At 39.4% G+C, this 57523-nt stretch carries 62 protein-coding genes and 2 pseudogenes (1 of these 64 only partly in view); 51 read left to right on the top strand and 13 right to left on the bottom strand.

From position 1 onward, the window contains the following. Positions 1 to 156: pseudogene (locus ACFSMW_RS19330) on the bottom strand (IS110 family transposase); the annotation flags it as partial. Between the two features lie 308 nt (positions 157 to 464). Here ACFSMW_RS19330 and ACFSMW_RS19335 point away from each other — a divergent pair. The 5 genes from ACFSMW_RS19335 to ACFSMW_RS19355 all read left to right on the top strand — a co-directional run bounded on the left by ACFSMW_RS19335 (position 465) and on the right by ACFSMW_RS19355 (position 3561). Continuing rightward, positions 465 to 905, top strand: a complete 441-nt coding sequence (locus ACFSMW_RS19335) for a PH domain-containing protein (RefSeq protein ID WP_390357951.1) — start codon at positions 465 to 467, stop codon at positions 903 to 905. Between the two features lie 57 nt (positions 906 to 962). Beyond that, entirely contained in the window at positions 963 to 1289 is a 327-nt protein-coding gene (locus tag ACFSMW_RS19340) for an ASCH domain-containing protein (RefSeq protein WP_390358137.1), read from the top strand. A 465-nt stretch (positions 1290 to 1754) separates the two neighbouring features. Further along, complete coding sequence (locus tag ACFSMW_RS19345) at positions 1755 to 2585, top strand: GNAT family N-acetyltransferase (RefSeq protein WP_390357952.1); 831 nt, start codon at positions 1755 to 1757, stop codon at positions 2583 to 2585. Between the two features lie 162 nt (positions 2586 to 2747). Then, complete coding sequence (locus ACFSMW_RS19350) at positions 2748 to 3422, top strand: DUF2651 family protein (protein WP_390357953.1); 675 nt, start codon at positions 2748 to 2750, stop codon at positions 3420 to 3422. Further along, a complete protein-coding gene (locus tag ACFSMW_RS19355) occupies positions 3412 to 3561 on the top strand; it encodes a hypothetical protein (protein ID WP_390357954.1) in 150 nt (49 codons plus the stop codon). The genes ACFSMW_RS19350 and ACFSMW_RS19355 overlap by 11 nt, the downstream gene beginning before the upstream one ends. A 276-nt stretch (positions 3562 to 3837) precedes the next feature. On the opposite strand, the pseudogene ACFSMW_RS19360 reads toward ACFSMW_RS19355, so the two are convergent. Next, positions 3838 to 4134 (bottom strand): annotated as a pseudogene (locus ACFSMW_RS19360) (response regulator transcription factor); the annotation flags it as partial. A 490-nt stretch (positions 4135 to 4624) separates the two neighbouring features. Here ACFSMW_RS19360 and ACFSMW_RS19365 point away from each other — a divergent pair. From ACFSMW_RS19365 to ACFSMW_RS19380, 4 genes are all read left to right on the top strand, one after another. Beyond that, on the top strand, positions 4625 to 5605 hold the full coding sequence (locus tag ACFSMW_RS19365; protein WP_390357955.1) for a DUF418 domain-containing protein: 981 nt from the start codon (positions 4625 to 4627) through the stop codon (positions 5603 to 5605). 47 nt (positions 5606 to 5652) lie between these two features. Continuing rightward, complete coding sequence (locus ACFSMW_RS19370) at positions 5653 to 5994, top strand: YxeA family protein (RefSeq protein WP_390357956.1); 342 nt, start codon at positions 5653 to 5655, stop codon at positions 5992 to 5994. Between the two features lie 262 nt (positions 5995 to 6256). After that, positions 6257 to 7105, top strand: coding sequence for a sialate O-acetylesterase (locus ACFSMW_RS19375; protein ID WP_390357957.1), 849 nt, complete (start codon positions 6257 to 6259; stop codon positions 7103 to 7105). A 34-nt stretch (positions 7106 to 7139) separates the two neighbouring features. After that, positions 7140 to 7667: a PadR family transcriptional regulator gene (locus ACFSMW_RS19380; RefSeq protein ID WP_390357958.1), complete on the top strand. Its 528-nt coding sequence runs from the start codon at positions 7140 to 7142 to the stop codon at positions 7665 to 7667. Positions 7668 to 8489: 822 nt separating this feature from the next. Here the strand turns inward: ACFSMW_RS19380 and ACFSMW_RS19385 are convergent. Then, positions 8490 to 9383 carry a LysR family transcriptional regulator gene (locus tag ACFSMW_RS19385; protein WP_390357959.1) on the bottom strand — a complete coding sequence of 298 codons (894 nt, stop codon included), beginning with the start codon at positions 9381 to 9383 and terminating at the stop codon, positions 8490 to 8492. Positions 9384 to 9505: 122 nt separating this feature from the next. Between ACFSMW_RS19385 and ACFSMW_RS19390 the strand changes: the two genes are divergently transcribed. The 19 genes from ACFSMW_RS19390 (at position 9506) to ACFSMW_RS19480 (ending at position 26830) form a co-directional block, all read left to right on the top strand. Continuing rightward, entirely contained in the window at positions 9506 to 10522 is a 1017-nt protein-coding gene (locus ACFSMW_RS19390; RefSeq protein ID WP_390357960.1) for an alpha/beta fold hydrolase, read from the top strand. 459 nt (positions 10523 to 10981) lie between these two features. Then, the gene (locus tag ACFSMW_RS19395) at positions 10982 to 11422 is read left to right on the top strand and encodes a cell wall hydrolase (protein WP_390357961.1); all 441 of its coding nucleotides are present in this window, start codon (positions 10982 to 10984) and stop codon (positions 11420 to 11422) included. Between the two features lie 459 nt (positions 11423 to 11881). Continuing rightward, the gene (locus tag ACFSMW_RS19400; protein WP_390357962.1) at positions 11882 to 12871 is read left to right on the top strand and encodes a zinc-dependent alcohol dehydrogenase family protein; all 990 of its coding nucleotides are present in this window, start codon (positions 11882 to 11884) and stop codon (positions 12869 to 12871) included. 370 nt (positions 12872 to 13241) lie between these two features. Next, complete coding sequence (locus tag ACFSMW_RS19405) at positions 13242 to 14120, top strand: putative RNA methyltransferase (RefSeq protein WP_390358138.1); 879 nt, start codon at positions 13242 to 13244, stop codon at positions 14118 to 14120. Positions 14121 to 14261: 141 nt separating this feature from the next. Continuing rightward, on the top strand, positions 14262 to 14660 hold the full coding sequence (locus ACFSMW_RS19410; RefSeq protein WP_390357963.1) for a VOC family protein: 399 nt from the start codon (positions 14262 to 14264) through the stop codon (positions 14658 to 14660). 545 nt (positions 14661 to 15205) lie between these two features. Further along, on the top strand, positions 15206 to 16675 hold the full coding sequence (locus ACFSMW_RS19415; protein ID WP_390357964.1) for a sensor histidine kinase: 1470 nt from the start codon (positions 15206 to 15208) through the stop codon (positions 16673 to 16675). Next, positions 16650 to 17339, top strand: a complete 690-nt coding sequence (locus ACFSMW_RS19420) for a response regulator transcription factor (protein WP_390357965.1) — start codon at positions 16650 to 16652, stop codon at positions 17337 to 17339. Before ACFSMW_RS19415 ends, ACFSMW_RS19420 begins: the two co-directional genes overlap by 26 nt. 241 nt (positions 17340 to 17580) lie before the next feature. Then, positions 17581 to 17799: an SHOCT domain-containing protein gene (locus ACFSMW_RS19425; RefSeq protein WP_390357966.1), complete on the top strand. Its 219-nt coding sequence runs from the start codon at positions 17581 to 17583 to the stop codon at positions 17797 to 17799. A gap of 92 nt (positions 17800 to 17891) precedes the next feature. Beyond that, positions 17892 to 18527 (top strand): DUF2306 domain-containing protein, encoded by a 636-nt coding sequence (locus ACFSMW_RS19430; RefSeq protein ID WP_390357967.1) that lies wholly within the window; start codon positions 17892 to 17894, stop codon positions 18525 to 18527. A 363-nt stretch (positions 18528 to 18890) separates the two neighbouring features. Continuing rightward, positions 18891 to 19847, top strand: coding sequence for a tRNA dihydrouridine synthase (locus ACFSMW_RS19435; RefSeq protein WP_390358139.1), 957 nt, complete (start codon positions 18891 to 18893; stop codon positions 19845 to 19847). Positions 19848 to 20178: 331 nt separating this feature from the next. Further along, positions 20179 to 20871, top strand: coding sequence for a YqeB family protein (locus ACFSMW_RS19440; protein WP_390357968.1), 693 nt, complete (start codon positions 20179 to 20181; stop codon positions 20869 to 20871). A 61-nt stretch (positions 20872 to 20932) separates the two neighbouring features. Next, the gene (locus tag ACFSMW_RS19445; RefSeq protein ID WP_390357969.1) at positions 20933 to 21127 is read left to right on the top strand and encodes a YwbE family protein; all 195 of its coding nucleotides are present in this window, start codon (positions 20933 to 20935) and stop codon (positions 21125 to 21127) included. 248 nt (positions 21128 to 21375) lie between these two features. Further along, entirely contained in the window at positions 21376 to 21858 is a 483-nt protein-coding gene (locus ACFSMW_RS19450) for a DUF2975 domain-containing protein (RefSeq protein ID WP_390357970.1), read from the top strand. A 10-nt stretch (positions 21859 to 21868) separates the two neighbouring features. Then, complete coding sequence (locus ACFSMW_RS19455) at positions 21869 to 22096, top strand: helix-turn-helix domain-containing protein (protein WP_390357971.1); 228 nt, start codon at positions 21869 to 21871, stop codon at positions 22094 to 22096. A 69-nt stretch (positions 22097 to 22165) separates the two neighbouring features. Beyond that, positions 22166 to 22996, top strand: coding sequence for a DUF817 domain-containing protein (locus ACFSMW_RS19460; RefSeq protein WP_390357972.1), 831 nt, complete (start codon positions 22166 to 22168; stop codon positions 22994 to 22996). A gap of 247 nt (positions 22997 to 23243) precedes the next feature. Continuing rightward, on the top strand, positions 23244 to 23822 hold the full coding sequence (locus tag ACFSMW_RS19465; RefSeq protein WP_390357973.1) for a Uma2 family endonuclease: 579 nt from the start codon (positions 23244 to 23246) through the stop codon (positions 23820 to 23822). Positions 23823 to 24206: 384 nt separating this feature from the next. Further along, the gene (locus tag ACFSMW_RS19470; RefSeq protein ID WP_390357974.1) at positions 24207 to 24989 is read left to right on the top strand and encodes a class I SAM-dependent methyltransferase; all 783 of its coding nucleotides are present in this window, start codon (positions 24207 to 24209) and stop codon (positions 24987 to 24989) included. Positions 24990 to 25051: 62 nt separating this feature from the next. Next, positions 25052 to 25891: a DUF4037 domain-containing protein gene (locus ACFSMW_RS19475; protein WP_390357975.1), complete on the top strand. Its 840-nt coding sequence runs from the start codon at positions 25052 to 25054 to the stop codon at positions 25889 to 25891. A 417-nt stretch (positions 25892 to 26308) separates the two neighbouring features. After that, the gene (locus ACFSMW_RS19480; RefSeq protein ID WP_390357976.1) at positions 26309 to 26830 is read left to right on the top strand and encodes a GNAT family N-acetyltransferase; all 522 of its coding nucleotides are present in this window, start codon (positions 26309 to 26311) and stop codon (positions 26828 to 26830) included. A gap of 180 nt (positions 26831 to 27010) precedes the next feature. Here the strand turns inward: ACFSMW_RS19480 and ACFSMW_RS19485 are convergent, their stop codons facing one another. Continuing rightward, positions 27011 to 27286, bottom strand: a complete 276-nt coding sequence (locus ACFSMW_RS19485) for a CC/Se motif family (seleno)protein (protein WP_390357977.1) — start codon at positions 27284 to 27286, stop codon at positions 27011 to 27013. 323 nt (positions 27287 to 27609) lie between these two features. Between ACFSMW_RS19485 and ACFSMW_RS19490 the strand changes: the two genes are divergently transcribed. The 4 genes from ACFSMW_RS19490 to ACFSMW_RS19505 all read left to right on the top strand — a co-directional run bounded on the left by ACFSMW_RS19490 (position 27610) and on the right by ACFSMW_RS19505 (position 31277). Next, positions 27610 to 29427 (top strand): carbon starvation CstA family protein, encoded by a 1818-nt coding sequence (locus ACFSMW_RS19490; RefSeq protein WP_390357978.1) that lies wholly within the window; start codon positions 27610 to 27612, stop codon positions 29425 to 29427. Between the two features lie 370 nt (positions 29428 to 29797). Further along, complete coding sequence (locus tag ACFSMW_RS19495) at positions 29798 to 30514, top strand: class I SAM-dependent methyltransferase (protein WP_390357979.1); 717 nt, start codon at positions 29798 to 29800, stop codon at positions 30512 to 30514. 24 nt (positions 30515 to 30538) lie between these two features. Beyond that, the gene (locus tag ACFSMW_RS19500; RefSeq protein WP_390357980.1) at positions 30539 to 30745 is read left to right on the top strand and encodes a DUF6366 family protein; all 207 of its coding nucleotides are present in this window, start codon (positions 30539 to 30541) and stop codon (positions 30743 to 30745) included. Between the two features lie 82 nt (positions 30746 to 30827). Continuing rightward, positions 30828 to 31277: a DUF5412 family protein gene (locus tag ACFSMW_RS19505; protein WP_390357981.1), complete on the top strand. Its 450-nt coding sequence runs from the start codon at positions 30828 to 30830 to the stop codon at positions 31275 to 31277. A gap of 22 nt (positions 31278 to 31299) precedes the next feature. Here the strand turns inward: ACFSMW_RS19505 and ACFSMW_RS19510 are convergent, their stop codons facing one another. Continuing rightward, the gene (locus ACFSMW_RS19510; RefSeq protein ID WP_390357982.1) at positions 31300 to 31848 is read right to left on the bottom strand and encodes a short-chain dehydrogenase; all 549 of its coding nucleotides are present in this window, start codon (positions 31846 to 31848) and stop codon (positions 31300 to 31302) included. A 185-nt stretch (positions 31849 to 32033) separates the two neighbouring features. Between ACFSMW_RS19510 and ACFSMW_RS19515 the strand changes: the two genes are divergently transcribed. From ACFSMW_RS19515 to bla, 12 genes are all read left to right on the top strand, one after another. Beyond that, on the top strand, positions 32034 to 32903 hold the full coding sequence (locus ACFSMW_RS19515; protein WP_390357983.1) for a GNAT family N-acetyltransferase: 870 nt from the start codon (positions 32034 to 32036) through the stop codon (positions 32901 to 32903). A gap of 100 nt (positions 32904 to 33003) precedes the next feature. Continuing rightward, entirely contained in the window at positions 33004 to 33381 is a 378-nt protein-coding gene (locus ACFSMW_RS19520) for a hotdog family protein (RefSeq protein WP_390357984.1), read from the top strand. Positions 33382 to 33467: 86 nt separating this feature from the next. Further along, positions 33468 to 34025, top strand: coding sequence for a cysteine hydrolase family protein (locus ACFSMW_RS19525; RefSeq protein WP_390357985.1), 558 nt, complete (start codon positions 33468 to 33470; stop codon positions 34023 to 34025). 214 nt (positions 34026 to 34239) lie between these two features. Then, the gene (locus ACFSMW_RS19530) at positions 34240 to 34803 is read left to right on the top strand and encodes a nucleotidyltransferase family protein (RefSeq protein WP_390357986.1); all 564 of its coding nucleotides are present in this window, start codon (positions 34240 to 34242) and stop codon (positions 34801 to 34803) included. A gap of 39 nt (positions 34804 to 34842) precedes the next feature. Beyond that, positions 34843 to 35250: an NUDIX hydrolase gene (locus tag ACFSMW_RS19535; RefSeq protein ID WP_390357987.1), complete on the top strand. Its 408-nt coding sequence runs from the start codon at positions 34843 to 34845 to the stop codon at positions 35248 to 35250. Between the two features lie 96 nt (positions 35251 to 35346). After that, positions 35347 to 36570, top strand: a complete 1224-nt coding sequence (locus ACFSMW_RS19540) for an MFS transporter (RefSeq protein WP_390357988.1) — start codon at positions 35347 to 35349, stop codon at positions 36568 to 36570. A gap of 204 nt (positions 36571 to 36774) precedes the next feature. Continuing rightward, complete coding sequence (gvpT, locus tag ACFSMW_RS19545; RefSeq protein WP_390357989.1) at positions 36775 to 37353, top strand: GvpT/GvpP family gas vesicle accessory protein; 579 nt, start codon at positions 36775 to 36777, stop codon at positions 37351 to 37353. A gap of 58 nt (positions 37354 to 37411) precedes the next feature. Then, positions 37412 to 37753, top strand: coding sequence for a YflT domain-containing protein (locus tag ACFSMW_RS19550; protein WP_390357990.1), 342 nt, complete (start codon positions 37412 to 37414; stop codon positions 37751 to 37753). Between the two features lie 178 nt (positions 37754 to 37931). Then, positions 37932 to 38525 (top strand): TetR/AcrR family transcriptional regulator, encoded by a 594-nt coding sequence (locus tag ACFSMW_RS19555; RefSeq protein ID WP_390357991.1) that lies wholly within the window; start codon positions 37932 to 37934, stop codon positions 38523 to 38525. A gap of 6 nt (positions 38526 to 38531) precedes the next feature. Further along, the gene (locus tag ACFSMW_RS19560) at positions 38532 to 39269 is read left to right on the top strand and encodes a YqeB family protein (protein WP_390357992.1); all 738 of its coding nucleotides are present in this window, start codon (positions 38532 to 38534) and stop codon (positions 39267 to 39269) included. Between the two features lie 146 nt (positions 39270 to 39415). Next, positions 39416 to 40288: a YitT family protein gene (locus ACFSMW_RS19565; RefSeq protein WP_390357993.1), complete on the top strand. Its 873-nt coding sequence runs from the start codon at positions 39416 to 39418 to the stop codon at positions 40286 to 40288. Between the two features lie 296 nt (positions 40289 to 40584). Continuing rightward, positions 40585 to 41481, top strand: coding sequence for a class A beta-lactamase (gene bla / locus ACFSMW_RS19570; RefSeq protein ID WP_390357994.1), 897 nt, complete (start codon positions 40585 to 40587; stop codon positions 41479 to 41481). Positions 41482 to 41602: 121 nt separating this feature from the next. Here the strand turns inward: bla and ACFSMW_RS19575 are convergent, their stop codons facing one another. Beyond that, positions 41603 to 42616 carry a quinone oxidoreductase family protein gene (locus tag ACFSMW_RS19575; protein ID WP_390357995.1) on the bottom strand — a complete coding sequence of 338 codons (1014 nt, stop codon included), beginning with the start codon at positions 42614 to 42616 and terminating at the stop codon, positions 41603 to 41605. Positions 42617 to 42754: 138 nt separating this feature from the next. Between ACFSMW_RS19575 and ACFSMW_RS19580 the strand changes: the two genes are divergently transcribed. The 4 genes from ACFSMW_RS19580 to ACFSMW_RS19595 all read left to right on the top strand — a co-directional run bounded on the left by ACFSMW_RS19580 (position 42755) and on the right by ACFSMW_RS19595 (position 46318). Beyond that, positions 42755 to 43291, top strand: coding sequence for a MarR family transcriptional regulator (locus ACFSMW_RS19580; RefSeq protein ID WP_390357996.1), 537 nt, complete (start codon positions 42755 to 42757; stop codon positions 43289 to 43291). A 33-nt stretch (positions 43292 to 43324) separates the two neighbouring features. Further along, positions 43325 to 43708, top strand: coding sequence for an alpha/beta fold hydrolase (locus ACFSMW_RS19585; RefSeq protein ID WP_390357997.1), 384 nt, complete (start codon positions 43325 to 43327; stop codon positions 43706 to 43708). 143 nt (positions 43709 to 43851) lie between these two features. After that, positions 43852 to 44226: a hypothetical protein gene (locus tag ACFSMW_RS19590; RefSeq protein ID WP_390357998.1), complete on the top strand. Its 375-nt coding sequence runs from the start codon at positions 43852 to 43854 to the stop codon at positions 44224 to 44226. 163 nt (positions 44227 to 44389) lie between these two features. Beyond that, positions 44390 to 46318 carry an ATP-dependent DNA helicase gene (locus ACFSMW_RS19595; RefSeq protein ID WP_390357999.1) on the top strand — a complete coding sequence of 643 codons (1929 nt, stop codon included), beginning with the start codon at positions 44390 to 44392 and terminating at the stop codon, positions 46316 to 46318. Between the two features lie 69 nt (positions 46319 to 46387). Here ACFSMW_RS19595 and ACFSMW_RS19600 read toward each other — a convergent pair whose 3' ends face one another. Further along, positions 46388 to 47779: an FAD-binding oxidoreductase gene (locus ACFSMW_RS19600; protein WP_390358000.1), complete on the bottom strand. Its 1392-nt coding sequence runs from the start codon at positions 47777 to 47779 to the stop codon at positions 46388 to 46390. A gap of 586 nt (positions 47780 to 48365) precedes the next feature. On the opposite strand from ACFSMW_RS19600, the gene ACFSMW_RS19605 reads away from it, so the two are divergent. Then, positions 48366 to 48971 (top strand): hypothetical protein, encoded by a 606-nt coding sequence (locus ACFSMW_RS19605; RefSeq protein ID WP_390358001.1) that lies wholly within the window; start codon positions 48366 to 48368, stop codon positions 48969 to 48971. 95 nt (positions 48972 to 49066) lie between these two features. On the opposite strand, the gene aldA is transcribed toward ACFSMW_RS19605, so the two are convergent. The 5 genes from aldA to hpaB form a co-directional block, all read right to left on the bottom strand. Next, positions 49067 to 50518: an aldehyde dehydrogenase gene (aldA, locus tag ACFSMW_RS19610; protein WP_390358002.1), complete on the bottom strand. Its 1452-nt coding sequence runs from the start codon at positions 50516 to 50518 to the stop codon at positions 49067 to 49069. Positions 50519 to 50622: 104 nt separating this feature from the next. Next, the gene (locus tag ACFSMW_RS19615) at positions 50623 to 51930 is read right to left on the bottom strand and encodes a DUF2254 domain-containing protein (RefSeq protein ID WP_390358003.1); all 1308 of its coding nucleotides are present in this window, start codon (positions 51928 to 51930) and stop codon (positions 50623 to 50625) included. A gap of 204 nt (positions 51931 to 52134) precedes the next feature. Further along, positions 52135 to 53868, bottom strand: coding sequence for a GMC family oxidoreductase (locus ACFSMW_RS19620; RefSeq protein WP_390358004.1), 1734 nt, complete (start codon positions 53866 to 53868; stop codon positions 52135 to 52137). Positions 53869 to 53879: 11 nt separating this feature from the next. Further along, entirely contained in the window at positions 53880 to 54713 is an 834-nt protein-coding gene (locus ACFSMW_RS19625; RefSeq protein WP_390358005.1) for a gluconate 2-dehydrogenase subunit 3 family protein, read from the bottom strand. Between the two features lie 235 nt (positions 54714 to 54948). Further along, complete coding sequence (hpaB, locus tag ACFSMW_RS19630) at positions 54949 to 56388, bottom strand: 4-hydroxyphenylacetate 3-monooxygenase, oxygenase component (RefSeq protein WP_390358006.1); 1440 nt, start codon at positions 56386 to 56388, stop codon at positions 54949 to 54951. 211 nt (positions 56389 to 56599) lie between these two features. On the opposite strand from hpaB, the gene ACFSMW_RS19635 reads away from it, so the two are divergent. Beyond that, positions 56600 to 56758, top strand: a complete 159-nt coding sequence (locus ACFSMW_RS19635; protein ID WP_390358007.1) for a YfhE family protein — start codon at positions 56600 to 56602, stop codon at positions 56756 to 56758. Positions 56759 to 56890: 132 nt separating this feature from the next. Here ACFSMW_RS19635 and ACFSMW_RS19640 read toward each other — a convergent pair whose 3' ends face one another. Then, the gene (locus ACFSMW_RS19640) at positions 56891 to 57283 is read right to left on the bottom strand and encodes a ribonuclease HI family protein (RefSeq protein WP_390358008.1); all 393 of its coding nucleotides are present in this window, start codon (positions 57281 to 57283) and stop codon (positions 56891 to 56893) included. A 202-nt stretch (positions 57284 to 57485) separates the two neighbouring features. Here ACFSMW_RS19640 and ACFSMW_RS19645 point away from each other — a divergent pair, with 202 nt between their 5' ends. Further along, positions 57486 to 57523, top strand: the 5' end (the start) of a protein-coding gene (locus tag ACFSMW_RS19645) for a DODA-type extradiol aromatic ring-opening family dioxygenase (RefSeq protein ID WP_390358009.1). 769 nt of this gene lie beyond the right edge of the window; only the first 38 of its 807 coding nucleotides appear in the window; the start codon lies at positions 57486 to 57488; its stop codon lies off the right edge, out of view.

Here is a 57523-nt window from a genome sequence, read left to right on the forward strand (position 1 = left end):
AACCCGTTCTACCTCTTGATAAAACTGATAAAAAGCGTGAAGTCCTTGTAGATCATGAGTAAACTTAAAGCTTTGCTTATAAGTCTTTTTCCTTTGCAGGAATGCTTGGACCTGGTTTTCGCCTTTCGCGATATCCAGACCAATAACAGGATCCATATGACATACAACTCCTTTAATAGATTCGCCGGTACGCCCCTACATCTCTTGTAGTGTCATAGCTTCGCTTTTTATACGGGGTCTATGCCCCAACCAGCCTCAAACATGTTTCTACAAGGAGGGGATGGACAGTATTACGGACGGGATCAAGTCCCACGGGCGCGAACGTCCTACCCCGGCTTCCCTAAGCATAAAACCTATAAAAAATAGGTCAACCAGAAATAACTGGTTAACCATATAATACGAACGGGCGCAGTTGTTGAATAAGCATTGTTCCTGAATCGGTCCATTTTGTTGAACAAAAAATAATGAAAGTGGTGATTGAAATATTTTTCACATCAAAAAAGGACACTACCTATTCCCTGATTTGTTGGGGTACGGTTGTTTTTATTTTTTTTAGTATCCTTTTTAGTTTTTCGCTAACTGCATTTGGTGTTATCGTTGGAATTATTGGTTTAATGGCTATCGGTTTTTTGTTATGGATTTGGTTTGGCACTGGTTATCGAATAGAAAACAAGGTTATAAAGATTAAAAATGGACCATTTAGATGGGAAATCGCCATCCAGGATATAAATAGTATTGGCAAAACAAAAAGCCTAATGGCAACACCAGCTTTATCAGTCGATAGGTTGGCATTAAGGTATGGCAAATATGGTGAAATGCTGTTATCACCCAAAAACGAAAAGGTATTCATTGAGATGCTTCTAGCCAAAAATCCTCAAATAAAACTGGTTGGAAAAACATCATAAGTTCCACAAATTATAAATAATGTAGGGTTCGTGAGGAGTTGTTAAGTGGTGCATCAGATGGGATTGTATAGCGAATATTTTCAATCTATTAGAGAAGGAAAAAAGATAGTAGAAGTCCGATTGAACGATGAAAAGAGAAGGAAAATCAAAGTTGGGGATGCAATAGAATTTATTAAGGTTCCTCAACAAGACGAATTCCTAAAAGTACAGGTAATAGATCTTAAAAGTTACGATACTTTTGAAGCTATGTACAATGACATTCCCCCTGAAGATTTTGATTGTGAAGGATGGACAATAAAAGAAATGATAGATGGAACGTATGAAATATACACCCCCGAGCAAGAAAAGGAATGGGGAACATTAGCAATTATGATTGAATATTGAAGTGGTAGTTATAGGACGCGATTGGGGCATAGAAGTGCCCAGGAGTCGGGCCAGAATGGGAGATTACGGAGGTGATGTTAAGGGGTTCTTTGCCGATGAATGAAAAGGAATCACTCAGCTGGAAAAGGTCAGTTTTTCTTGGCTTTTATACTTACATGTTGATAACAGCGGCAAACTATTTTTATTATTTGGCAACGGAGAGTAGTTTATTTTTCCCGAGTTTTATTTTTTGGAGTGGGCTATTGGTTACCTTTGTGTCGTCCATATTTGTTTCTTCAAAATAAATTACATCAATTTTAGATATAGCCGTTCACTCGTTGGAGCTGGATTAAAATTTAGGCTTGGATTAAAGCCAGTTTAACTAACTGAAGGGATTGTTTAATAGCAGTATACAATCATCGGTCAGATTGTTGGGCAAGTAATAATTATTGGATAAGGAAATTGAGAGAGAAGGGTGGATGTCTTATGATATTAGAATTGGATAAAGCTGCATTTCATAAGTGTAGAAAGTTGATAAATGAACAAGGACAATTAGAAGCAATTGCAGTCGTTGACAGTATAAATCCCGGTCGTATTTTTGTAGATGATGTTAATGAACCGACATCTGGGGTGATTTGGTTAGGAAATAATGACGGATTCATATTTTTTGGAAGCGAGCAAAATGAAGTATTTAATAAGGAACTAAACGATTTTATTAACAATGTCATTAAACCGGAGGCAAAAAAAGTTCAACTAAAATGGTTTGAAGGCATTGGCAATCACGAAAAATGGAATACAGTTATTGAAAAAGCTTTTGAACATCGTAAGCTGGGAAGGTGGAATCAGAAGGTTTACAGCTTACAGCAAGATGATTATAAAGGTAGCTTAGAGCCTGAAATTGAACAGAAATATAAACTTGTAAAAATGTGTGGTTCTCTCTTTGAAAATGATCATAACCCAATAAAAAACATAGCGTTTTTACAATCAAAAATTTCAGAGTTTTGGACCTCATCTGAAGAATTTTTGACTAATGGCATGGGTTATTGTATCCTTTTTAAGGACGAAATTGTAAGCGTTTGTTTTTCGGGATTTGTTGCTGGAAATGTCCATTGCATTGATATCGAAACATTAGAAACTCATCGGAGGAAAAAGTTGGCACAAAAAATCGCTCATCACTTTGTCGAAGATTGCTTTAAAAATAATATGATACCGTATTGGGATTGTATGGAAATGAACAAACCCTCAGTTGCGGTTGCGGAAAATATAGGGCTACAAAATATATTTAACTATGTAGGCTATGATTTTTCAATTGAATAAGATTCAAGTATCAGCTAAAGAATCGTAATTAGATTATGCATCAATCGGATGCGATTACGGCATAGTGGTTTTCCAGAATCGAACCAGATTGTGATTAACTTTTTATGGTGGCTCAATGGTTTGTCAGAACGGGGAGAAACAATAGGAGGTGACTGAATATTTATGAAAGTGAGCTTGGAAGGCGTCAACAAAACGATATGGATTGTCGTATTAATTGGGGTTTTGGTTGGTACTTTTAGCCCTTTGGTATTTTTCAACTTAAATCATTCACTGGCAGTTTATGTAATGTATCCGATTGTCGCCTTGTTCATCGGTACTTTGGGTTACATTCTTGTTAGGAAACATTGGGCAGGACCGATTATTACACTGGTGGGGGGATTTATTAGTGCTTTGGTTTTTTCGAATTTATCCCCATGGACTTGGATCGTTGTCTATGCAATTTTCAGTTTGGTGGGTTCCTTTTTGGGAGCAGGTATCGAAAATTTAAAATACAAAAAGACCAAAATCACATTGAAAGTGCTGATCCGCATCGGTGGGATCTTACTAGCGATGATTAGTCTTATTTATTTTTCATTCTTTTTAGCCATGACGCCAGATAAATCAGAAGAAAAGAAAGTGATTACACAAGCTGAACAATATTTGGAGACGGAATATCCAAGCGGAAAGTACAAAATTTATGATGTTTTATATGATAACATGGGTAACTTCGACCAATTTGAATATGCTGCAAAAGTTCGAAACCTGGCAAACGGAGAGGAATTTCTAGTTTACTACAATGATCAATCCAAACAAATGGAAGACTCACTTAAATACGCGGATGAATTTTATGAAAGATAAGGTAGACCTGGAAGTTACTTCTTCAAGAATGGGGTTCGAATGCTTATTAAATGATGGTGTCCATGTACAAAGGGACCAGATGGTTGAAGAAACGATATTTATTGTTGTTGTAGTGTTTAAGGGGCGTAAGCTATGTTAATCGCAAAGTTTATCGGAACATTTCTATTTTATATTGTAATTTCTACCGCCACACTGGCTATTTATGAAACACTATTTTACCATAGTTTCAATTTTATAAATGACTTACATTCATCTCCTATCAAGCGTATGAAAAAAATTAAATAACCGTTAGCAGAAGGCGAGTAACAGTATCCAATTCCTAAAGCTTTTTGGTATCGCCTTTCCGCATACGATCATGCCGTCTTGGGCGTATTTTATTATCAACGATCATTTTTAATGATCGATGTTTGCCAATAGAAAGATAATCTTCCTTTCCTGCCAATCGGGGGTAGCGTTCCAACAGACTTTCCTTCATATCCGCCTCTTTTTTGATAAGGAATAGCTGCCTTTCCAAAAGTGACTTCCACTCGTTCCGGAGAAAGTTTGAGCCCATCTCTTTCCAAGACACGCTCTTCCACTTGGGTTGCATGTTCCCCGTTCGCACGACGAAGATGGCTGCGTATTTTGGCCATAACAATTTCAGAGTGAAATGGTTTGGTTATAAAATCGTCTCCGCCATTTTACAAGGCATTACTTGATCCAATTTTTGGGTCGTCTTCTACAATCATAATGTTTTGCATATTGCCCACTCTCCTCGTGTAACAAGTTTTAGAATTCTACTTCCCCCGTTTACCTTACATGATTGTTAGTTCATTGTAAGAAAAATCGATGGTTGCTTCTTCAAGTAATTCCTATAATAAAATTGCCAAATAAAAAAGCGATGATATATGAAAAGGGTTTGAGAGGTTATCATTTCCATAGAATTGGACCGAGCTGTTGAAGAAATTAACAAACGGATACATCAATCAAGAAGGATATGCATGGATAAGAATAGAATTATCATGTTTGCGAGTGATGAAAAATCGAGAAAAAGGAAACAGCATAAGGTCAGCTCTTGTCAGACGATTTGTTTCTAGTTTAAAGCTAGAAGGGGTACTTTAGCACTGGCAAATTATCATTAGGAAAGGTCATACTGTTTTCGCTCCTTTAGCTTCTGATCGAGCACATTTGATCAGCCTTATCACTAAGTAAAGGATGAGTTTATGATAAAAAAACGCATTGATACTTTAGATTTCTTGCGGGGATTTGCTCTATTAGGCATAATATTCGCGAATATCGCGCCAATAATAACACCTTCCTCACTTCAATCAAACTATTTTTGGAGCCAAATCTCTTTTTATGCGATATATGAACGATTTTTTATTATCTTTTCTTTTTTATTTGGGATTGGCTTTTATATTTTCATTACAAGAGCAGTCAATAGAGGCAATCATAGTACGATCCTTTTTATAAGACGATTGATCGTACTATTCATTTTTGGGTTAATCCATCAATTCTTTCAATTAGGAGAAGCTTTGCTTCCCTATGCGATATTCGGATTTATCCTTATTCCTTTTTATAAATTAAAACCGAAAATTAATTTTATTATCGCTGTCATACTCTTAATCCTTGCTGTATTTCTCGGAGGAAGTTATTTTATGATCTTGCCTATGTTTCTACTAGGTTTATGCATGGGGCAATGGGGGATTTTTGAAAATATTACAGCACATCAAAAAGCATTTCGTATCGTGCAAGTTTCATCTCTTTGTCTCTTGCCTGTAGTACTTTTTATTCAATATTTCTTAATGAAGGAAAATGAACAAATCGATCTAGCTGGTGCCATTGCTGCGCCCTTTGTAAGTGCGTTCTATGTGACTACTTTGACACTCTTGCTCCGGCATAATAGGATTCAAAAGGTATTAACACCTCTTAAGTATGTTGGAAAAATGGCGTTAACGAACTACCTCGTTCAAACCGTACTGATTTTAACAGCTAGTGGTCTATTCGATTTAAAAGGTTATGTGCATCAAACAACATTAATGAACATTGCCTTCATAATTTTAATAATCCAAATGATATACAGCACCATTTGGTTTCAATATTTTAAGATCGGTCCCATGGAATTTATATGGAGAATAGCAACATACGGAAAGCTGCCCGATCGTTATAAAACGAATGCTAATCATTCAAAGTTACCCCAATAATGCGAAAAGTAATGACTCAGAGGACACAATGTAAAGGATGATTTTTGATGAAAAAATTACTTATTATCAGTATGGGATTTGCCATATGTTTATTGTCTGCGTGTTCGCCACAGCCATTGCAAACAATTGGTTCGACTAAATATTATGTGGAAATTGATGATGCTGGTGAGGAATATGCAGAATCTGATTACTCCAGATATAAATATAATATGATGGGTTTTGATAAGGATGGAGAGGGGAAAGAACTTTCTTTCACAGCTGGACATCAATTAAAACAAGGTGCTTATTTAAAGGTGCATTACAAAAAAGGTGAAGTAATTACCTATGAAGAGGTGGATGCTGATGACGTCCCTAAAAAGGCACAGGAGTTATTGGAAGAGAAAGATTGAGATTGGTTTTTCTTTTTGAAAGGGACTGGTTTAGGATAACTAACAAGTAAAAGAAGATGATTTCTTTTATGATTAACGAATGTACTCAAACAATGATAGATGTAATCGAAATGGAGATGCGCATATAGAGGCGTGTCTTTTTGTTATTGACCATTTAGGTGAATAAAGATGAAATCAGTTTGACAAGAGAGTCTAATTAACTATACTTTTAATCACATTTAGTCTAATTAGACCATCGGAAACAAAGGAAGAAGGTTTTTCTATGAAATCTATATTGTTAATCGGACAATCCAATATGGCAGGCAGAGGATTTATTAAAGATGTACCACCAATTTATAATGAGCATATTAATATGTTGCGAAACGGCAGATGGCAAATGATGGCAGAACCACTTCATTTTGATCGCCATATATCTGGTGTTGGACCGGCAGCATCTTTTGCCCAGGCTTGGACAGAGGATCATCCGGGCGAGTCCATTGGGCTAATACCATGTGCCGAGGGAGGAAGCTCTATTGATGAGTGGACAATTGATGGACCATTAACAAGACATGCAATTTCGGAAGCGAAATTCGCTATGGAAACAAGTGAAATAGTGGGGATTCTGTGGCATCAAGGAGAAAGTGACAGTTACGGAGAACATTATAAGACGTATGAAGATAAGTTGCTTTCATTGTTCAAACATTTGAGAGATGAATTGCATGCACCAGATATCCCGATCATTATCGGTGAATTGGGACATTACCTTGGAGAGGTCGGATTTGGAAAAAGCGCTATAGAATATAAACAAATTAACCAGATATTATCTGATGTTACCCTTACTGAAAAAAATTGCTATTTTGTAACATCAAAAGGTTTAACAGCAAATCCGGATGGCATCCATATTGATGCTGTCTCTCAAAGAAAATTTGGATTAAGATACTATGAAGCTTTTTCAAAACAAAAACATGTTTTAGAGGTTTTGGACATAGAGCATGAATGGATTGAAAAGGAAGCAAAACGTGAACTAACTAAAAATGAACGCATATTTGTTCAAAGTACGAAGTTTGCTTTAGGACAATTGAGTTTTGAGGAGTTTTCTATTCATGTCTCCAACATCAATGAAAGTAAGTAAAGCAAAATAACCCCATATTATGAGGAGAGATCTATTGATTCCACTTTTAATCTTAGGTTTGTTAAAAGAAAAACCAGGTTCGTATGGATATGAACTTTTGACAATTATGAATGAGCGAAATTACAAGTTTGTAGTCAATTACACCAAAGGTTCATTCTATTACAATATCCAACAGTTAGAAGAAAAAGGGTTGATTCAACGTATTGCTGAAATAAGCAAAACAGAATCGAGGGAAAAAAATAAATACACGCTAACTGATTTGGGAATTACAGAGTTTTATCGTTTAATGACGAAGTACGGGACAAAAACGGATTATATAAATCTTTCTTTTTACAGTGCTATGCTTTTTGAAGAAGAATTCGACAAAGACAAGATGAGGGAACTAATTCTTGTTCAGATTAAACAAACAGAGAAAAAGATTTCTCTCATAGAGGGAGCTCTAGCAAATAGATCAACTCTCATGAAGAGTTTTGTTCGCATGTTGGAAAATTCCCTTTCACACCATAAAGTTAATGTAAATTGGTTTTATGAACTATTAAAGGAAATGGATGAGGAAGTATAGGGGGAGAACAAAAACAGGAACCTTTCCAACTTGAAGAAGGAAATGGTTAAACAATAGGGCGCAAATCCGGAACAAGAATGATGAAGCTCTTTCTTAGGCAAATTCGTAAAATGAGGTCTACAAGAAGTGAAAGGATGCCGTTTGTTTTCTCGGGATAATAAGAAAAAATGTTGTTTCGTGATTATGCAAGGTTACAACGTTAAAGCAGCAGAAGAATATCATTCATTTAAAAAAAGAACTTGCATCAAAACATTGGATCATAGAGCAACATATACAAAGAAAACAGGAGCTCCATCTTCATTAAAAGTATTATTGAAAAATCCAGGAAGGAAAAAGGTAATTCGCAGTGCTTTACAGACACACATCTCAAGGGGGTGGAGACAGAACTATCCAAAAACAGCTATAAAGTGCCATTTCACATCTAGTTGATTGGAGCGAAAGGCGGCTGACTCCTTGAAAAAGAAATTCGCTTTTTCTGCGTGCGATAGGAATGCTGCCGAAGCGTTCCTTGTCCTGCGGGAACAATGGTTTTCGATGGGGAGCGTAATCGCAGTCCCAGCACGAGTCTGAAGCCCCTCAGGAAGTGATTTTCTTAGAAAGTACATGAGAGAAGGCAAGCTGCATACGGCCTTTGCGGCCAACGCTTTCACACCCCTTGGCGAGGCGCCTGGCGTGCAAATCAATGAAATTGCTAAGCTGGATAAAAAATAGTTGGGCGGTTCCATGTCAAGATGGTACCGCTCAACTTTTTTCATTTCTTTGGGTTTTGTTTCACATAAAGTTTATTTAGCTTGCAGCAAATCTTGGCCCATTCCCTAACTATTACTTTATGGCAATAAGGTCCCTTGTTATTTCTAAGAAAGCTTTGATAGCAGGTGAAAGCCATTTATCTTTGTGATATAACATCTGGGTAAAAACCTGAAGATTTGGCATTTCCCAAGGAAGTGAGACCAATTCGCCCCGTTCCAGCTCAGCCTTTACAGCTATTTTGGGGAGAAAAGAAATACCTATCCGGGCTATAGCGCATTGTTTAATCGTTTCTGCACTGCTAAATTCTAAATTCGTCATACTGTCATGAATTCCCTGTTTCTTTATGGTTCGATCAAAAAGTGTACGATAGGTACATCCTTTCTCTGTAAGCAAAAACGGTTCCTCCTGGAAATCTTCTGAACGAAGGTTTGTCCGTTGTGCAAGTGGATGGTCCGGAGAGACGAGAAAGAGAAAGGGTTCTTCAATTAAAGGTTCACTCACAAGGTTCGTTGATACAACCGGCTCATCCAACATAAAAACAATGTCGGTTTTTCCTTCGTAAAGACTTTGTTTAAGTTGTTCATTAGCAAAAGGGCGAAAAATCAGACGTATGCCAGGGTAACGAGCACGAAAAGATCTTAAAACAGAAGGTAAACGGTAAGAACCAGGGACTTCATTGGCACTGATGGTGAGGGTTCCCGTCAATTCTTCCTTTTCTTTCATGGCTATATGTGCTTCATCTACACTATTTAACACCTTTTCTGCATGTGACAAAAATCGTTTTCCGGCGTCGGTGAGAACGATTTGTTTTCCCAATCGGTCAATGAGATGAGTATCCAGTTCTTCTTCTAAGGCTTTCATTTGCATCGTGACATTGGATGGAACATAGTTAAGTGCCTCTGCAGCACGAGTGAAATTCCGCGTGAGAGCAACTGTTCTAAAGGTAATAAGCTGACGTATTTCCATAATGGTCCGTCCTTATGTTCAATTTTTTTGAATGATGGGTTCAAAAATGTTCGCTTTTATTAACAATAGCATCCCTTTATACTAAAGACAAAGAAATGGATCAATGGAAGGAGTCAGTTATGATGGATTATGAAATATTTGAACTTGGGGATGTTACATTGCAATCTGGTGAGACGTTACCTAATGCATTTCTCGCATTTAAGACCTACGGGACATTGAATCAAGACAAAAGCAATGTGATTGTTTATCCTACTGCATTTGGAGATACACATGTAAACAACAAGTGGTTAATTGGTAAAGGAATGGCGCTAGATCCTGAAAAATACTTTATCATCGTTCCGAATCTGCTGGGCAACGGATTATCTTCGTCACCAAGCAACACGCCATCCCCATTTGACCGGAATCATTTTCCACAGGTAACCATCTACGATAATGTGAGGTTACAACATCGGCTGGTTACTGAAAAATTCAGCATCCAAAAGATTGCTCTTGTAGTTGGGTGGTCAATGGGAGGCATTCAATCATTTCAATGGGGTGCAAGTTATCCCGACATGGTGGAACGAATTGCTCCTTTCTGTGGCGGAGCGAGGACTTGGCCGCAAACGTATGTGGTCCTGGATGGAATGAAAGCAGCGCTCATGAATGCAGTTGGCTTCGATTCAAGTAAACTAAACCAGCTGACCTCTGCAGACATGCGCGCCGTTGGCCGGGTCTATGCGGGATGGGGTTTATCGCAGGCGTTTTACAGAGAGAAACTGTATCGTGTGCTAGGATATGAATCATTGGAAGATTTTGCGGTGGGCGTCTGGGAAAATAGTTTTATGAAGATGGATCCGCATAATGTCCTGGCCATGTTATGGACAGGCCAAAATGCAGATATTAGTGCAAACCCCTCCTATAATGGAGATTTCGATGAGGCGCTCAAAAGTATTAAAGCGCTTGCCTGCGTCATGCCAGGGAGCACGGATCTCTTCTGTACCGCGGACGATAACGAATACGAGGCTAAGCTCATACCTCATGCTGTTTTTAATCCTATCGACTCGATTTGGGGCCATTTTGCCGGCCGTGGAATCAATAGTGTCGATAATAATTTTATCGATGACAACCTAAGACGCTTATTGGCAAGTGGTACAAACTGATAGACTATCATTTGAATTGGGGCTCCTTGGAAGTAATGGCAGGAAAAGACAATGGCATCCATATCGTACAATCGGATAAGCTGGATGAATCACTCATTTACAGGGTATGGCGCAAGTTGAGTGGTTCATAGCCCGGATGAACCACTTATTTCAGGGTATGGCGCAAGTTGAGTGGTTCATAAAGAGTTGCGCCTGTTTTACATATATGGTCCCGGTGCACAAAGGCTGTGGTTTCTTTGCAAAAAACAGAAGTAATTTATGATTTCGATTGAAGTCAAACCAGCAGTTTCACTTCTGGCACTGTTTGAGTGAACGATATCACTTGCACGTGGACAAAAGAAGATGGGCAATAGTTAGCCGCTGTTATCGGGCAGATGAATTTAAAGCTGATTATTCTTATATTTACAAACAAGGACGAATGCCGGCCTTTTTTCATACTATAATTTTGGAGGTGAAAAAATGGCAAGAGTAGCTTTCCGAGATGCGGACGTTGACTTAATGGCAAGGATGATGAGAGCAGAGGCTGAAGGTGAAGGACAACAGGGAATGCTGTATGTTGGAAACGTGATTGTGAACCGTGCTGTAGCAGATTGTACTGACTTTAAAGATTTGCGGTCAATTGAGGACGTCATTTTTCAAGTACAAGGGGGGAATTATTCCTTTGAAGCTGTGCAAAAAGGCAATGTTTTTTATCAAAGAGCTAGAAATGTTGAAAGAAAATTAGCTAGAAGAAATTTGGAAGGTTGGAGAGAACATCCGGCGAAATATGCTCTTTGGTACTTTAATCCATATGCACCTTGTCCACCGACATGGTATGGTCAGCCTTTTACTGGTCAGTTTAAACAACATTGTTTTTATGAACCAGCAGCTGGAACGTGTGACAGTGTTTATTCAGGATAACGAGCTTATCAAAGCAAAATCTGACACGAATGACAAGTTTCGTTATAAATGCTTCAAGTTCAAAAAACAGAGAATTCATGCGTGAATGCAAACTTTACAATTAGGGGTGGGTGACGGAATCAAGTTTCCGGAAACCATCCCGTCAATATATACGGGATGGGTCATTAGCTTTATGCCCCCGAAAGTTAGAGCAGCAAATATGATAGAAGATGCTGCAGAAAGGCTAAAAACAGGTGTGTTTTTAAAAGAAAGTGTTAAAATTATTATACGTATCTGTAAGACTGTTTCCCGGAACAGATGACAATACCAATATGAGGATCCAAAAGGGAAGTGCGATTCTAGAGGATGATGGGCGCCCAGTTTTTAGGAATCTAGCCAGCTTGTTTAAGAATAAAGAACTGTTTGGGTAAGAAATGTTTTTAAATAAATGTAAGTTTTTATACTGAAGGAGAGGGTTTTTTGAAAGCTAAATGTCTTCAATTCAATGAATTTGGCAACCCGCAAGAAGTACTTAAAGTTGAGTACAAAGACATTCAGCCTCCAAAAGCAAACGAGGTTCTTGTACGCATGACAGCCAGACCAATTAACCCATCTGATTTAATCCCGATAAGAGGTGCGTACGCTCACAGAATTTCCCTGCCCAATATTCCGGGTTATGAGGGGGTTGGGGTGGTTGAAGATGTGGGCTTATCGGTATCTCAAAGCCTAATTGGCAAGCGTGTTTTGCCTCTAAGGGGAGAAGGAACTTGGCAAGAGTTCGTTAAAACATCAGCAGAATTTACAATTGCAATTCCAGATTTTATTGATGATTATACAGCTGCGCAAATGTATATAAATCCAATTACAGCATGGGTTATCTGTACGCAAGAGCTAAGATTAAGATCAGGTGACACTCTCTTAGTCAATGCTTGTGGTTCGTCCATTGGGCATATTTTTGCCCAACTATCTAAAGCCCTCGGCTTCCGACTAATTGCGATAACCAGGAACGATACATATTCAAAGGAATTACTAAGGCTCGGTGCTGCTTATGTGATAAATACTTCTATACAGTCATTATATGAAACAGTGATGGACTTAACTGATGGATTCGGAGCCGATGCAGCTATTGATTCAATTGGAGGGTCAGCCGGAAATGACTTAGCATTTTGTGTTCGCACTGAAGGCACTTTTTTAACCTTAGGTCTTTTATCAGGAATTCAGGTAGACTGGGCAAGGATTACCAATGAGACAAAAGTGAAGGCGAAATTATTTCATTTGCGGCATTGGAACAAAAGAGTCTCCGTCGATGTTTGGCAGGAGACATTTGACCATTTAATAACATTGCTCAAAGATAAAAAATTAGAGCTTATGAGACCTGGATCATATTACAGGTTATCGGAAATACAAGAAGCTGTTAGGACTGTTGAATCTTCGGAGGGAAATGAAGGAAAAGTGATTTTAACGAACTGATCGGATTGCTTATTCCACATTTATCGGGAATAGATGCCGCGTCCCAATGTCCAAGAAACAGACTAGATTGTTGTTGAGTGTCGTGTTGACCCAGTATCGCAATAAAACGATTGTAACAATCATCTAAAGAATTAAATATACACTTGCAATGGGAAATGAAACATGCTAATGTGTTTACGGGTTAGATCCCTATCAACCTATTCAAGGGAGTTATTTCCATGATTATTCAATTCATTCGTTTTAGATAGTAACAGGTATAGATTATTAGGAGATCCGATGCATATTTTTAAAAAATATGTTGAGGGTTTATTTGTCTATGCCTTTTTCATTTATCTAAAAACAAATGAATGAGGTGACTTCTTTGTTTAAAATGAATAAAAGAATTAAGAGTGCAAAGTATTTAAGTAACTTCGAATCTATTTTCAAGTGTCCTGTTTGTAATTCATCCATGAAGGTTTTTCAGTTGAAAAGTTTAATTTGCTTAAATAACCATACATTTGATTTTGCCAAGCAAGGATATATCAACTTAACTGTTCACCCAGTGAAAACGAAGTACGGCAAGGATCTTTTTGAAGCAAGAAGAAAACTTATTATAGAGTACGGCTTTTTTAAACCACTAAGCCAAGCAATTGCTGAAACCATAAGTAAGCATACTGTTAATAAAGAAACAATATCTTTAATTGATATGGGATGCGGAGAGGGCTCACACCTGTCCCAAATTAGTGATATTGTTAATTCTGAATATAGTAAAATAGTTACGGGAGTGGGAATTGATCTTTCCAAAGAAGGTGTTTCGGTAGCTGCAAAGAACTATTTCGATAAGATTTGGGCGGTTGCCGATCTTGCCAATACACCATTTGCGGATAAGCAATTTGATGTTATATTGAACATCTTGTCACCTTCAAATTATACGGAATTTAACCGACTATTAAAGGCTGAAGGTTTAGTGATAAAAATTGTTCCACAGAGTGGTTACTTAAAAGAATTAAGAGAAGTTATATTTGATGAACCTGAAAAACAATCTTATTCAAATGCCGATATTGTTAAACGGTTTAATGAGAATATCCAATTAGTAGACAGGTCAAGCCTATGTTATACTGTTGAACTTGATAATCCCGGAATTCAAACGTTGATTCAAATGACGCCTTTATCATGGGCAACCGCGGAGGAACAATTTAAAACACTCTTAAAAGCGGATTCAACTAAAGTAACCGTTGATCTGGAAATATTAATCGCTAAGAAAGAATAAAATCTTTTAAAGAGGCAGCACGCGGCAGGGCTGCCTCTTTAAAAAGACTAGTTAATGAATTAAACTTAATGGATCAACCCAATAATATAGTAGAGATAATTATTATACTTTAGAGAATAGAAAATGAAAGGAGAAAATTTTATGGGAAAGGTAATACCGTTTTTAATGTTTCAAGAGGGGAAAGCAGAAGAGGCAATGAATTTTTACACTTCGCTAATTTCAGATTCAGAAATCACAAGCATAGTTAGATATGGCGCTAATGAATCCGGAGATGAAGGAACCGTAATGCAAGCTACCTTTACAATAAAAGGGCAAGAATTTATGTGCATTGACAGTAATGTGAAACATCAGTTTTCCTTTACGCCTTCATTTTCTATCTATGTAGACTGTGATACTGAAGAGGAAATTAACAATCTTTATCATAGCCTTTTGGATGGTGGACAAGCCCTCATGCCAATTGGCGATTATGGTTTTAGTAAAAGATTTGGTTGGCTAAACGACCAATTTGGAATATCGTGGCAATTAAACCTTGCAAAATAAAATGGTAAAATAATTTCCTTTATCAGTCTGATTGTTGTTGGACTTATTTCACTTGCTGTCTATGTTTTTGCAGCATATTAATATCCCTTCAAATCCCTTGGAGTACTTTTCCGTCCCTTCCTCTTTTATTCTTTTATTTCTTAAACCGATAACCCACGCGCAATGATGGAAAGTATTGTGATAAGCTTCCAATTTAAAGTTTTATATACGTTACTGTTTGTCATATGATTAACCCCTTCAATTTGTTTTTGAAAACCTTATAACAACAACAGTAAATAAAATACCTTATCAAAATATAAACCAATTCTTAAATAATTATTAAATGACATGCGAAACATGAGATTTAATCCGGGGAAATGCTTTTACATGCAAGGAATGGAGTTATTTCAAAATTACTTTCATCTATAGGGAGCTGATGTACAATCAATGGTAAGTGACAGACACTGTTGTTTATAAAAAATTTATCATTCTTTCATGATTTGTTTATTTTTATTGGGGATAATTGTCTGATGAAGACTACCATTATTTTGTAAAAGGGGATTTTCATGTCTATAAAAAAACGTCTATTTCTCTCAAATGCAGCAATGATTTTGGCGCCAATCATAGTAATCATATTCATAGGGTTTTTACTTCATATCGTATTCTTCAATGGGTTCGGTAACAGTAAAGGTGGATTTAAGGAAAATTGGAATACAAAAGATAGCGCATTAACGAGGGTTTATGATGCATTACAAAAAACTGCATCATTGGATCCAGATAGATTGTATGAAGAAAAATATTTAAAATCCTTAACGGATCAACTGCATAAACAAAAAGCCGAAATAATTATTCGTAAAGACGATAAAATACTGTTTCATTCGAATCGACAAATGACTATTACAAAAAATGATCTGCCCAATTTCGGTGTAAAAGCATCTTTTCCGAATGAATCATGGGTTGGTAACGGCCATTACGCTACCAAGCAATACGATTTTTATTTTAAGGATTCATCTAAGGGTTCGATTTTTCTTATAGAGAGCTCTGCTCCATTCGTGAAGTTTGTAAGATCATTTTTTCCAATTTTATTCATTGGATTAATCCTTCTGTTTGTACTAACGAATGTTATATTATCTACGTTTGTTTCTCGAAGCATACTGCGCCCAGTTCGGCTGTTATCAGAAGGAGCGGAAAAGATAAGGAACGGAGATTTAAATTTTCATATGGCCTCCAAAAGTCCCGATGAGCTTGGAACGCTTGTGAACTCATTTGATTTGATGAGGGGACAGCTAAAAGAATCAATGGAGCTGCGGGATAAATATGAATTTAATCGGAAGGAAATGGTCGCTAACATTTCCCATGACTTAAAAACACCTATCACATCCATCCTTGGCTATGTGGAAGGGATTCAGGATGGCGTTGCAAAGTCTGCCCAGAAGCAAAAAGAATATTTGACAACCATCCACACCAAAGCACTATATGTGAATCGATTAATTGATGAATTATCTCTTTTTTCGAAGCTAGATGTAAAAAAGCTCCCATTTCATTTTGAAACCGTCGATATTTATGCATTTATACAGGATTATCTGAACGATATTCATGAGGAATTAGATGAGAAGGGTATGAAAGCAACATTTGATCCAGTGGATGGGTATATGAAGGTTTGCATGGATCGGGATAAAATTGTCCGTGTATTGGAAAATATTATTTTTAACAGTGTGAAGTATATGAACAGGGAATCTGGCATCCTAACGATTTCTGTAAGGGAACAGGAAAAAAATGTTAAAGTGAGTATAAGTGATAACGGACCGGGAGTTTCAGAGGATGATATTCCCACTATTTTCGATCGGTTTTATCGGACGGACCCGTCTAGAAGCACAGCCGGAAGCGGGCTTGGACTCGCTATTTCATCACAAATAATTAAAGCCCATGGTGGAGACATTTGGGCTGAAAATCTGCCGACAGGTGGGCTCTGTGTTCAATTTACCCTTAAAAAATCAAAGGATGAAGAAAATGAACAAAAAAATATTAATTATTGAGGATGACCAAAGCATTGCTGCATTGGAGAGGGATTACCTGGAAATTGAAGACTTTCAGGTTGAAATTGTTGCAGACGGTAAAGAAGGACTAGATGCAGCATTGTATCAATCTTTTGATTTGATTCTACTTGATTTGATGGTGCCAAATATAAATGGGTTTGAAATTTGTAAAGAGATAAGGAAAAAAACAAACATTCCTATTTTGATGGTTACTGCAAAAAATGAAGATATAGACAAAATACGCGGATTTGGTTTAGGTGCAGATGATTATATTGTAAAGCCTTTTAGCCCAAGCGAATTGGTGGCAAGGGTAAAGGCGCATCTAGGCAGGTATGAACGATTAACGCAAGCTGATGCTGTAAAAGATGAAATTCATGTCAAAGGACTTAAGATAAACTTATCATCCAGGCAGGTTTTTATAAACGAAAAAGAAGTTGCTTTTACAACAAAAGAATTCGATTTACTGTCTTTTTTTGCACAGCATCCTAATCAGGTTTTTTCAAAGGAAGAATTATTTGAAAGGATCTGGGGGCTGGATGCAGTTGGCGATAATGCCACTGTTACTGTCCATGTGAAAAAAATCCGCAAAAAAATAGAAAAAGATACGTCATCCCCGCAGTATATTCAAACAATGTGGGGATCTGGATATCGTTTTAAGGGATAGGATTACAGCATTTTTTATGCATAGGTTTAGAACACCCAGTCAAAAGCAGATTGGGTGTTTTTACTCGTTAATGGGCCTTATATTGTTTATAGATTTTTTATATATACTTCAGCTGGTGTTCATACTCCATTGTTATAGTAGGAACAACAGCAAGGGCTGGATCAATGATTTTCAGCGTTCCAACGTGATAGATCTGTGTTCCGCAAATAGAATGAAAAATTTATTTAGGAGATGATTTTAGATGCACCATTGTGCTTACTTCCATCCATTTGGCTTGATTTTCTTTTTGATTATTGTTGGATTTTTTATAACAAACGTCATTTTATGGAGAAAAAGAGGGTTATGTTATTACAATCGAAGTGATGCGCTTTCTATCCTGGAAAGCCGCCTGGCAAAAGGAGAAATTACCGGTGAAGAATTTAACGAAATTAAAAAGACCCTGAAAGGTAAAAACAAATAAAGTGTAATTGCAGCATACGTTGGAACGCTTGCTCTTGGTGTAAACAATCAGTCCTCTTCATTCGAGGAATCAAGGAGTCTGATAATAAATAAATGATAAAACAAAGAAAACGTTGGTGGATTTTATTCATTGTTTCCATGGGAGTTATGGTTCCTTTTGCATATCCGTATTTGATTTTTGATCCTGCTAAAAGCCGTATAGACATAACATCAAACGCTATTCAATATCCTGCACTTGTTATTCATATTATATTTGCTTTTATTGCTATAGTAACTGGCTTTCTTCAGTTTATAGATCGTATTCGCATTAAAAATCCAACAGTTCACCGAAATATGGGAAAGGCTTATGTCATCAGTATTTTCTTCAGCGGAATGCTTGCCTTTGTTTTGTTTTTTTATGCTGAACATTTCACAAAGGCTATGGCTTTTATGGTATTGGCGATATTATGGCTGCTCACAACATGGAAGGCATACCGCGCAGCAGTATGTAAGCACTTTAATGATCATCGCAAGTGGATGATTAGAAGTTTTAGTATTACCTTGGTTGCTGTGAGTGCCCGATTACTTGTTCCGCTTTTACTTGTGGGTTATGCCCTTTTTAATAGATTCACTCTTCCAGGCGGCAGAGAATGGATGATTAACGAAATATTAAATATCAATATTTGGGTAGGACTCGTATTGAATCTTATAATTGTTGAATGGTTCATTCTTTCAAAATACAGCCGCTAAGCAGGTAACTTCTATGTAATGAAAAACGTATGAAAGACTTGAAGAAGCTTTTCTTTCTATGTGCTTTGGTTTACCTGCAGCAGGCGGCATCCGATACTTTTGAGGAGAAAATCAAATTCTGAGGTTTCTCCTCTGATTGTCTTCATCAATAACCACTGGTGCTGGATTATCTACCCTCAAGTAAACAAGCAATGCTTGCCTCTCATTCTCCCAATTTTCGAATATATTTAACTGTGTTAAATTATTGTGTATAATAATTTCGATTTGATAAAAGCTGCTTAAACATGGTATAAGTGTAAAAGAAGCATAGACACTGGACAGGCTGTGTCCTAGTGTCTCATATGAGAGGATTTGAATTTGGTTATGATAGATAATTTTTGGCGTGATTTACCACGGCCGTTTTTCATATTAGCTCCAATGGAAGATGTAACAGATGTTGTTTTTCGCCACGTAGTAAGTAAAGCTGCCAGACCGGATGTATTTTTCACAGAGTTTACAAACACAGAGAGCTTTTGCCATCCAGAGGGAATCTATAGTGTGCGCGGGCGTTTGACTTTTACAGAAGATGAACAACCGATGGTAGCCCATATATGGGGCGATAAACCCGAATACTTCCGGCAAATGAGTATTGGCATGGCGGAGATGGGCTATCGGGGTGTGGATATCAATATGGGCTGCCCTGCACCAAACGTGGCACCAAAAGGAAAGGGATGCGGATTGATCCGCCGCCCGGAAGTTGCGGCAGAAATCATACAAGCAGCAAAAGCTGGTGGATTGCCAGTAAGTGTCAAGACAAGACTCGGTTATATTGATGTGGATGAATGGCGTGGCTGGCTGACCCACATTTTAGAACAAGATATTGCCAATCTGTCCATCCATCTGCGTACCAAGAAGGAAATGAGTAAGGTAGACGCGCACTGGGAGTTGATTCCGGAGATCAAGAAACTTCGTGATCAAGTGGCACCAGATACACGTTTGACGATCAATGGGGATATTCCTGACCGTCAAACCGGTTTAAAGCTTGTTGAACAATATGGTGTAGATGGGGTCATGATTGGACGGGGTGTTTTTAAAAATCCATTTGCGTTTGAAAAGGAGCCAAAAGAGCATAGCAGCAAGGAATTATTGGATCTTTTAAGATTACAGCTGGATTTATTTGATACGTATTCAGAGGAATTTGGGCAACGTCCATTTAAACCGCTGCGTCGTTTTTTTAAGATATATGTTCGCGGGTTTCGGGGAGCGAGTGAACTAAGAAACGAATTGATGAGTACAGAGTCCACAGACGAAGTGCGTGCGATGCTCGATAGCTTTGAATGATGAATATTGTATGACCTTGGGCAGGAGCGGCCTCATTCACGGTAAAAGTGAAACGGGCTTTACTGTCCTTTTTTTAGCAGGCAGCCAGAATTTTTTCATTCCTGACTAGTGTTATATCTAAACCTATTCCTATGCCCGGGTAAATTTACAGTAAGAAAAACCTATATATGCCCGTTAAGCGTTCCGTTCTAAATATTTTGCGATTATTTTGAAACCAGATACAATATAATTAATCAACATCTGAGCAACATATTTTTACCTCTGGAGAGCACATCATTCTGTCAGCATTTCTTAAGAAAAGCAAGCCTTACTTTAGGAAGAAGGGGTAGCGGTGAACGAACGTACAATATTGGAAAGAAGCCTTGTAAGTAAATGGAAATTTTTTCTCAGCTGGGCTGTTCCTCTTGGTCTGCTGGGGTGGTGTTTACCTTTTATTGGTCAGTGGTCCGAAGAACATTTATTTGATTCCATGACGAAGGCAAGTAAGTGGTTGTTGATGTCAGAAAGTACGTATATGCTGTGGCTGCGTCCTTCGCTTGGTGTGCTGATTGCGCTGTGGAGTTCAAAACTTCATTTTGCCAACCAGGTGAAAATGGAAGTAACAGATGCGTTCGTCACAATTTCTTATGAAAAACGTACGTCCAAATTGAAAAGATCGGAAATTGCGGCAGTTTGGCTGGACATCAACCATATGAGAGAGATTGTATTCTTAAATGAAAATGGAAAAGAAATGTATCGTGAATTTCTCCCTAACATGCCAAAGGAAAAAATCCGTGAGGCTTTTCTCCAGCACAATTATCCTTGGAAAGATGAGGATCCATACTATGGCAAGTATGTTTTGTGGGAAGAGGGTACTGCGGATGTGGGTGAATTGGAGACAATATCACTCACGGCTCGGCAAAAGTACTTAAAAGAAGGGGAATATCATAAAGCAAATAAAATACAAAGGCAACTTGGCCGCGAGGGGATTATGATAACCGATAAAGGGAGAAAGCAATATATTAGGGTAGTGGAGAAGAAATGAGGATACAGGAACGAACCAAAATCTATTCAGACTAAGGCTTAGTCACGCAAGGAGTGATGATATGCAGGGAACAAAAAGGGAAAATATTAAACAAGGTACAAGAGTAAAAGTGGTGCAAAAGCAAGATCAGCGCTCAGGAAAATTAACAGAAGGGGTGGTGATGGACATATTAACAAACGCAGCCAATCATCCTCATGGTATTAAAGTCCGGCTCGAAGGTGGCAAGGTTGGCAGAGTAAAGGAAATATTGGAATAACATTTGCCATATACATTCGCGAAGATTTGAATGTTTTAAGGTTCATTTCAACATCTGGCCCCGAATTCACATGAAGTCTTTTGTGAATTCGGGGTTTTTTAGTTCACCCGCAAAGATAAAATCCTTCAAGCATTCATCTTTTGAGTTGAATCACAATAATAAAACATTACAATTTAATAATTATTTATTGTAATTCGATAAATTATTTGTTAAGATAATATCACATTAAAATAAATGAGGTGTGTTTGATGACACGAGGATCTACACTCTTTCTAAAGATCGCGGTCGTTCTTATCGGTCTTCCAATTCTAGCTTTGTGCATATTTGTGGTGCCTAGAATCGGGATTTATGCCGCCGGATTATATCCAGAATCAGCTTATATAAAATATTTGGTTTTAATTATCATGTATGCGGCAGCGATACCCTATTACTTTGCGCTGTATCAGGCTTTAAAGCTATTAAGCTATATTGACAAGAATATTGCTTTTTCCCAGGTTTCAGTAAGTGCATTAAAAAAGATAAAATACTGCGCAGGCACAATCAGTATCTTGTATGTGGCAGGGATGCCGCTATTTTATTTACTGGCAGAAAAGGATGACGCCCCTGGTATTATCGCGCTGGGATTAATCATTATTTTTGGTTCATTGATTATCGCGGTCTTTGCGGCTGTTCTCCAAAGACTATTACAAGAAGCTATTCATATAAAAACTGAAAATGATTTGACGGTCTGAGGTGAATAATATGGCAATTATAATCAATATTGATGTAATGCTGGCTAAAAGGAAAATGAGCGTTACCGAACTGTCCGAGAGGGTCGGCATCACGATGGCTAATCTCTCCATATTGAAAAATGGAAAAGCAAAGGCGATTCGGTTAACTACTTTGGATGCAATTTGTAAGGCTTTAGCATGTCAGCCAGGAGATATTTTGGAATACCGGGAAGATGAAGCATCTCGAAATGAATCATAAAGAAGGTATTGCAAGGAAATTACCTTTTTCCGCCATTTCAATGAAACAAATTCACAAAAGGAGTGCCGTATGAGTGTAACCATCCAACATATTTCCGAAAAGAAAGCTTTGAAGACAAAAATCGGGAATTCGCTTAAACAACTGATTTTCTTTGGTTGGGAACAGGCACTGTCATGTTTGTTTCCCGTCGTTATTTTTCTCTCTTTGGCTATCACAAAAATGGTGCCGCTCCCTATGTTGCCGAGATATGACTGGCTGCTGATCATCTGTCTTTTAATGCAATGGTGGATGGTTCGTTCTGGACTCGAGACTAGGGATGAACTGAAGGTGATCACATTGTTTCACCTCATTGGACTTGCGCTTGAGCTTTTCAAGGTACATATGGGCTCCTGGTCTTACCCGGAGGATGGCTATGTCAAAATTGGCGGTGTGCCTTTGTATAGTGGATTCATGTACGCCAGTGTAGCAAGTTATCTTTGTCAGGCATGGAGACGGCTTCAGGTAAAACTGGTTAAGTGGCCGCCGTTTTTGATCGTTGTATCTCTCGCCGCAGCCATTTATTTGAACTTTTTCACGCACCATTATTGGATTGACATCCGCTTATGGTTATTTGTATCCGTGATTATCGTCTTTTGGAAATCATGGGTCTCATACGAGGTTGGGGGGACGCGCTATCGTATGCCGCTTGCACTTTCATTTGTGCTCATCGGATTTTTCATATGGATAGCCGAAAACATCACAACGTTTTTCGGGGCTTGGGAATATCCGAATCAAGCCGAGGCTTGGAGTCTCGTTCATTTAGGTAAAGTAAGTTCCTGGGTGCTATTGGTGATTGTCAGCTTTCTTATCGTGGCGACCTTAAAGCGGGTTAAAGGGGAGTCCCAGCCGGACAGAGGTTGAATAATCTTTTTTTGAAATATTGGTTTCTGCCATGTCTAATAACCATTTTTCCGCCATAATCGGGAGAGGCTCAGTTGAGACGGCAGATGAAATTAATTTTGGTTGGTTTTTCCATCCGTTTTGACTATTAAATTTTTTAGCGGCAATATTTCCTTTTCACTACTATACCAAGTTTTATCATATGCAAGTCGAACCAGTCGCCTGTTTAATGATATAATCTATATAACATTTGATTGGGGTGATTGATGTGTCATTTCCAAAAAAAGAACGTGTCTATACGTATGCTGATTATTTATCGTGGCCGGAAAATGAAAGGATTGAAATCATTGACGGCGTACCTTATTTACAGGCTGCACCTTCGAGAATTCACCAGGAAGTGCTATCGGACGTACATCGGCAGTTAGCTAACTATTTGTTGGATAAGGATTATAAAGTATATCCAGCACCATTTCATGTCGTGCTCGATCCGGAAAATGAAAATGCTGACGATGCCCGGAGCAAATATGTGTTGGAGCCTGATATTTCAGTTGTTTGCGATAAAGAAAAACTGGATGACCGGGGCTGCAAAGGCAGTCCGGATTTGATTGTTGAGATTATCTCGCCATCTACCGCAAGAAAAGACAAAATCGAGAAATTTCATATTTATGAACAGTATGGTGTCCAGGAATACTGGATGATCGAACCCAAAGAAAAAATCGTTAGTGTCTTCTCACTGCAGCGTAATGGGAAATATGGACGACCGGAATTGTATACGGAAGAAGATCAGGTGGAAGTCTCCCTATTTGATGACCTTGTGATTAAATTAGATTCAGTGTTTGATTTGTAAAATGACGAGGATGATTGTTCCTTGGCATTGGGCGTGAAACGAAGTCAAGTTCACGCCTATTTTTAACGTGTATGGCAGACAGCAGCAGATGGTCAGCAATGAATGAGAAACGAACTTTTTTTATTTTGTGCAGGAGTAAAATTTTGGCACAGAACATCGAGCGAGAACTGTTAGGTCACCAAGCCGTAATATATTGCCGTAACAGCCTATAAGGGTCATGCGGGACCATTCAATTTGGCCAAAATAGCGTTAAATGTGTATAAAGACGGTTTGAATTATTTAAATCTTAATTATTGTGGGATATTTATTGAAAAAGGGACAAATGATATAGTAAATGCTGGATGATATGGAATTACTGAACAAATACGGGGTGGAGGGATTTAAATGGAGGTAACCCAACATAACAGCAAGGCATGGGATAAGAAGGTAGAAGAGGAATCCAGATATACACAATCTGTAAGCAGGGAAGTGATTGAAAAAAGTAAATCCGGTGAATGGGAGATCACTGTCACCACTGAAAAATCAGTACCAAAAGATTGGTTTCCGCATTCATTAAGCGGCTTAAAAATACTTTGTTTAGCTTCAGGCGGAGGGCAACAAGGACCAATTTTGTCTGCGGCCGGAGCGGATGTAGTAGTTTATGATATTTCTGAAAAACAACTGGAACAAGATGAAAGAGTAGCTAGACGTGATGGTTTACCATTGAAAACTGTGCAGGGGGATATGAGTGATTTAAGTAATTTTAAAGCGGAACATTTTGATATGGTGATCCACCCTGTTTCTAATTTATTTGTTGAAAATGTTCAGCCTGTATGGAATGAGGCAGCGAGGGTTTTAAAAAACAAAGGTGTTTTGATTGCGGGGTTTACAAATCCCTTACTATGGATTTTTGATGAAATGCAAGAAAGAAAAGGTATCCTTGAGGTCAAACATACTATACCTTCTTCAACCTTGGATTATTTATCCGCAGAAGAAGTGCAAGCCCATATTAAAACAAGCGAAACGATAGAATATGCACATACACTGGAGGATCAAATCCAAGGACAAATAAATGCTGGACTACTTATTACAGGTTTTTATGAAGATGATTTTGGCGGATCACGGATGTTGGACAAATACATTAAGACATTTATTGCCACCAGGGCAGTAAAATTACAAACTAATTAAGTTCTTTTGTTAAGTGATGCGGCGGTTTTATTTCACCGCTGTTATAAGAAAAGGAGTATACCATGAATTTAAAAACGTTTGCTTCAGAAGTTTCAAAGGTTTATAAACAAAATCCAAAGGTTGAAGCTGTATTGCTTGGGGGCTCCGTTGCACGCGGTTGGCAAGATGAGCACTCTGACATCGAGCTGTTTGTACTTTGGAATGTAAGTCCAACCGAAGAGGATAGAAACATCCCAATCAATCATTTACATGGTCATATTATCGATTTTCATCCTTATGAAGAAGAGGAATGGTCAGAATCCTTTATAACGCAAGGAGTTAAATTAGAGATAAGCAATTTTCTAACGAATAGTATGCAAAAAGTTATTAACGATGTAATTATAGATTGTGATACTGATCTACATAAACAATGTCTTGTAGCTTCAGTCCATGATGGTATATCGCTGGCTGGGGAAGAAATTATGGCTCAACTCAAGAAAAAAGTGGAGGTTTATCCTAAGGAGTTGAGTGGAGCCATGATACGAAGCAATATGTATCTTGGAAGTAAATGGGATAACCGTAAGGCTTTGCTTGACAGAGAAGATTGGCTATTGCTTTATAAGTTAATTGTTTCTGCTCAGGAAAATCTGATGGGAGTATTATTCGGTCTCAATCAATTGTATGTTCATCACCCAGTTTTTAAATGGCAACAACGTTCTCTTGAAAAAATGAAAATTGTCCCAGAAAATCTATCGTACCGTTTGACCGCTATTTTATTAGAACATCCTAGAAGTGGTCTTAGAGAATTGGAGATGGTTATCCAGGAGATCTATCAATTAGTACAGAAGGCGTATCCATCGATGGATTTGTCCAAATTTATGGATGATACACTTTTTTTAAGACCGAAAAACACCGTGGAGTAGTTGGTCAATTGTTAGACTTATATATTCTGTTTCAGCCTTACATACTACGTGGTTGAAATTTTTCTTAGCAGAACATACAATGAAAGGATTTTTCTATGGAATTTACAATAAATAATACGTATTTCAGTCTTGAAAGGTTTTGCAAAAGATAGGTATGAAAACAGAAGGAGTATTTATGGACCATGTAAAAAAAAGAAAATAAATATGAAAACCTTGTTTGCTGTGGAATTATTAATCATAGGGCATCATTATGATTAGGGATCAATTTGCAGATCTTGATTATATGGCAATTGTAAAAAAATGGTCTGGATGAAAATTCGGAGTGGTTTAAAGCAGCCAAGATCTCATTTCAATACCTCACTTTAATTTCCATTATTAAATTTAAAAATAAACAAAAAAAACTCAGGGAGACTCATCATGAATGCTGGATATGTATCGATTAGGAATATGGAGCATACCGACTATGAAATCATGGGCAAATGGTTAAGTACGAAAGAGGTTTTGGAGTTTTACGGTGATATGAATTCGCCATTTACTCTAGAAGAGGTCAAGCGTAAATACGCACCAAGAGTAAATGGTGACATCCCTGTACATCCTTATATTGTGGAATTAAATAGTGCCCCTGTAGGGTTTATGCAACGATATAAGATAGATGAAGATGAAAAGAAGGAATTTGGTTATGCTTCAAAGCTCTGTGTTTACGGGATTGATCAATTCATTGGTATCCCTGACCTTTTCAACAAAGGTTTAGGGACGATCATGGTTAGTAAATTCATTGCGTATATACGCCTGCATACAGATGTCGATATTATTATTTTGGATCCTGATGTTTCAAACATGAGGGCAATAAAGTGTTACGAAAAATGCGGTTTCAAGAAGGTAAGAAAAATCAATAAGGGGCTCAATTGGTTAATGGAGTGGACAAATGGCCGCGGTTGAGTTGATATGACAGGGTCACCAATGGACACATTTGGGGGATGAGTGAGTGACAGGATTTTATACTGAAGAAATATTAGATGTGAATCAAACAAATTGTTGTAATTGGCAGCATCCCATATGGTTTGACCTTTTCCGGCATAGCCCAACAATGGCTATGCCTTTTCAATTGGTTAAAAGCAACTATAGAAGCCGGGCGGATATAGACTTGAAGAGGCTTATCCCAGATAAAGACAACATGAGCGTTTTTTTCGGGTTGATTCCTTTTTGAATATAGATATTAATGCTTTTTACGGATATTTTATGGAAGAAGTCGGTGTTTTTTGGTTTGCCTGGTACTGCTACTAAGTCATGGACATTTGGTGCACAGCAAACATTTACATCCACCGTTTTAACCGTCAATTCATTTCCTTTCCCTGCAATCCACAGTCTGGAGGCATCATCCAATTTTACTTTCATCCTCATTCACCTTCCTTAATTTTATTATATACCCGCATTGAAAATGCTTCCAATGGAGATGACTTTGGGCCAGCTGACCAAATAATGAATAGTTGACGTAAGATGTGCGCTGCTCCTCCAATGCATTTTGTATTCGTTTTCATGCGTTTCAGCAAATGATTTTGACATGTTATGAAATTTTGAAAGGAAAACTGCCAAATTTTTGTATAATGTTAGGCACATACAAAATGAATGAGAAATTCAAAAGGTAAATTAATCTAGCCTGCTGGACGAATTGCAGGGATTTTTTACTTGAGTGGGGAATAGAAGGGAGAAGTAGTAAAATGAATGCAATTACAATTGTTATCGGTTCCATTTGTATCCTGTTAATTGCGTATCGGCTATATGGGACATTCATGGCGTCAAAGGTGTTGAAGATAGATGATTACGAGAAAAACAATGTGCCGACACCATCCCATAAATTAGAAGACGGCAGAGACTATGTGCCGACGAATAAATGGGTGACCTTTGGGCATCATTTTGCGGCAATTGCAGCGGCTGGTCCATTAGTAGGGCCGGTTTTAGCGGCACAGTTCGGTTATTTGCCTTCTTTGCTGTGGCTGCTGATTGGTGCGGTCATCGGCGGGGCAGTCCATGACCTTGTTGTATTATTTTGTTCCATGAGAAGAGATGGTAAGTCATTTTCAGAAGTTGCGAAAGATGAATTGGGTCCTGTGGCAGGTTTTTGTACGGGCATGGCGATGTTGTTTATCATCACGATTACGATGGCAGGGCTTTCCCTTGTTGTATTAAATGCACTGGAAAGAAACCCGTGGGGAACCTTTGCTGTCGGCATTACCATCCCGATTGCAATGGGAGTCGGATTGTATCATAAGAAAACTGGTAATTTAAAACTGGCCACAATTGTTGGCTTTACGCTGATTATGCTGGCAGTTGTATTTGGTCACTATCTAAATGGTACATGGCTAGGGAATTTGCTGACTTTTGATACCAAAACGTTAGCAATCATTTTACCGGTCTATGCGTTTTTTGCAGCGGCTCTGCCTGTCTGGCTTTTATTGCAGCCCCGTGATTATTTGAGCACATTTATGAAAGTAGGGGTGTTTGCAGCACTTATTATTGGAGTTATTGCAATCAATCCATCTATTAAATTCCCTGCTTTTACCGAGTTTTTAGATGGTGGGCCGGTTGTTGCAGGTCCAGTCTGGCCATTTGTATCTATCACCATTGCCTGCGGTGCAATATCTGGATTTCACGTGTTTGTCGGATCAGGCACCACACCGAAAATGCTCAATCGCTGGAAGGATGCAAAACCCATCGCATTCGGTGCAATGCTGGTAGAATGTGCAGTAGCATTGATGGCTTTAATCGCAGCAGTTTCATTAGACCCGGGGGATTATTTCGCTATCAATTCCTCTCCGGAGCAATATGCCGAAACAGGTTTGCATCACGTGCATCTGGAACAGCTGGAAAAAGAAGTGAACATGGATTTGGAGGGACGAACCGGCGGAGCAGTCACGCTTGCGGTGGGGATGACATACATTTTTAAAGCAATACCAATTTTTGAGAAAATAGCTGCCTACTTTTATCAATTTGTCATTTTATTTGAAGCGATATTTATTTTGACCGCTATTGACGCTGGAACACGAACAGCGCGTTACCTAATCCAGGATTTCCTGGGGAACTTTATCAAGCCGTTGAAAAGGATGGACTCTATACCGGCTAATATTGTTGCCAGTGCAATTGCTTGTATCGTTTGGGGCTATTTGTTGTATTCCGGTGACATCAGTTCCGTGTGGGCACTGTTCGGTGTTTCAAACCAGTTAATGGCTTCAATTGGACTGATTATTGGGGCGACAGTTGTGTTGAAAATTGCGGATAAGCGATGGTATATGCTGACATGCCTCGTTCCACTTGCCTACTTATATGTATCCGTCAATGTAGCGGGGTATTGGATGGTTAAAAATGTTTACCTGAACCCTGACAATCCAGGATATAATGCGATAAATGGGGTCTTGTCGATTGTTATGCTGATATTGGGCCTTGTTATCATTATCGCTGCAATTAAAAGATGGACACAGCTATGGAAAATTCCACAAGCTGAGTTGGCTAAACAGGCCAATGCGGAAATAGCTTCATAAGTTTTTTTCAAAAATGTGCATGCTTAAAGCATGATTTCTAAATATAATGTCATGGTTATTGAAGAAGGTGTGTGGGGTATCCACGCATCTTCTTTTGGTTCCTCTTTGCATTTCTTTTCGTGTATTTCTGCTTAAAACATAGTTGGTGGAAGAAGAAAGTACATACTGTAAAAGTCTAAAATCACGTTTAGTTAACTGTGTTTATGCAGTATGTTTACGATCAACCGGAAATAATCTATAAAACGAGTTTTGAAAATGTTTTCTGAATAAATTGATTCATTATGGTAGTATAAATGTACGGACTAAACTACGCAATTAGTATTTTACAAGATGCGGAAAACCCCTTTGCTGGAAGAAAGAAGGTAACTGAATGATTCCGATCGTATATGATCAAATAAATCGCTGGGGAAAAGATGATGATTTCTTTTTATCTCTTTTAAAAAAAATAAACACGAAGCACATTGCTGATCTTGGGTGTGGCACAGGAAGGCTGACAGTACATGTTGCACAAGAAGGTTATCAAATTACAGCTATAGATCCGAACCAAGAGGCGATTAACCATGCCAAAAGAAAAAAAATTGCAGACAAAGTAAGTTGGATGGTCGGGGATAGCAGTGATTTGCTGTCGGATGCTTATGATGTTGTCATCATGACGGCAAATGTAGCACAAGTATTCTTAACAGATGAGAGCTGGCAACAGGTGATTGCTGATGCCTATAGGGCACTAAAAGATGGCGGGCATTTCATTTTTGATACCCGGAATCCGTTAGCAAAAGAGTGGGAAACTTGGATGCAGGACAAGACTCCTGATTTTGCGAAACATCCTATCAGTGGTGAGCAACTTGAAATTATAACAGATTATGAAGGTCTTGATGACGGAATCTTCACTTTTTATGAAACTGTTAAAATCAGTAGTACCAAGGAAATATTAGTATGTGAAAAAATGCAATTGAAGTTTAGGGCAATGGAAGAAATACAGCATACGTTAGAACAAGCCGGTTTTTCGAAGGTCAAAGTATATGGCGATTGGGAATTTGAACAAGCTGATGCGCAATCTAAATCGTTCATTTTTCATAGTATGAAATAACTGCTGTTGAAAGGAGAAAACGTCATGTCTGACAAAGAAAATTTGGACGAACGAAGGGAAAGGATAAGACAAGAAGAATTAAAGAATAATCCAACCGGTAATGTGGGTGATGCTTTTAACCGTACCAATAATAGTAGTCTCGTGGATCTAGTGGCTGGTGTGGGATGGAAAGGTGCCGGGATACTTATTCTGATTATATTGCTGGGTGTTATGCTATATTTGGCAATCTAACTCCACGTATTAACGCATGTGGGTCCGTCGGTTTTACTGGGGCAGTTATACCTGGGGAAATAACATGAAGGCGATGTTTTTTATGAAAAAAAGATATAAATTAATCATATTCATTTTTGCTGCTATTTTCTTGATCATTGGATACAGAAAATATTTCTTCACCTTTAACAACCTTGGAGATGGTACATATTTCAAAGGACCGATTGATTCTCCTCATGGAAAATATACGGCCGAAGCTTATTATAAAAATTATGGCGATGCAGCTGGTGGCGCGAAGGTGTGGGTGACCATTACCAATCGGCAGAACAATGAAACCGCTACGGTTTATTATGGCGTTGGGAAAAGCAATTTCGGAATCAAATGGGAAGACGAAAACAATATTTATATAGAAAATGATGAAGGGCAGGACTACCCTTATTCTGATACAAGTGTAATGTTAGAGGTCGGGAAAGAAATTTACGATGAAAGCGGCAGAGCGTGCAAGAGTTGGCTCATGAAAGATGAATATGAGACATGTTATCCGCACGAATAGTTTGATAAATGCAAGCCCAATGCTAAGGACGGAGTTCCCAGGGTTCCGTCATGCCAATGGTATATGTTGGATCACCACGCTTGATTGCATCAATGACACCGTTACAGATTTCTGTATGGGTCAACCACCTTGATTGATTCTGATACCGTATGAAGCCCAATTGAACCTGATGATAACTGCAATTGTCCGCAACATGCAATTCCTGTTTCAATTCATTTAAATTTGCGCTGCTGCCCAATATATGAAACATATGCCAATGATCAGCGGTCTCAGCAATAACCTGGCTGATGATAGAAAAGGCATGATTAGCATCAGAGTGAATCCAAGCAACAACTAACTGGATTTTCCCATGGTTTTTTGATATTTCAAGTAATTTTTCTTTTAGTTTTTCATCCTCATGATAATCAACGAGTACAGGGGATAAACGGGATTTATTACGTGATTTTGCCATGAGGTTTTCCATTTTTTGCTTATTTTGTGCAATAACAGATACGTGATAATCATGGTTTGATAACCATAGTGAAACGTCTGATAACATTCCAGTGCCACCAACAACAAGTGCATGCATCATGATGATCTTCTCCTTAAACATAATGTTGATTTAAACAGAATAGAAACAAGCGAATTAAAAATGATTCTACCTTTCTATTAATTTGAAGGCGCTTTCCTATTGATCGTTTCAAGTACAAACATTATCTTCAACATAGAAAGGATTGAGCTTATAATAACCTTATATATAAGGATTTGCAACTCACAATGGCTAGTATGGAGAAAGGGAGTGAAATAATGACGTTGTTCCTTAACGGAAAATTAGCTTATCAAATAGAAAATGATGTAATAGTAGGCAATAAGCAACTTGTTGAAGCTTGGAACGACTCTGGTTTTGGTACTTCAGCAGAATTTCTTGAATTTACAAATGCACTAGCTGTTTATGGGGGAGAGGAGTGCCCAATCAACGAGACAGTTGGTCTTGGAATGTCCTCTCCAGTTGATGAAGCGATTTTAAATGAAATAGAGCATTTTTATCACGCTCATGATTATCCTGCTGTGATTAGAGTGTGTCCGCTGGCACATCCTTCCCTTCTCGCCTTGACCCAAAGCCGCGGCTATGAGTTAAACAGCTTTTCCTATCGTTGGGTACTGGATTTGGATGCGTGGACTCCTCAAGAGAAAGAAACAGATTCTAGCATACGTATAGCTGAGGCAGATGAAGAAATGTTGTGGGTTCAGGCCATTGCAGCAGGATTCGCTGATACAGATCAAGTGTCTGAGAGCCAAAACCTTGATTTAGAGCGTGCATTTTTCAGGATGCAAAACAGTCTTCCAGTTATCGCTTTAGAGGATGGTATTGCTGCAGCAGGAGGTATTCTAGCGATAAATAACGATATGGCCTCTCTCTTTACAACGAGTACACGGCTTTCTTATCGGAAACATGGTTTACAGACGGCGCTTATTGACTGGAGACTACGTTTTGCCAAAGAACAAGGAGCCCGCCTAGCGACTATTGAAACAGATCCTGGCTCTGACTCGCAGCGAAACGTAGAAAGGGCGGGCTTTCAGTTAGCATATGTGACGGCGGAAATAATAAAGCCAGCATCATTTGGTTCGTCAATTTTTGGAAAATGAACAGATTAAAAATCAGTGGCTTTATTAATCAGTGGAAAATTTCCAGCGATGAAGAAGAATATTGCTTTCTAAATACTGTACATTTTAAGGAGGGGTCCAGTTGCACCTAAAGGTTGGAGATATCATTAAGTTTGAAAGGGCATTCATCGAAGAAGATGTTGCGTTGTTTACAAAGTTATCCGGGGATGCGGGTAATCATCACACTGAACCGGATGAACAGGGGAGACTTATTATTCAAGGGTTATTGACTGCTACATTACCGACGAAAATAGGGGGGGATAACAATGTGTTGGCCCGTACGATGTATTTTGAGTTTTTGAGACCGGTTTTTACGGGGGATACCATCGTGTGTGAGGTGACAATTGATGAATTGAAAAAGCAGGAAAATAACAGGACATCTATTTCAGCTTCGTTTATTTGTAGTAATCAGTATGAGAAGCAAGTGTTAAGCGGCAGTTTTGCCGGAATAATAAGATGAAGTTTTCTTGTATTCAATTAGGTGCTGTATCAGATGAAACATGTTGCCAATACGTCTGCCGCTATTATCAAAAGGGGGAAAACGATTTGAATCAAGCGTTGTTAATCATTGATGCACAACAAGATTTAATTGAGGGGAGCGAGGTGGAAACAGCTGTTTTTAATAATAAGCAGCTTATTACGCATATCAATTTAGTGATAGAGAAAGCAAGAAAAGCTAATGTACCGGTTGTTTTTGTGAGAGACCTGGATATAGCAGATGGCAAAGGAAAAGGATTTCAAGTACATGAGGGAATCAACATACCAGCAAATGCAAAATTTTTTGATAAAACTGCAACAAACTCCTTCCATGGAACGGGGCTGCTGGATCATTTGCATTCACAAGCAGTTAATCATATTGCGATAATGGGCTGCGCTACACAGTATTGTATAGATAGCGCTGTAAGAACAGCGACTATAAATGGTTTCGATGTTACATTGGTTGGTGATGGACATTCGACCACAGACAGTGACATTTTAAGTGCAAAACAAATTATAAGACATCATAATAAAACACTTCATGGCCACTACAATGTGGAACACTTCTCCATCGTCAGACAGGCAGAAGAGGATGTATTTACTCCTACCCATGATTCTTATCGGTAATATCAAGATGGAGAAAGAAGAGGAAACTCTCAGTGATAATCGCTGGGTTATCAAATAGAACAGCACTTTTTGAAAATTATTGGAATCAAAGTTAAAACAAGATAATGAATAACGATGAGGAACAAGGAAAGACATGCTTGTTCCTCATGTGATTTTTATGAATTCAAGCAACTGCTTCTTGTTTAAGAAAGCGGCGGGGACGAGGGAAAAGGTGATGAATGAAGGGGACCTTGTTGAACTGATTGAAGAAGATGAGTGGATGATGGAGATACTTCGGGCTGCCCAAGTATTACTTTTACCTGATTGGTGGATTTGTGCTGGGTTTGTCAGATCAAAGATATGGGATGTATTACATAAACATCGTGAAAGGACACCGATTCCTAACATTGATGTCATCTATTTTAATTCACAAAATATGGTCGAAAGGGAAGAAAAGGCATATGAAAGGAAGTTACATTCCATTTTGCCAAGCATCCCATGGTCTGTGAAGAATGAAGCCCGGATGCATATGAGAAATAAGGTGTCTCCTTACTCTTCATCTGTGGATGCCATTGCAAAATTTCCTGAGACTGCGACTGCATTGGGCGTGAAGCTGGAAAAAGGAGACAATGTTGTTTTAGCTGCTCCATATGGGATCAGCGATGCAGTCAATTTAAAGGTGAAGCCAACTCCTTTTTTTACCAAAACAGAGGAACGGATGAAAATTTATAAGGAACGTTTATATAGAAAAGATTGGAAGCGGGTTTGGAAGGATTTAAAGATAGATAGCGTTAATTGAACAAAGTGCAGTCATGCAGCAAAAAGAGGGGGAGATTTTATGGCAACACCAAAACATATTGTTTCTGCAGCAGCGATCGTTTTGAATGATAACGATGAGATTTTACTGATCAAGGGACCAAAAAGAGGTTGGGAAATGCCTGGTGGACAAGTAGAAGAAGGAGAATCTATCAAGAGAGCTGCGATTAGGGAAACAAAAGAGGAATCAGGCATAGATATCGAGATTACGAAGTTTTGTGGAATATATCAAAATTTAAAAAGGGGTATATGCAACACGCTATTTTTAGGAAAGCCGGTTGGCGGGGAACTATCCACAAGTCCAGAGAGTCTGGAAGTAGGGTATTTTCCAATCGACAAGGCTTTGGAAATGGTCACGTTAAAAAACTTCAGACATAGGATCTCGGATTGTCTGAATCCTGATAAACATCCATTTTATGTGGAATTCTGAAAGGTGGTTTTAAACCAGGAGTCAAGGGTGTTGGCGAAAAATGCGAAATATGGAGTTTTTTCATCAACGAAGGACACGGAATAGGTGAAGAAGGTTATGAAATTGGGTATCTTTACAAACAAGTCTTTCACATCTATGTGGGTAGGTAATGCGACCTCTGAATTGGGAGGCGCTTTTGGAACGTTTTGTAATTCACTATTAATCTATGAAATAACTGGTTCATCGCTGGCGCTAGGAAGTATGTGGTTGTTATACTTTTTGCCTTCTTTACTGCTACAGTTGTTCATCGGACCATATATCGATAGATGGAGTAGGAAATGGATAATGATCTTTGCGCTTTGGAGCAGGGGCCTCATCTTTTTCATCCCGCTGATCGGGTATCTGACGGATTCTCTTGTTCCTTGGCATATATACACAGTCCAATTGATTATCGGCCTGATAACGCCTGTATATGTACCTGCCAACCAGGCAATCCTGCCTACCATTGTATCAAAGGAACAACTGCACACAGCCAACGCATATGTGGATGGCATGGTACGTTTGATGACATTTCTGGCCCCCGTTATGGCAGGCATGGTTATCGAATTTACGGGAATTCACGTAACACTGATTTTTGTCTGTGTTTTACTTCTGTTAAGCGGAAGTTTGCTACTGGGAATACATGAAGAAAGAAAAAAACATGCTGTCAGAAGTACATGGGCATCACAATTCATGGAAGGAATCAGCTATTTTTTTCACCAGCAGACAATAGTCTGGCTAGGAATTTTTCTTGCGTTTGTACAATTTGGTGTTGGTGTGACAATGGTTACTAATGTGCCATATATCACTAATGTGTTAGGAGAAAGTTACGCTGCGTATGGGTATTTCATGGCAGGCTTCCCGTTAGGATACGTTATTGGGACACTACTGGTTGGAAAAATCACTTTTCATAGCAGAAGAGTGTTCATGCTGGGCTCTCTCATGATTGGGGGGCTGACCTATATCAATTTAGGAGTGACAGACTCTATTGTTTTCGCGATAAGCACGGAGATTGTGGCTGGGGTCATGATGGCTTTTTTCAATGTGCATAATCTCACCATTTGTCAACAAACCATACCAAATCATCTAATGGGAAAAGTTTTTTCAGTTCGTTCCCTCATCATCAGAGGAATGATGCCTTTGGGCGTACTAGTGGGAGGGGCTTTCAGTGAAACCTGGGGTGTGCGTCCCTTATACATATTGATTGGCTCGATTATTTTTGTTGTAGCCTTATTGGGATTGACCCTCCCTTATTTTTCGTTTTTAAATCAAACAGATGAAAAAAAGAATGTGGCTTCTTGAACCTTGTGTTTTAAGGAATATCCAGGAGGGTACATTCAAACCAAACACAAGATTTCATTGTGTGAATAAAATGCGATCTCTTTGAAGAAAAGTTTTATGGAAAATAATGATTTGCTGGACCTTGACCTTGTATGATGAATCAATAAACCTCTGAAAAAGAAAGGAGGAAAAATGGTGGTTAATAAAAAGAAGTAGCTGAAAAATTTGATTACTGGCGGTGTAGTTAAAAGAACAGTGGCTGGTGGAATACTGGGCGCAACAGCCGGGTATGTTGCTGATGCAGATACTGCCAAGAAGCTATTGACGCACACTAACTTGAAGGATAAAGGTGCAGAGATGGCTAGGGCAACAAAGGATAAGGGATCAGAAGTTACAAAAAATCTGTTGAATAAGCATAGAAGCAGTTTGTCTAACGAAGAGAAAAATGAGGTTGAGATGAATGCGGGAGAAGAAGAGCTCTCCAGCGAAACAGAAGCTGAACATGAAGAACCGGGTAGTTCTGATGGGTATCAGAGCCTGGCGGAAGAAAATGAGAATATAAATAAGCGGCTAGGCTCCTTGGAAAGAAAAATGGACAAACTAAGCCAGATTATCGATGGTAATGGGCAGGGCGAAGCAGATTCCGATGGAAGCCAACAAAAAGACAATGTACCTGAAATGAAAGAAACAAATCCTAAAAAAAATAAGAACAGCTCAAAATCCGCAAAAGGTTCTAAAAGAATACGGGATAACAACAAAACGGATACAGCCTTGCACAGTGATGATGATACGATCGCAAGCTGAAAATGCAATAGATCGGTCTAAAACGAATCAGTAAAAGATTGAAAGGGAGGCGGATGAAATGAATCCTAAATTTAAAATTTTCCATGATGACGAACAGTTAAGTGACTCTATTGACAAGATCAGAAAAAACGGTGTGAACGACGATGATATTTATATTCTAGCCTATGATAATCCTCACGATAGAAGAACAAGAAAGAAAACAGATGCTAATAAGATCGGTGCCAGAGTCACAGGCGTGGGCACCGCCATGAAAAATATTTTCCGGGGAAAGAGTGACACATTAATATCCAAAATGAAAGAGATTGGTTTTGACCAATCCAAAGCCCAGCAGCTGGAAAATGAATTAGATAAGGGTAAATCTTTGTTAGTGGTTACAAATGAGGATGAGGTTAAATTTTAACGCCAGAACAACATGGCGCATATTTATAAAACAAATAAAGGAAAAGGTATCTCAACGTTTTTTGTTTGTTGCAGATACCTTTTTTCTTTGAATGGAAAAAATAAAAATGTATAATAAAATTAATTGAACGATCAATCAATAAAATAATTGGTTAATCAACTTGCGGGGTGAGTGTTGTATGGAAGATCGCCAGTCTTTTATAGCCGAAGCCAGAAGAGAGCAAATCATTAAGGCAGCTATTGAAGTACTAAAAGAGGTTGGTTATGTAAGTACGAGTTTGGCGAAAATCGCGAAACAGGCCAACATAAGCACTGGTCTTATTTCTTATCATTTCTCTGGAAAAGAGGATTTGATGAACCATACGCTGGAATATCTGATTGAAAAGGAATGGACATTTATCCAAAAAAGGGTAGGCCAAAGGCAGCTGTTCATAGAAAAACTATCGGCCTTTATCGAAGTAAGCCTGGCTTATCAGGTAATGTACAGAACAAATAATATCGCACTGATTGAAATTATCTTTAATGCGCGTACTCCAGACCATACCCCATATTATTTGTTGAAGGACGATGGGGAAGACCCAAAAACTGCTTTGTTGGAAGATATACTTCGCCAAGGACAGCAAGCAAAGGAATTTTGTGCTTTTAACCCCCAAATGATTTCCACTCTCATCCAAGGAGCAATCTCGGAATCCATGCTAAACTTTCAAAATGAAATAAGTATAGAAGAATACAGTGAAGAACTGACTAAAAGCATTTTGAAGATAGTGAAGTAGGAGGCTATGCATCGTTTAAGCATAGCTAGTGAAAGGAATGACTTGATGAATCATAATCATGAAATGGTCTTAGGGTTCAGTAAGTCCGAAAAATTGCTTGTTGTTTTTCTTCCCGTGTTGTCAGGCGGACTGATTGGCTGGTTTATCCCTGTCATTGCTGGCTGGATATTAAAGCTGCCTATTGTCCCTTGGGGAAAACTTGTTGAACTCATCGCATCCTTTAACAGTGTATGGGTTTCAATTGTGGCAGCTCTTATCGGTATTGCCGGGGGGATATGGTTGGCTTTTGTCATTTTCGCGGAAAGCCTGGAGGTGACCATTTCCTTTCATAGCGTGCGGTTAAAGCTGGGTGACAGGATTGAAACCATTGCAAAAAAAGATATATCTGCCATCTTTATGGAGAAAAAACAGATCGTCTTCCTTGGAACAAAAAGCAATGAGTTATACAGAGGAATTTTGGAAACAAAAGTCGATAAAGCTCATGAGGCATTCCATCGCTATCAGTATCCTTGGTGTGAGAAAGACCCGTTTGAAGGCCAGTATCAGCGCTGGGTTTTAGGGCATCCGGATTTCCCTGAAAATGTAAATACATTACTTCACGCCCGTGAACGTGCGTTAAAAGAGGATGAAGAGAAAGACGCTAAGCATTTGCGAGAGGACTTGGCTAAATTGGGAGCCATCATCAAGGATGAAAAAAAAGCGCAATATGTCAGGATGGCACATGGCATCAATCATGGAAGCTAATCATTGTCATGCAGTATTTCCACGAATTTGCTGCATGTGGATATGGATACTTACACACAAGGTAATACTAAAAATATGTGGCGTATAAAAAATGTTTAGGTTGGATTTAAAGACAAACAGAGAAATTTTGAAGCGAGGAAATGACAATGGGAAAAATGACAAGGAAAAAACGCAAAAAACTTTTCATCGCATCACGAGGATTGCTGGTTATCATCGGAGCCTTTGTGACAGCATATGGTCTTGAAGCCGTATTGATTCCGAACAATGTCTCTGATGGAGGAGTGACAGGTCTGAGTATTGTCGGTTCGCAATTAATGGGACTGCCACTGGGGCTTCTCATTGCTTTGCTGAATATCCCGTTTGTATACTTGGGATATAAACAAATAGGTAAAAGTTTCGCCATTTTTTCGGTTTTAGGCATTGTATCGTTGGCAGTTGGTACTAGCGTCATGCATCATATACCTACCATTGTAGAAGGAGATACGTTGTTAATAACAGTTGTTGGAGGTATCATCATTGGTTTTGGTATGGGGCTTGCGTTGCGAAATGGCGGGGCGTTAGACGGCATTGATATGTTAGCAGTGCTGTTGTCTCGAAAATTGCCTTTCGGGACAAGCGATCTCATCTTATTTTTAAACATGTTCGTGTTTATTATTGTCTCCACGGTATTCGGTCTGCAAGGAGCTATCTTATCAGGGATTGCATATTTCATTGCTTCAAAGGTCATACACATTGTCGAGGAAGGTTTAAGCGGTTCGAAAACCTATAAGATCATTACTATCCAGCCTGAAGTGCTGGTAGAGACAATCCGTGACCGACTTGGCCGGGGAGCGACTTATCAACTGGTACAAGGTGGTTACAGCAATGAACGCTTTAAAGAAATCACCTGTGTGATAAACCGTCTGGAAGATAGTAAAATGAAGGAAATCATCCAGGAAGTTGACGAAAATGCTTTTGTGACTGTCTATGATACATCCGAGGTAAAGGGCGGTTCGTTTAAGAAGAAAAATATTCATTGATTCTAAGAAAAATGCTCTTACAAGCTATAATCTGGGCTGAATCCAAAAAAGGGTTCAGCTATTAATTTTGCTGCAGGTATTTCGTTTTACGGATTCCATCCCAATAGTTTAATAAAAGAATGATTTGACATTTTAAAACTACATATGTAGTATTTAAGTATATCCCATCTTTTTTTGTTTGCTCGAAGGCAGTGCAATGAGAGTTATTAGTACGCCACTGTAGATTTCAAACGAAGAACAGAGAAACATCTTAAATAGGGATGAAATTAAAAAACGATATGAAAGGGTTATGTGCAATGAAATTGATTCGGATATGCAGATTGAAAAAAATGATACCTTTATTGCTTTTATCATGTTTGATGCTTGCGGGTTGGACGGAGGATAATACAAGTACAAGCTCTGCACAACAAAAGCAAAAAAAAGATGGTTTTGCCAAATTGGAAGAAAAATTTGATGCCAGACTGGGCGTTTTCGCCCTTGATACCGGTTCAGGGAAAACGGTAAGCTACCGGCCAGAAGAACGTTTCCCTTACGCATCCACACATAAGGTATTTACTGTCGGGGCATTGTTACAGCAAAATACAGTGGAGGATCTTAACAAAAGAATCTTTTATACACAGAAAGACCTTGTGAATTATAATCCGGTTACGGAGAAACATGTTGAAACAGGGATGACACTTAAAGAACTTTGTGATGCCTCCCTCCGTTACAGTGACAATACAGCAGATAACCTTCTGCTAAAGGAGCTGGGCGGCCCTGAGGCGTTGAAGAAATCACTTCGGAAGATCGGTGATCATGTCACTGACCCTGAGCGCTTTGAGCCAGAGTTGAATGATGTCAAACCTGGTGAAATTCATGATACAAGCACACCGAAGGCAATGGCTGCAAGCCTCCAAGCTTTCACACTTGGGGATGCACTTGCAAAAGAAAAACGACTCCTTTTAAACGACTGGTTAGAGCGAAACACCACTGGGGATACGTTAATTCGGGCAGGGGTACCAAAAGATTGGAAGGTGGCAGATAAATCCGGGACAGCGTCATTTGGGACGCGTAATGACATTGCTATTGTCTGGCCGCCAAAAGAAAAACCAATCGTAATTGCCATTTTTTCCAGCCATGATAAAAAGGACGCTAAAACGAATGATAAACTCATTGAACAGGCGACAAAAGAAGTGATGAATAAGATGAAATGAGGCTCTTATTAGAAAATAGAAACGAAACAGTGTGAGAAGGGCGACGGGCGTGCTCTTCTCCCACACTGTTCCCATAGCTTTAACTTTTTTGTTCAAAAAACCTGCAAAACGGTACGCTGATTTACATTTTCAATAATACTCTGCCACTGGTCTTTCTCGCCTCCATTGCTTCATGGGCCGTGGCAACCTCTGTCAGTGGATAAATATGGTCGATTTTCAGCTTGAGTTTTTCGTTTTTCATCCATTTAACAAAATCACGTTGATATTCCATCCAATGCTTCATATAGGGCAAACCATTGGTACGTGTTAGAAAAATAGACCCTTTCTCTTGCAGCTTCATCAGATCGAACGGGGGAACATATCCACTTGCTTGCCCATACATGATAAGATAACCTCCGAGAGTAAGAGCGTCCAGATTTGTTTCAAATGTATCTTTTCCTACCCCATCATAAACAGCATTTACGCCTTTTCCTTCTGTTATGTGCCTGACTGCTTTCAAAATATCTGTTTGTGAGGAAATGATAACTTCATCTGCCTCTCCAGTTTCTCTCACAAATTCAGCCTTTTTTTCTGATGATGTGACACCAACCACTTTTCCCTGACGAAGCTTGATCATCTGACAAATTAACAAGCCAAGTCCGCCTGCAGCTGCCTGAACCAGACACCAATCTTCGGGTTGCACAGGGTAGGCCTTATGTGTAAATGCCCAGGCAAGGAAACCTTGTAGGAATCCTGCAGCTGCGTCTTCCATACTTATTGAACTTGGAATAGGAATTAATCGGTTAGCCGAAAAAGTATTATAGGAGGCATACGTATTGCTTCCAGTACAAACAACACGGTCACCAATTGCCACATCAGTCACGTCTGGACCAATTTCTTCGACAACACCAACACCTTGACTACCTAAATCAATTGGCAGATTGCTTTCCTGTAATTCCGTTGAACTATAAAACTTCTGGTTAACGAGATCGCCTCTGCGCATTTGGATATCCAAAAAATTTACGGATGCCAATTTCATACGCACAAGTACTTCTCCCTGAAGTGGTATTGGAACAGGCTGATCCTCCACCTGAATGACTTGGGGGCTGCCATATTCATAAATACGCGCAACTTTTCTCATTCTGATTGTATCCAAAAAATCTTCCTCCTTCAATATAGTTTCCTGGAAACAATGTTAAAGGAAAGAGAACGCTCTGTCAAATAGTTTCAAGGAAACAATAACTCGTTCAAGTTATGATATACTAAACTGACCAAGCAATGAAGGGGGATCCCCATGAACCGTCCATTTGGCAAAGACTCATACAATGATAAAGAAGCAATAATCCTAGAGCTATTGACTTTAAGTGGAAAGTTGATTCAGAAATGGAATGTTGAAGGTGATGATGAGGAAATACAGTGGATGCTGCACCATTGCACGAATCCAGCATTGAAAGAAGTTTTAAAGGAAATAACGGTTAGCATGTTACATGTCCTGGAAGCTATTGGCCAATTAGAACCAGTAAACGGGATTACCATATCTCAGAAAATGAATATCCCGAAAGGAACTGTATCGAAAGCCACCAGACGATTAGCCGATAAACAACTAATCAACTCATCTACCCGTCCTAACAATAAAAAGGAAAGAATATTTCATACAACAGCTCTTGGAAAGGAACTTTTTTATCTGCATCGTGATCTGCATCAGGAAATTGAAAAAAATGTCATCCGCTTTCTCAGTAAGTACAAGCAAAGCGAATTAGATATTCTCACCCGAATTACCCAGGATATGCTGGAAACTTCGTGGGTTGATTTAGGATTCGATAAGAAATGAAATGTTATAAAGAAAATACTCGGGGGATATCATATGCCTTTAATCGAAATAAATGGCAGTAAAATAGAGGTTTTCCAAAAAGGCAGCAATGGTACACCAATATTCATTTTGCCAGGTATGGGTTGTTCCTTTGATGATTGGTATGAGGTTACAGAACACTTATGTAAAACGAATAAGGTAATTTTGTTCCACAGACAAGGACTTGGTGAAAGTGAATTAGGGAATGAAATCCGAAATACAGAAGCAACTGTAGAGGATCTAATGAGTTTAATGTTGTATCTGAAGATTTCGGAGCCTGTGATTTTGGCAGGTCATTCTTATGGCGGCTTGTGTGCGCAGCACTTTGTTAAATTATATCCTCATTATACAAAAGGACTGGTATTGGTTGATGCTACATCAGTTGATTTAAGATATTAGACGAATTAAGGTTACCTGTTTTAGACAGGGAAGATGAAGTTTGGTTTGAAAACTGTAAAGCATATGCATCGATGTCCACGGCGGAACTACGAAAAATAATAAGTCCTTCCCTCTCTGAAAAACAAACACGATTTCCGAAGGCTGTGCAAGCTAGACTGAAGACATTTCTAATAAATCCCTCACTGTATAAAGCGATGAGCTCTGAGATACAGCAATGGGAAAGGGATGCTGAAATAATAAAGTATCTGGGTGAATTTCCGGACATTCCGCTAACTGTCATTGGACGGGATAAAGAACATTGCATCAGTCTTGGCAAGGATGCAGGATATCCGGAATGGGAGTTGAGACATTTCGAGGAGAAATGGCAAGAACTTATCTCTGAGCAAGCAAACTTGTCTGTACGCAGTAACTTGGTATTCGCCCGAAAATCCAGCCATGCAATATATTTAGATAGACCGGATCTCGTTATCGAGTCAATCATCCAGCTGGATCAAGCAGAATCTGATTGCAGGGGATAACATGAATGTAATCCCACAAAAAAATAGATATATAAGTGCGCATCGTGATATTGGGAAAAATGAAACGATGCTTTTTACTTTTTGATGTAATAGATTTCGTGACAGGAATGGAAAGATCACGTATAATAGCTTTTTTATCGAAGAGTTAGAGGAGTCTGCAATAATGAAAAGTCAACCAATCCCATTTACAGTGTCAAAAACGGAAAATTTCTTTGACCGATTAGGCGATTATGTAGGTGATGTTTTTTATGATATCTTACCGGAACAGGGCTATGAGCTTCGAGATGAGCAAATTTATATGGCCTTTCAATTGGAAAAAGCTTTTAAAAATAAACGGACTATCTTTGCGGAAGCAGGAGTGGGGACAGGGAAGACACTTGTATATTTGTTATATGCCATTTGCTATGCACGCCATCGTGGAAAACCGGCAATTATTTCTTGTGCAGATGAAACATTAATTGAGCAGCTTGTGAAAAAGAATGGAGATATCGACAAGCTGGAAAAGGCGCTGGGTCTGAACGTTGATGTGCGATTGGCTAAAGCAAGGGAAAACTATGTGTGTATGAAAAAACTTGATCCGCTTGCCAATAGGACGAATAATGAAGAGGTACTTCGGGTTCATGATGAAATTCCGGATTTTGTTTATGATACTGGCGCTAGATTAAGATCCTTTGAGCGCTATGGAGACCGTAAAGAATATCCATGGGTATCCGACGCGACATGGGAAAAGATTGCTTGGGATTCCCTGCAGCAGTGTTCTACATGTGAATGGCGTCATCGGAGCGGGCAAACATTAAACAGGGAATACTACCGGCATGCAACGGATGTCATCATCTGTTCGCATGATTTTTACATGGAGCATGTGTGGACGAAGGAATCCCGAAAACGTGAAGGGCAAATGCCTTTGCTGCCAGAGTCGAGCTGTGTTGTTTTTGATGAAGGCCATTTACTGGAGTTCGCTGCACAAAAGGGATTGACATACCGCTATAATCTTGAGACGTTATCCAATGTATTAACAGGCTATATGGGACAGGATGTAAGAGAAGAATCGCTCTATCTGGTTGAAGATATTTTAACTATAAATGATGAATGGTTCCAATTACTTGGTCAAAATTCCACGGCAGTTATCGGATCAAATCGTCAGGAGATTGATTTTTCACCGGAAATGATTGAGATGGCTGGAGATCTGCATAAAAAAGTGGGGCAATTACTGGAGCAGCTTGTTTTCGATGCAGAATTATTCACCATAGAAGACTATTATGTGAAAATTATCGAGGAATACTTGGAATTTTTCTCGTATGGCTTATCTATTCTACTAAAAGATGACGAGGGAATTTATTGGCTGGAGGATACTGAAACATCTACAAATCTTGTGATTATGCCACGGCTCGTGGAGGATGTTTTGAAAAGAGAGGTGTTTTCACAGAATATCCCCTTTATATTTTCATCAGCGACATTATCACAAGCTGGCGACTTTTCTTATCTGGCGAACAGTTTAGGTATTCAGGAATTCGACTCATTTTCGGTTGCTTCTCCATTTGACTATGAGAGGCAAATGAACATCAACGGATATATAGATGTGGATCAAGAAGTGAAGTGGGCGAAATTTGGTGAGCAACTAACGGAAACCGGTGGCAGATCCCTGATTCTATTTTCAACTGCAGAAGAAATGAAGGCATATCGTCAATGGGCGGCAGATCGTGTGTTTCCTTTTGCAATACTATATGAAGGAGACCAGGAGATAAGTGAAACAATACGGCGGTTTCAATCAGACGAGACAGCTGTATTATGTGCTTGCCGTCTTTGGGAAGGATTGGATATACCAGGGGAGTCACTGAGACAAGTGATTATTTCATCACTGCCATTTCCACCAAAGGATCCAGTCTTTGAGGCAAAAAGGAAACATGCCGCACACCCCGAACAGGAAGTTGACACAGCTTATATGCTGCTGCGATTGCGGCAGGGTATAGGAAGGCTAATCCGCAGCAATGAAGATAATGGTGTGATCCATATTTGGATGAAGGAAAACGAAAGACAGACATACCAGGAAACGATCGAGATGATATTGCCTGTAGAGGTTTCTTGGCAGTAAGAGCAGTAAATTTAAAAAGTGGAACAAGGCCCTCTATAGTAAGAGAGGCTCTTGTTTACGCCACTATCATTACGTAAAGGGTGGGATGCTTTGCGGAAATCGGAACACATTCATAGGGTCTACATTTGTTTTTATTTCTCTTAATCGATCGAAATTTTGACCGTAGTATGTTATTGGCCAATCACGGATGGAGATATCTGGCCAATTGACATAATCCCCTTGCGTGTAAGGCTTCAAGTTTTCTCTTAATGCGAAAACCCATTGTACATTTTCTCTTGCCTCCATGCGGTTTACCCATCTCGTGTTATATTCTTGCGCAATTAATGCATCCCTATGATAATAAGCCGTTTCAGATGGTTCTTTATCTTGTACAGCACCTGCCAACGATTGTTGCCAGATCGCTGTATTTTTATTTGGCGCATGTTCAAGGAATTTTTTCATTATTTGGATGCCATCCCTGGGAAGGGGTTCGTAGATATACGATCCAGATCGTTTAAAATAAGAAGGAATATTTCCAGCAGGATTGTTGAAAAAGTTAATTGCCTTATTAAAAGGTACTGTCCCTACTTGGATTTTTCTAGCAGAAGTGTCTTTTACAAGGGGGAGAATCAATTTTTTCAGTTCACCTTCTGCGCCGAGGAACTGTCCCAGCGCCAAGATTGTATTTTCGCTTTTGGCTCTAAGTTCAATGCTTGAAGTTAACCTGCGATCTGTGAAAGGAGCCCAGCGCTGCCATCTATCGAATGCAGTTTCCAATTGGTCAAAATCCCACTCAGTCTGGAAAATGGATACGTTTTTAATGGGGTGTATACGAAATTTGAACTCCGTCACGATACCGAAATTTCCCCCTCCGCCGCCACGGCATGCCCAAAATAGTTCGCTATTCTTCATTTTATTTGCTTCTACGACTTTCACATCGTACTTTCCTTTCGGTACGATGATTCGCACATTCAGGAGGTTGTCACAAGTTAATCCAAACACCCTGGATAAGTAACCAATTCCTCCGCCTAATGTCAGCCCTGCGATGCCAACAGTTGACTGGGTTCCGGCAGGGATCGCACTACCTGTAGTTGATTGAATGCCGCTGGGAATTGTACGTCCGTGTTGCCAAAGTGTATGATAGACATGCCCCAGTTCACAACCTGCTTGCATGACCGCAATGTCCTTTGAGGGATTTACCTTTATTGCGTTCAATTCACTGATATCGATAACAATGCCATTATTTAGTAATGAGAAATTTTGATAACTATGCCTCCCACTTCTTATGCGGAAAGGGATTTTATTCTCCCGTACATATTTTAGTGCGTTCAAAACATCCTTTTCCTCCTGGCAAAATACGATTGCTCTTGGAAACATTTCATAATATAGGTTGAAATTTTTGCGGGCTTCCGGATAGCTCGGATCACCACGCTGTACAATCCTTCCAGTTAATTTAGTCACTATCAGCTCCACCTTTATCATTTGTATTACAGTAGTATATGAGCTTGGTAAAGACGGGTAACGGCGGATAATGCCAATCTGGCAATGGATCTGTGGTTGAGGAAGGGGAAAGGTATAAACGCAGTTTTCAGAGGTATTAGCAGAGAGGTGTTTGCAAATATATTGTGAGAATAGTGGTCTAACAAAAGAGGACATCTTTACATGGGCCCCATTATGGCTGGTGCGAGACTGTCTGAAAATGTGTCATCTGAAAAGGCGGATCGGCTCTTGCGTATGGTAAACCAATACTATCCTTAAAAAAGCGTTCGTTTATTGTACTTGGCGTAAAATGGTATTTTTCATATGTGTCCATCCTCTCGAAATCATTGATTGATGACATATTATTTTTTCAAGCAGGTTAGCCCCTTCGGTTCACTTTCATTGTAATATGTCTCTATTTGCTGAAAGAAAATTTGAATAAAGTAAAGGTTTTTCATATATAAATGTAGAAGTGTTTACTTTAAAAATCCAGACATTTAGCTAAAGGATGCGTGGATTTCTCAGTGGCATGCACGTAGAAAACTTTTCTTTATTCAATGCCAAAACAATCATATCTCGAGGGTAGCATATGAAAAATTCATTGTTTGTAAGTCTATTCATTGTTTTGCTGTTACTTACCGGTTGCATGCATCAGGGGACGCAAACAGGATCTACTAAAAAATCACCGGCTAAATTGACTTTAATGCAAGCAATAAAGCTTGCTTATCCGGACGCTGTGAAATGGGACAAGGGAGCTACGTTAATTGATGCCAAAAGTGTTGACAGTGATGAAGGAATAGCTGCGTTTGATGGCACAAGCAGATCTTGGAGTATAACTTTTGGCATACCGAACACCGATGAAGCTTTTTTGGTAAATATTCACGATGGAAGGATCAATGCGCATGGCGAGGTAACGGATGAAGGTGCTCCGCCCCTATCAAAGGGTTACTTTATTACAGATTTATCAAAAGTTAAGTTTGACTCACCAGAACTCTTAAAAAAAGCCATCAGTGCCACAAAACTGTATCCAAGTGATACATGGAAAACCGGGTACAGCTTTGGGATCTCAAAGGATAGTGAGAAAGATATTATCCTTATCAAAATTATTGGGTGGGATAAAAAAAGGGGAGAGGTGAAAGGATTACAATATAATGCCAGTACCGGGGAGCTATACAGTAATACAGAAGGCGGGTAACATAAAAAAGAAACTAATCGATATCCACAAACTAAATATAAAAATAGGCAAGGCACCGGAGCAGTTTTAACCTGCTCCGGTGAGCTATTGCAGTATTATTGTTTATCTTTATCGTATTGCATATAAACCACTTGCGTGACAAGGAAATCTTCTAATCCGTGTTTGCCATCTGTGCCGCCAAGGCCAGATTTGCGCATACCAGCATGATATCCCTGTACTGCCTCAAAATTTTCTCTATTGACATATGTTTCTCCGAATTTAAGTTCATTGACTACTTTCATCGCCTCATTCACATCGTCTGTATAAACAGAGGATGAGAGTCCGTAAACAGTATCGTTACCTTTTTCAATTGCTTCATCCAGTGTTTGGAAGGTTGTGATTGGAAGGACAGGACCGAAAATTTCCTGTTGCATAATTGCTGAATCATGGGATACATTCGTCAGGATTGTCGGCTTGTAAAAATAGCCTTTTTCACAATCTGCCCGTTTGCCCCCAGTAACGATCTTTGCGCCGTCTTTTTTAGCTTTTTCCACCATATCACTTACGGTTTTCAAGCGGTCTTTACTGATTAAAGGACCGACGTCGGCGTCTTTGTTTTTTCTTGGGTCATCAATGGTTTTGTTTGCAAAGCTTTCCTTCAGCTTATCTGTAAACGCATCTGCAATATCTTCCTGAACATAGACGCGTTCTGCATTCGTACATGCCTGTCCATTGTTCGCAAGACGGGAAGTGACGATATTGTCGACGGCTATGTCAAGATTAGCATGCTTGGTTACTATCGCCGGAGCCTTGCCGCCAAGTTCCAGATTCACTTTCGTAATATTTTTAGCTGCAGCTTCCATCACTTTTGTCCCTGCCGGTATGCTCCCTGTCATTGTCACCATAGCGACTTTCTCGTGCTTAGCAAGTGCGTTTCCTACTTCCGAACCCGTCCCGGTCACTACATTGTAGACTCCCTTAGGGATTTCATGCATGCTATCCACTATTTTTGTGAAGGCCATTGTCGTATTGGGAGTTTTCTGACTTGGCTTCAAGACAATGGTGCACCCGGATACAAGTGCAGTGGCTACTTTCCTTGCAAGTATGAATACTGGGAAATTCCAAGGTACGATACCCGCGATAACACCAATTGGTTTCTTATAAATATAAATATTTTCGTTGGGACGATCGCTCGGGACGATTTCCCCTTCGATTCGACGCGCCCATTCAGACATATAGCGGAAATAATCAATTGCCAGATCTACTTCCCCTTGCGCCAAATTATGGTCTTTGCCTTGTTCTTCCTGAAGCAAGTCGACAAACGTATCACGATTTTCCTGAATGGCATCGCCTAGCTTACGCACAATCTTTCCACGTTCAATATTAGGTGTCAGCTCCCATGCTTTCTGTGCATCGAATGCTGCCTGGACCGCCCGGTTGACATCTTCCTCTGTACCTCTTGGCACCTGGGAAATCACTTCTTCGGTGGACGGATTGATGATATCCAGCCACTCATTTTCTGTAGATGCCGTATATTCTCCATTCATGTAAAGTTGATGCGCTTTCATGATGTATACCTCCTTAAAAGCTTCTCCAACACTCATTCCACAAGGATGATGAAGCTAAACCAAACGGAGAACGGGGACAGTTTCGCTTTGCAATTGATTAATACCTAGCTCAGTGAAAGGCTGTCTTCCTCTCGATGGCAGGCTTTGAACGCGTCACAAATCCATTGCATGTGCTGTCGATCCAATTCTGAAAGGAAGTCCCATTCAATTACGTCAGTGATGTAATAGTGAAACTCCCATAGCTTTTGTTTGATGGTTTTGTTGCTGACAACCGAGAGTTTGTATAGAACTTCCATGATGCCATAAATGACAGAGATATCGTCCTTGCCATAATGGCGGATTTGATAAAAACTTTTATATAAATAGTCTTCAAATTTTTTAGGATGATGAATGACACGAAGCTGTTTTTCTTTATCTGCGAAATAGTAGGTTTCCCGATAATTTTTACCAGTCTCATGCAGTAATTCACCGATTCTGTTGATACAGTTGATTGCGGTATGCGGATCATTTATAGCTGGAGAAATTGCTCTTAAAGCGATATCAACCAGCTTTTGCAATGAAAATTCGATGTCTAAAATATCGGTTCGTTCACTGTCAATAATGACATATTCATGCAGCTCTTTCGTATGTTTTTGATCTTCAGATACGGTGATATGCAATAACGGATAGTCTTCTAGAACATAATCGCCGACTTGCACGTTCAGAATGAGGCTGGCGTTATGCTGCCGTGACCAAGCTACCAGATTTTTAAAGTCGATGGTTTGGATGTATCCGGGGTTTTTAGCATGTATCATTGCAGTACATTTTCTTTTTATTTTGTTGACTTCTTCTTCATTCCAATTGGAATATTCAAGATACTCCCTGGGCTTGTACGTATTTTGAATGACACGTGAACCATCCATGCGTATTTTGGCAATCAAATGATTTACCTGCACCCATCGCGCAGAATAGTGAATAAAGTAAATGAAAAATCCCAAAATCATGATGGCAATCAGTCCCATTATGATTGGACCGATCACTAAACTGTTTTTATCGACTAAAATCAAATGCAATAATGCGAAAATGAATCCGAAGCTGTAAAAACCTAAAACATGGTGTGTGGAACTGCTTCGCATGAAATCCTGCAATGTCCTTGGTGAGAACTGCGAGGAATAGGTAGTAAGCACGGCCATGATGACAGAAATGCTGATTGTCGTCATGGTTAGGATGGCAGTGACAAGTGCTGAATATAATTCTTTTGCGACATCACTGCTGGTCAGCAGCACCTGGGGTAATTGCACTTTATGCTGATGAATCAGCCAGGAATCAAGATGATGGACAGCAAATACGAGGCCAATCGCAATCAAACCGTATATTGCAGGTAAAAACCAGAAACTACTTCTTAACTTCAGCCATAATTTTTCACTTTCCATGTTGATCCTCCAAATCTTCAATACAGATGATAATAACCAATACCCATTAAAATAGGGGATGACACCTAATGCATAGTGCAAGTATCTCAACAATCAAAAAAAGAGCTGAATGATGATCAATCAGCTCTTACTGGTTGGGCCGTGAAGACCGGCGTTTTCATGGAACTTGATTATTTTATTTTAGTAAGGAAATATATGTCTGCTTCATGTCAGGACGCCACCGCCATTTTTCAAGTAATTGACCATGCCTTCCGCTGCCCGGTAGGCAAAAGCTCCTATGGTCACCGTAGGATTATAGTTGCTGTTATGCGGAAAAGAAGAGCCGCCTACAACAAATAAGTTTTCCATGTCCCACATTTGGGAGTACGTATTTACCGCAGAATTCCCTTGATTGTCTCCCATGATTGCTCCTCCAAAAAAGTGGTCTGTATAAAATTTGTGGTCAAACACGACATCATCCTTAATATCGTCCACATCTACTATGTCCGCTCCCATTTTTTCCACTATCTTTTTGGCAGTGTTGACACCATGGCGTGCACGGCTTATATCATAGTCCTGGTATTCACATGTGATACGCAGTAATGGATTGCCGAGAAAATCCTTATATGTCGGGTCCAGGTCCATGTAGCTATTCCTGTTTGGCAAAAAACCAGTCTGCGGGGTCAGGAATATATTACGGTTAGTATAGTGCAGGGAATTCTTCTTGAATTCTTTTCCCCAAATCGGAGTCCCTTTTGGCACTTGGTTATTGGCAATCGGGCGCATTCCTAACTGGGTGTAATGGACTTCATAGCCGTGCAGGAAATCGAGGTTGCTATGGTCAACATTGTCACCGCTGAAATCATCTATGGTCGCTCCGAGAGAGCCGGCGCCGGCATACAGGTTGAATTTCTTTTTTTCAAAGAATCCTCTTGCACCGATATAAGTGGATATGTTCGTAAAATGCCCTGTGAAATTTTTGCCGATCATTCCTCTTCCTGTTTTTGGATCATATGGTTCTCCAATGTTTGACATCAGCAGCAGACGGTTATTGGTGAAAACAAATCCGGCAAGCACGACTAAGGTAGCGGGTTGTTCGTATTCATCTCCAGTTGTTGTATCAGTGAAAATGACACCATTAGCCCGCGTCCCGCTATAAGTCACGCGTGTTGCATTAGCATTGTTCCTGATGTCACATTTGCCAGTTTTTTGTGCTGTAGCTAGCACAGTGATAATTGGATCTGATTTTGCCCCGAAATCACAGCCGTATTCTTCGCAGAAGGCACAATACATACAAGCGTTGATCTGTTCGCCATCCGGATTGGTATACTGTCTGGATAGATTGGCAGATGGGATCGAGTAGGGATGGTACCCCAAATCTTTTGCAGCCTTTTTATAAAGGCGGGTAACAGAAGTATCCTTCATTGGCGGATTGGGGTACTTATCCGAACGCTTCGGACCAATCGGGTTTTCCTCACCGGATATTCCTGCCGTTTTTTCAAATTTGTCGTAATATGGTTCCAACTCTTCATACGTGATGCCCCAGTCCTGAATAGTGCAGTTTTCAGGAATTTTGTTTTTACCGTAGCGTTCGATCGTTTTGCTTCGTATTTCGAAATCATACGGCAGCCAGCGAAAACTCATTCCATTCCAGTGGACGCCGGCTCCTCCGGTGTCCGTACCGAGACGAGCGTGGCTATTATTGCGAACGGGCAGAGCCGTATCATTTATGCTGCTTCTGGAAGTCAGCGTTTCTTTGTTCAGACGCTGCATCATCTCATAACGCAGCGAATATCTCAGTTCGTCTTTCGTACCGATATAATCGGTATTATTTTTATTTTCTCCACGTTCCAGGATAACGACTTGATATCCTTTTTTTGCTAATTCAGCGGCAGCGATGCCTCCGGACCATCCGGATCCGACAATGACTGCGTCTACTTTTTTCAACCTGGTGACCACTGCTGCACCTCCTAGTGTCCTTGATATTGTGTGAGACTCATTGGTTTGATTTTAACGAATTCTTCTTTACTGATAATATTGGTGTACGAAGGCTGGGAGCCAGGGAAATCTTTCATTTCCCATCCCATCATATTTTTATTTCCTCCGTAAAGCGGGTCAGAGTATGCACCTTCTAGTGTCGACTGCCGCAATAACGCGAAAAAATCCTGTGAATTAATCCCATTCATTGGTATTTTTCCATCTTCAAAATCCTGTAATATCTCAATCTGTTGTTTTTCATCAGCTTTATCATAGGATGTTTTGAAACGTTTTTGGCTTTCCTGATTCATTTTACGAAGTCCCTGCAAAAATATTTGCCCCCGGTCTAACATAGATTGATCTGCTTGTGCCGTTGATCCCAGACCTTTCTTATGTTTAGTTGTCTTGAAAGGAGCATTGCGATAATCATCACCATTGATCCCCCAGCGTCCGGAAAGCTGGCTGTCTATGAAATAGGGAACACCCAGTTCAATCGCTCCTGGTCCGTGGTCATCTTTGGGATAAATCCGTTCTACGGCAGCTTCTAAAACGACGAAATCATCCAACCTATGAAAGAATTGCCTTGCTTGCTGGTAATTGACTGCTTTCTCTTTCGCGGATTGATTTTGCGTCTGATGGTCTTTAGAAAATTGATTGGTAAGCAGCCCGCCAAGCAGAGAACCGCCTATGACACCTCCGGCGACCATCCCGGTATTTTTCAGAAACCTTCGTCTGTCCGGGTCAAAATCTTGTTTTTCCCCCGTTATATCATTGGAAGATTCATCTTTTTTATCTTTATCGTTATCATCTGAATGTTTATCTGTCATAGTCAGCTACCTCCTAAGATAATATTGTCCACATTCTATCCCAGGGAGACCGGATATATACATCAAGGAAACTATAAGGTATACAATGTCCTATTGCGGGACAGATACACCTTAAAGTGATAGGAAAATCATTTGTTTGAAAGCTTTCATTTGAACAATAAATCAGTTGCGGAAGTATGCGTTATAATGAAAAAACCATCGTCCCCGGAAAATCGTGGGAGATGGTCATCTATTGCTAGGCTTTTTCCAACAAAGCTTTAACTTTCTTGACAAAAGGGGCTTTATCATATGACTGATATAATGTAGTGGCAAGCCTGACTGGGTCACCAAAGAAGAATCGCTCATATTGCATTTCACGTGTACCGAAGGCACTCATGGAAAGATCCCAGGCCAGTCGGAAAATTTTTACCCGGGTTTCTGCATCATCTGATTTAGATTGCAAATATTGATCCAAATCTTTCCTTAGAGATGACGAAAACGCACGTTCAGTAGGAATGGACATCAATCCGCTAGCACCAAGCTGCTGAATAATTTCTCCGAACCTGGCATAAGTTTTCGGAAATATGTTACAGGCTACTTGCAATGTCATGTGGTCTGGCCGCATCCATCCCCATTCGTCTTCCTTTGCTTTTGCTTCTGATTGCATGAGCAATGCTTTCATTGTCTCCAAGCAAACAATGATTTCAGAAGCTTTTTCCTGAACGTGCTGGTATTCACCGATATTGATGGTCTCGATGATAGTTTGAACCACTCCGAGGATAAATTCTGTTTTGATAATTTGTCTGGATACCGCTTGATGCTGTGTGAAAGGAAGGAAAGAGCTGGCGGGCATAAATGAGTTGGACACCGTGATATTATCATAAAAAAACACTCGTTCCCATGGGACAAGTACATCGTCAAAAACAACAATCGCGTCTAATTCCTCATACCGTGAACTCAATGGATAGTTGAATGTTGATTTCCCGCCGACGAAGGATTCTCTGGCAATAAACTTCAATCCCTCACTATTACTTGGAATGGAGAAGGCAAATCCATTCGCTTTATCTTGGATTCCTCCTGCAGAAAATACCAATATCTCATCAGTGATTCCACCCTGGGTAGCCAGCAGTCTGGCTCCTTTAATCATGATGCCGTCCGCTGTTTTATTCACTACCTTTGCTGCAATCGGTTCATCTGTGTCTTCAAAATAGAATTCCGAACGATTCACTTGTGGATTAACAAATGTATGTGTCATGGAAATATCATTTTCCCTGGCGTATTCAAAAAAGTGAATCAAATGCTCTGGAAAACAATTTTCCTTCCCTTCCAGAAAACCAGCTGATGATGCCAAAGCCATGAGAACAGTGTTCATGTAATCAGGGCTTCTTCCCATCAAGCCGTTGGACGAACAAGCCCATTCTTGAATCATATTTCGCCTTTTGGTTAAGTCGTTTTTCGTTTTTGGCTGAAGATATGATATTCCAACTCGTTGTCCGCTAAGCGGAGAGGCAAAGGTCATAACGTCTTTTAACGATTCATCATGTTGCAGGTCGTATAATGCTGCTTGACTTTTCATGAGCCCCTTTAATGCTGGATGTTCCGAAAATTTTTCATTTACCCGGCTGCCATCCACCCATAAGTCCGTTTTTAGCTGATCTATGCGGTGAATATATTCTTTTCCTGTTATTGCTGGCATATGTGCACCCCTCATCTTTACTGTCAAATATTTTTTATTTATTCTATTGGCGAATGCCTATAACCGTGACAAATGATTTCTATCACTAACCAAAAAAGGGGCATGTTACCTGATGGAAAGACTTCACATCTTTTTGGGCGGATGTTTTATATTTTATGGAGCGGGAAAATGTATACGGAATCAAATTTTTCGAGAAGGAGTAATTTAAAATATGCGAAATATACAATATCAGCCAACGAAAAACAAACAGCTTTCGGATGCGCAAGAAGTGTTGTATACGAAGGAATTCAAGCAGGCCGATATTGCCGGCGGTTTTCGAAGGGAACGTGTAAGAGAAGCGAAGAGGGAAAATCCTAAATTGAAAAAATAATTGGATGAAAGCTGAGACGGGGCTGTTCACGATGTCTTATGAAAGACTTTTTGGACAGCCCCGTCGGTTACTTATGTGTTAAGAATCGCGGAGGTACTGGAGACTAACGAATTCAGGATTGGCGCAAATGGATCAGTTTTGCTGCTGGATTGCTTTTTTTGCAAGGCGATCGGCATGAGCGTTTTGTTTTTCGGGAATCCATTTGATGAAAAAGTATGGGAAAAACTTTGTCAGAAGATTGATTTTCGTTATCAAAGGCTGAAATAGAACGTTTTTCGTGGAGCCATTTTCAATGATATCTACAACCGTTTTGGAATCTGAACGAAAAGAAAGTATTTCTCCTGCGAACTTTTCCTTACAAATTTCCAGTGCTTTGATTACCGCATGGAACTCAGCCTCATGATTGGACATGGTCTCCAATGGAATCGTATAGTCGAAAGATTCTCCACCCGCTTTCATATAGATGCCTGCGCCACTGATGCCTGGGTTTCCTTTGGAAGCCCCGTCTGTATATACAACAATCAATTCTCTCGCTCTCCTTTGCTGTCAGACTGCAAACCAACTATATCGAAATAAGCGGTTTCAGACAAGAAGAGTGTAATGATGGAAAAGTTTTATATCAACTGTATGTCAGGTTGTCATACAAAAGTTTTCCATAAAAGCAGGAATTTGCAATTTCCTATCGAATAGTTTACTGAAACCAACTAATGAAGAAAGCAGGGATTGTATGAACCCGTTTGTATTTTCATGTATTACACCTCATGG

The organism is Tigheibacillus halophilus (assembly GCF_042683165.1).
Lineage (GTDB): Bacteria > Bacillota > Bacilli > Bacillales > Amphibacillaceae > Tigheibacillus > Tigheibacillus halophilus.

Bases quoted from the DNA above. Each gene is read 5' to 3' on its own strand.
- ACFSMW_RS19410 (WP_390357963.1), top strand. From the start codon at position 14,262: ATGGGAAAGGTAATACCGTTTTTAATGTTTCAAGAGGGGAAAGCAGAA.
- ACFSMW_RS19415 (WP_390357964.1), top strand. From the start codon at position 15,206: ATGTCTATAAAAAAACGTCTATTTCTCTCAAATGCAGCAATGATTTTG.
- ACFSMW_RS19365 (WP_390357955.1), top strand. From the start codon at position 4,625: ATGATAAAAAAACGCATTGATACTTTAGATTTCTTGCGGGGATTTGCT.
- ACFSMW_RS19515 (WP_390357983.1), top strand. From the start codon at position 32,034: ATGGCTAGTATGGAGAAAGGGAGTGAAATAATGACGTTGTTCCTTAAC.
- ACFSMW_RS19625 (WP_390358005.1), bottom strand. From the start codon at position 54,713: ATGACAGATAAACATTCAGATGATAACGATAAAGATAAAAAAGATGAA.
- ACFSMW_RS19455 (WP_390357971.1), top strand. From the start codon at position 21,869: ATGGCAATTATAATCAATATTGATGTAATGCTGGCTAAAAGGAAAATG.
- ACFSMW_RS19480 (WP_390357976.1), top strand. From the start codon at position 26,309: ATGAATGCTGGATATGTATCGATTAGGAATATGGAGCATACCGACTAT.
- ACFSMW_RS19470 (WP_390357974.1), top strand. From the start codon at position 24,207: ATGGAGGTAACCCAACATAACAGCAAGGCATGGGATAAGAAGGTAGAA.
- ACFSMW_RS19385 (WP_390357959.1), bottom strand. From the start codon at position 9,383: ATGGAAATACGTCAGCTTATTACCTTTAGAACAGTTGCTCTCACGCGG.
- ACFSMW_RS19555 (WP_390357991.1), top strand. From the start codon at position 37,932: ATGGAAGATCGCCAGTCTTTTATAGCCGAAGCCAGAAGAGAGCAAATC.
- ACFSMW_RS19595 (WP_390357999.1), top strand. From the start codon at position 44,390: ATGAAAAGTCAACCAATCCCATTTACAGTGTCAAAAACGGAAAATTTC.
- ACFSMW_RS19530 (WP_390357986.1), top strand. From the start codon at position 34,240: ATGAATGAAGGGGACCTTGTTGAACTGATTGAAGAAGATGAGTGGATG.
- ACFSMW_RS19335 (WP_390357951.1), top strand. From the start codon at position 465: ATGAAAGTGGTGATTGAAATATTTTTCACATCAAAAAAGGACACTACC.
- ACFSMW_RS19580 (WP_390357996.1), top strand. From the start codon at position 42,755: ATGAACCGTCCATTTGGCAAAGACTCATACAATGATAAAGAAGCAATA.
- ACFSMW_RS19425 (WP_390357966.1), top strand. From the start codon at position 17,581: ATGCACCATTGTGCTTACTTCCATCCATTTGGCTTGATTTTCTTTTTG.
- ACFSMW_RS19370 (WP_390357956.1), top strand. From the start codon at position 5,653: ATGAAAAAATTACTTATTATCAGTATGGGATTTGCCATATGTTTATTG.
- bla (WP_390357994.1), top strand. From the start codon at position 40,585: ATGAAATTGATTCGGATATGCAGATTGAAAAAAATGATACCTTTATTG.
- ACFSMW_RS19405 (WP_390358138.1), top strand. From the start codon at position 13,242: ATGAATAAAAGAATTAAGAGTGCAAAGTATTTAAGTAACTTCGAATCT.
- ACFSMW_RS19350 (WP_390357953.1), top strand. From the start codon at position 2,748: ATGAAAGTGAGCTTGGAAGGCGTCAACAAAACGATATGGATTGTCGTA.
- ACFSMW_RS19355 (WP_390357954.1), top strand. From the start codon at position 3,412: ATGAAAGATAAGGTAGACCTGGAAGTTACTTCTTCAAGAATGGGGTTC.
- ACFSMW_RS19505 (WP_390357981.1), top strand. From the start codon at position 30,828: ATGAAAAAAAGATATAAATTAATCATATTCATTTTTGCTGCTATTTTC.
- ACFSMW_RS19435 (WP_390358139.1), top strand. From the start codon at position 18,891: ATGATAGATAATTTTTGGCGTGATTTACCACGGCCGTTTTTCATATTA.
- ACFSMW_RS19420 (WP_390357965.1), top strand. From the start codon at position 16,650: ATGAACAAAAAAATATTAATTATTGAGGATGACCAAAGCATTGCTGCA.
- ACFSMW_RS19560 (WP_390357992.1), top strand. From the start codon at position 38,532: ATGCATCGTTTAAGCATAGCTAGTGAAAGGAATGACTTGATGAATCAT.
- ACFSMW_RS19495 (WP_390357979.1), top strand. From the start codon at position 29,798: ATGATTCCGATCGTATATGATCAAATAAATCGCTGGGGAAAAGATGAT.
- ACFSMW_RS19600 (WP_390358000.1), bottom strand. From the start codon at position 47,779: ATGATAAAGGTGGAGCTGATAGTGACTAAATTAACTGGAAGGATTGTA.
- ACFSMW_RS19430 (WP_390357967.1), top strand. From the start codon at position 17,892: ATGATAAAACAAAGAAAACGTTGGTGGATTTTATTCATTGTTTCCATG.
- ACFSMW_RS19490 (WP_390357978.1), top strand. From the start codon at position 27,610: ATGAATGCAATTACAATTGTTATCGGTTCCATTTGTATCCTGTTAATT.
- ACFSMW_RS19450 (WP_390357970.1), top strand. From the start codon at position 21,376: ATGACACGAGGATCTACACTCTTTCTAAAGATCGCGGTCGTTCTTATC.
- ACFSMW_RS19550 (WP_390357990.1), top strand. From the start codon at position 37,412: ATGAATCCTAAATTTAAAATTTTCCATGATGACGAACAGTTAAGTGAC.
- ACFSMW_RS19510 (WP_390357982.1), bottom strand. From the start codon at position 31,848: ATGATGCATGCACTTGTTGTTGGTGGCACTGGAATGTTATCAGACGTT.
- ACFSMW_RS19500 (WP_390357980.1), top strand. From the start codon at position 30,539: ATGTCTGACAAAGAAAATTTGGACGAACGAAGGGAAAGGATAAGACAA.
- ACFSMW_RS19395 (WP_390357961.1), top strand. From the start codon at position 10,982: ATGGCAAGAGTAGCTTTCCGAGATGCGGACGTTGACTTAATGGCAAGG.
- ACFSMW_RS19345 (WP_390357952.1), top strand. From the start codon at position 1,755: ATGATATTAGAATTGGATAAAGCTGCATTTCATAAGTGTAGAAAGTTG.
- ACFSMW_RS19535 (WP_390357987.1), top strand. From the start codon at position 34,843: ATGGCAACACCAAAACATATTGTTTCTGCAGCAGCGATCGTTTTGAAT.
- aldA (WP_390358002.1), bottom strand. From the start codon at position 50,518: ATGAAAGCGCATCAACTTTACATGAATGGAGAATATACGGCATCTACA.
- ACFSMW_RS19485 (WP_390357977.1), bottom strand. From the start codon at position 27,286: ATGAAAGTAAAATTGGATGATGCCTCCAGACTGTGGATTGCAGGGAAA.
- ACFSMW_RS19540 (WP_390357988.1), top strand. From the start codon at position 35,347: ATGAAATTGGGTATCTTTACAAACAAGTCTTTCACATCTATGTGGGTA.
- ACFSMW_RS19460 (WP_390357972.1), top strand. From the start codon at position 22,166: ATGAGTGTAACCATCCAACATATTTCCGAAAAGAAAGCTTTGAAGACA.
- ACFSMW_RS19635 (WP_390358007.1), top strand. From the start codon at position 56,600: ATGCGAAATATACAATATCAGCCAACGAAAAACAAACAGCTTTCGGAT.
- ACFSMW_RS19615 (WP_390358003.1), bottom strand. From the start codon at position 51,930: ATGGAAAGTGAAAAATTATGGCTGAAGTTAAGAAGTAGTTTCTGGTTT.
- ACFSMW_RS19605 (WP_390358001.1), top strand. From the start codon at position 48,366: ATGAAAAATTCATTGTTTGTAAGTCTATTCATTGTTTTGCTGTTACTT.
- ACFSMW_RS19445 (WP_390357969.1), top strand. From the start codon at position 20,933: ATGCAGGGAACAAAAAGGGAAAATATTAAACAAGGTACAAGAGTAAAA.
- ACFSMW_RS19390 (WP_390357960.1), top strand. From the start codon at position 9,506: ATGGATTATGAAATATTTGAACTTGGGGATGTTACATTGCAATCTGGT.
- ACFSMW_RS19375 (WP_390357957.1), top strand. From the start codon at position 6,257: ATGAAATCTATATTGTTAATCGGACAATCCAATATGGCAGGCAGAGGA.
- hpaB (WP_390358006.1), bottom strand. From the start codon at position 56,388: ATGCCAGCAATAACAGGAAAAGAATATATTCACCGCATAGATCAGCTA.
- ACFSMW_RS19475 (WP_390357975.1), top strand. From the start codon at position 25,052: ATGAATTTAAAAACGTTTGCTTCAGAAGTTTCAAAGGTTTATAAACAA.
- ACFSMW_RS19585 (WP_390357997.1), top strand. From the start codon at position 43,325: ATGCCTTTAATCGAAATAAATGGCAGTAAAATAGAGGTTTTCCAAAAA.
- ACFSMW_RS19565 (WP_390357993.1), top strand. From the start codon at position 39,416: ATGGGAAAAATGACAAGGAAAAAACGCAAAAAACTTTTCATCGCATCA.
- ACFSMW_RS19340 (WP_390358137.1), top strand. From the start codon at position 963: ATGGGATTGTATAGCGAATATTTTCAATCTATTAGAGAAGGAAAAAAG.